The organism is Streptomyces puniciscabiei (genome assembly GCF_006715785.1).
In the GTDB taxonomy this organism is placed as follows: domain Bacteria; phylum Actinomycetota; class Actinomycetes; order Streptomycetales; family Streptomycetaceae; genus Streptomyces; species Streptomyces puniciscabiei.
Genome location: NZ_VFNX01000001.1, coordinates 4,125,344 through 4,181,666 on the forward strand (window position 1 = coordinate 4,125,344; position 56,323 = coordinate 4,181,666).

A 56,323-nucleotide genomic window follows, 5' to 3' on the forward strand; every position below is an offset into this window, starting at 1 on the left:
CTGAAGATCCTCGCCGACCGCGACGAGGACGGCTACCTGCTGCAGATCTTCACCAAGCCGGTCCAGGACCGCCCGACCGTCTTCTTCGAGATCATCGAACGGCACGGCTCGATGGGCTTCGGCAAGGGCAACTTCAAGGCCCTGTTCGAGGCGATCGAGCGCGAACAGGCCAAGCGCGGCAACCTGTAGGAACGGTTCCAGGCGGAGAAGAGCGGGACGGCCCACGTGATCGCGGTGGCCGTCTCGCTCCGGGAACGGTTCACACCGACGGCTGTGAGTGCGACCCTGTGATCATGAGCCGCATCGAAGCGCCCCGCTCCGAAGACGCTGTGATGACGAGCGACCTCACCGGCCGGCTCCTGGCCGTCCTGCCCGCCGAGGCCGTTCTGACCGACCCGGACGTCACCGCGTCCTACGCCAACGACATGGCGAGCTTCTGCCCGGCCGGCACCCCGGCCGTCGTCGTCCTGCCACGCACCGCCGAACAGGTCCAGCACGTCATGCGCGTCGCCACCGAGCTGCGCGTCCCCGTGGTCCCGCAGGGCGCCCGCTCCGGCCTGTCCGGCGCCGCCAACGCCACCGACGGCTGCATCGTGCTGTCCCTCACCAAGATGGACCGCATCCTGGAGATCAGCCCCGTCGACCGGATCGCCGTCGTCGAACCCGGGGTGATCAACGCGACCCTGTCCCGCGCGGTCGGGGAACACGGCCTGTACTACCCGCCGGACCCCTCCAGCTGGGAGATGTGCACCATCGGCGGCAACATCGGCACCGGCTCGGGCGGCCTGTGCTGCGTGAAGTACGGCGTGACCGCCGAGTACGTCCTCGGCCTGGACGTGGTCCTCGCCGACGGCCGCCTGATGTCCACCGGACGCCGCACCGCCAAGGGCGTCGCCGGCTACGACCTCACTCGTCTGTTCGTCGGCTCCGAGGGCTCGCTCGGCATCGTCGTACGGGCCGTGCTCGCGCTCAAACCCAAGCCGCCGCAGCAGCTGGTGCTGGCCGCCGAGTTCGCCTCAGCGGCGGCCGCCTGCGACGCCGTCTGCCGGATCATGGCGGGCGGACACGTCCCCTCCCTCCTCGAACTGATGGACCGTACGACCGTCAAGGCGGTCAACGACCTCGCCCACATGGGCCTCCCGGAGACCACCGAGGCGCTGTTGCTGGCCGCCTTCGACACCCCGGACCCGGCCGCCGACCTCGCCGCCGTGGGCGCCCTGTGCGAGGCGGCCGGTGCCACCGAGGTCGTGCCCGCCGAGGACGCGGCCGAGTCCGAGATGCTGCTCAAGGCCCGGCGGCTCTCGCTGACCGCGCTGGAGGCGGTCAAGGGCACGACGATGATCGACGACGTGTGCGTGCCCCGCTCGCAGCTCGGCGCGATGCTGGAGGGCGTCGAGCGGATCGCCGCCAAGTACGACCTGACCATCGGCGTCTGCGCACACGCCGGTGACGGCAACACCCACCCCACCGTCTGCTTCGACGGGGCGGACGCGGCCGAGTCCCGGCGGGCCCGCGAGTCCTTCGACGAGATCATGGCCCTCGGCCTGGAACTCGGCGGCACCATCACCGGCGAACACGGCGTCGGCGTCCTGAAGAAGGAGTGGCTCGCCCGGGAGATCGGCCCGGTCGGGGTCGAGATGCAGCGCGCCGTGAAGCAGGCCTTCGACCCCTTGGGCATCCTCAACCCGGGCAAGGTGCTCTGAGTCCCCGGTACGGCCTGTCCGGTGGCTCACCGGGCGAGCAGCTGGTCGAGAGCGTCGTCGATGCCCAGTTGCCCGCCCTCGGTCCCCGGGGGCACAGCCCGCAGGGTCCGCTCCAGCCAGGCCGACACCTGCGGGACCGGCGCCTGGAGCAGCGCGTCCCCGTCCGGCGAACTCAGTGCCATCAGCACGACACTGCGCCCCTCCGCCTTCGTCGGCCACACCCGCACGTCCCCCTGCCCGCACGGCCGGAAGACGCCCTCCACCAGCAGGTCCCGGGCGAACGTCCAGTGGACGGGGAGGTCGGAGTTGATGTGGAAGGTGATGCGGACGGCGTACGGATCGTCGGAGCGGTAGCTCAGCCGGGCCGGCACCGGGATGCTGCGCTCCGGCGACAGGATGAGGCTCAGTTCCAGCTCCCGCTCCACCACGGTGTGCTGCATGACCTGCGTTTCCTTTCTGTTCGGGACTGTCCGGGTCCGCTCGGGACGGGCCCGCACCGGGGGAGAGGGGGCAGGGGCCGGGCCATTACGCGGGTTCGGGGAAATTTTTTTCGCGGACGTGTACGAGCCGGGTACGGCGTTGCCCGGAAAGGGGTGGGTCCTGCGGGACTGGCGCTGCGGGCTGCCGCGGTCTGATAGATGTGGAGGCCCCCATCCCACCCCCGAGCAGATACGGGACGACGGACATGAGCGCCCCAACCCCGGCCCCAGGTGACGACAGGCCCCGCGAGGGCTACTACCCGGACCCGTCCATCCCCGGATACGTCCGGTACTGGAACGGCGCCTCCTGGGTGCCCGGCACCAGCCGCCCGGCGCCGAAGGACGGCGAACCGCTCACCCCGCCGCCCGGCGTCCGCGCTGCGCCCGCGGCGGTGGAGGAGACCGGCCCGCACTTCTTCGACGAGGACCCCCAGCCGGCACCCTCCGGCCAGGACGGCTCCGGCGCCTGGGGCGCCGGCGGCCCAGGCGGCGGACCTGCGGGCACCGGCGGTCGGGGCACCGGCCAGGCGGGGCCCGGCGGCCAGGGTGCCGGCCGGTCCGGTGCCGGGCTCGGCGACGGGCGTACCGCCTGGGGTGCGGACCCGCGGGTGCCGGCGGAGGGTTCGCTCCGGCCGACCGGACAGGCCGGCCGCACCGACGGCACCGCCTCGGTCCCGCCGGGGGAGGGCGACGACCAGGACCCGGGCGGCACCTTCCTCTTCCGCCGGCCGGTGCCGGGGCCCGCTGCCGTGCAGGACGACGGCACGATGACGTTCCGCCCGGTGCCCGGCCAGAGCCGGCGGGGCGCGCAGCCCGCGCCCGGCCCGCAGGCCACCGGCACCCAGCCCTCCGGCTCCCCGGCGTCCGGCGCGGAAGCCGGGGCCGGCTCCGGCTTCGGACCGCACGGAGTGGCCCAGGGCCCCGGCTTCGCCGCGCCCGCCTCCGGCTCGGCGCCGGCACCCGGTGGCTTCGGCCCGCAGGGTCCCGTCGGCGCGCCCACCCCGCCCTCCGCCGCACCCTCCTCGAACCCCGCCTCCTCGAACCCCGCCTCCCCGGCCGGGGGCCCCGGCTTCGGTGCCGGCAAGGCCGCCGCCGCCGGCGCCGCCGGGCAGGCGCCGCAGGCACCCCAAGCACCCCAGGCACCGCAAATCCCGTCGGCACAGCCCGCCCAGGCGGCCGTGGCGCCTCCGGTGCCGGCGCAGGGCAGTGACCCGGTCACGCCGGTGACCAGCGGGCCCGGCGGCGGGCAGGCGTCCTGGGCGCAGCAGGTGCACCAGTTGGCCGGCGGCGCGGACGAGCAGCCCGTGGCGCCGTGGAAGCCACCGGTGGAGGACCCGTTCCAGGCGGCCGCGCGCCGCCAGGCCGCGGCCCGTCCCGCCGGGCTCGGCAAGCGGTTCGCCGCCCGGCTGATCGACACCCTGGTCGTGGGCGCCGTGACGGCCGCCGCCGCCGTACCGCTCGGCACCAGGGCCGTCGACCACGTCCAGCAGAAGATCGACGCGGCCCGGCTGTCCGGCCACGAGGTCACCGTCTGGCTGCTCGACGGCACCACCGGCACCAGCCTCGGCATCGTGCTGGCCGTCCTGCTGCTCTTCGGTGTCGGGTACGAGGTGCTGCCGACCGCCAAGTGGGGCCGCACCCTCGGCAAGAAGCTGCTCGGTCTGGAGGTGCGGGACATCGAGGCGCACGAGCCCCCCACCTTCGGCCCGGCGCTGCGCCGCTGGCTGGTCTACAGCGTGCCCGGGCTGCTCGGCATCGGGATCGTGGGCGTGCTGTGGTGCCTGTTCGACCGGCCCTGGCACCAGTGCTGGCACGACAAGGCGGCGCACACCTTCGTCGCGGGCTGAGCGCGGGGCAGGGCCGCCGTCGGGACGGCCGCTGTCGGTACGGCCGTCACCCGGACGGCCGTACCCCGTAAGGCCGTCCGCCGGATGCGGAGCCGGGGCGTTCGCGGTCCACTCGGGCCATGAGCAGCGAACCGCCCCCCGGCTCCGGAGAGCAGCCACCCGAGGACGACCCGTTCAGGAAGCGGCCCCCGTCGGACCAGGGGTCGGGCTCGCCGTACGACACGCCGTACGGCGGCGGCCGGCAGCCCCCGCCCCCGGGCGGCGGGCAGCCCCCGGGCGGCGGTCAGCCACCCCCCTACGGGAGCGGCGAGCCCCCGCCGCCGTACGGCGGCGCCCAGCCCCCTCCCTACGGCGGCGAACCCCCTGGCGGAGCCGGCCCCCATGGAGGCGGCCCCTACGGCACGGGCCCTTACGGCACAGGTCCCTACGGCGCGGGAGCCGGCGGTTATCCCGCCGACCCGCTCGCCGGTATGCCGCCGCTCGCCGACAGCGGCAGGCGGACGCTCGCACGGATCGTCGACATGATCCTCGTCGGCATCGTCGTCTGGCTGCTCACCTGGGCGTTCGGGGTGCGCGAGTACCAGGTCAACGGCGATCACGTCGAGGTCGGCAAGTCCGTGGGACAGTCCTTCATCGCGGCCGTGCTCTACGTCGCGTACGACACGTTCATGATGACCCGGTACGGCCAGACCCTCGGCAAGAAGTGGCTCAGCATGCGGGTGGCGAACCTGGACAACGGCGCCACCCCCTCGGCGCAGACCAACCTGATCCGCGCCCTGGTGCTGTGGGTGCCGTTCGCCTTCTGCTGCGCGTGCATCTGGACGGCGATCTGCGGCGGCTGGAGCTACTTCGACCGGCCCTACAGACAGGGGCTGCACGACAAGGCGGCCAAGACGGTGGTGGTCAGCACCGGTTGAGCGACAGCCGTACACACGACAGCGGCGGGTCCGTGGGATTCACGGGCCCGCCGCTGCCGTGAGCGCGGTTCACAGGGCCGTCGACACCGGCTCCTGCTGAGGCGCGGGCTCGACGGATCCGGCCGGTGCCGCGGCCGGCGCCTCGGTCGTACGGGCCTTCGGCAGGGGCACCGTCATCGCCACGAGCAGCCCGAGGGCCAGCGCGCAGAGAGCGATGACGGTGATCCCGAGGCCCGAACTCGTCTGGGACAGCAGCAGCATGGCGAGCGTCGAGAAGATCACGGTGCACGAACCGTAAACGAGCTGTGCGGCGGTCGGACGAGGCATGGCGATCGTGTCCTAGGAAGTCTTCGGGGGATTCTTCGGATGGGCGTGCCATTCGACTCTCTTCGCGTGCATGCCCGAATGGGACGCCTGGTAAGCGTGACCTAACCCACGGTACTGGTGCACGGGGGGCGCACAGGAAGCACGGTCTTTGCAAAGCGGACGTCAACTCCGCCTAGTGCACGGGAAGTGGCCGAGTCAAGATCTGTTTTTTCTTCCCAACCTCTAGTCAAATGTCGTCACTTGACATGCGCCGAACAGGCGCAGGGGAGGAACTCAAGTGACCATCAGATCCTGGACGTTCAGGGCCGCCGCGATCGGGGTGACGCTCGCGACGGCCTCCGCGACGTTCGCCACCTTCGCCGTCGCGGAGGCGAGCACCCGGACCCGGTCCGCGGCCGTGAACCGGCACGACCCGGCCCCGGTGAAGCAGCGGGCGCACGACCTCGACGGCCCGCTCAGCAAGACCCAGGAGGCCCAGCGCCGGGAGGCGCTGGAGCAGCTCATATCGGGGAAGGCCAAGGCGCAGGAACACAACGGCTCCAAGGTCGTGGCTCTCAAGAGCCACAAGGGCAGGAGCAAGTACGTCGAGCTGAGCCGCGAGAAGACCGACAAGATCTTCACGATCCTGGTGGAGTTCGGGGACAGGACCGACCCCAAGTACGGCGGCACGGCCGGCCCGCTGCACAACAGCATCGCCGCGCCGGACCGCAAGAACGACAACTCCACGGCCTGGCAGAAGGACTACGACCGGAAGCACTACCAGGACCTCTACTTCGGCACCGGCAACAAGACCGAGTCGCTGAAGAAGTACTACGAGAAGCAGTCCTCGGGCCGCTACTCGGTCGACGGTGAGGTCACCGACTGGGTCAAGGTCCCCTACAACGAGGCCCGTTACGGCAACAACGCCTGCGGCCAGACCAACTGCCCCAGCGTGTGGAACGTGGTCAGCGACGGGCTGAACGCCTGGGTGGCGCAGGCGAAGGCGGCCGGCAGGACCGACGCCGACATCAAGAAGGACCTCGCCCGGTACGACCAGTGGGACCGCTACGACTACGACCACGACGGCAACTTCAACGAGCCCGACGGCTACGTCGACCACTTCCAGATCGTGCACGCCGGTGAGGACGAGTCCGCGGGCGGCGGCGCGCAGGGCAAGGACGCGATCTGGGCCCACCGCTGGTACGCCTTCGGCACGGACGCGGGCGCGACCGGCCCCGCGAACAACAAGCTGGGCGGCGCCCAGGTCGGCGACACCGGCGTCTGGGTCGGCGACTACACCATCCAGCCGGAGAACGGCGGCCTCGGCGTCTTCGCCCACGAGTACGGCCACGACCTCGGCCTGCCCGACGAGTACGACACCGCCGGCGGCGACAACTCCACCGGCTTCTGGACCCTGATGTCCTCCGGCTCCTGGCTCGGCACCGGCAAGGAGTCCATCGGCGACCTGCCGGGCGACATGAACGCCTGGGACAAGCTGCAGCTCGGCTGGCTCAACTACGACACCGCCAAGGCCGGCACGCAGTCCACGCACAAGCTGGGCGTCGCCGAGTACAACACCTGGAACAAGCAGGCCCTCGTGGTCAACCTGCCGGACGAGGCGGTCACCACCACGATCACCCAGCCCGGGCAGGGCTCGACCCAGTGGTGGAGCGGCAGCGGCAACGACCTGAAGAACACGCTCACCCGGTCCGTGGACCTCACCGGCAAGACGTCGGCGAAGCTGGACCTGGACGGCTGGTGGGCCACCGAGGACGGCTACGACTACGTCTACACCGAGGTGTCGACCGACGGCGGCGCCAACTGGAGCGCCCTGGACGGCACGGCGGACGGTCAGGCCATCCCGCGTGACGGCAGCGGCAAGCCGGCGCTGACCGGCTTCTCGCAGACCCACAAGAAGCTGTCGTACGCGCTGGACGCCTACGCGGGCAAGAAGATCGACCTGCGCTTCCGCTACGCCACCGACGGCGGTGTCGCGGAGAACGGCTTCACGGCCGACGAGATCACTCTGACCGCCGACGGCACGCCGGTCTTCTCGGACAACGCCGAGTCCCAGGACGCGGGTTGGACCGCGAACGGCTTCTCCCGCATCGGCGCGTCCTTCACCAAGGACTACAAGCAGTACTACATCGCCGAGAACCGGCAGTACGTGTCGTACGACAAGACCCTCAAGACCGGCCCGTACAACTTCGGTTCGGCCAAGCGGCCCGACCGGGTGGAGCACTACCCGTACCAGAACGGCCTGTTGATCTGGAAGTGGGACACCTCCCAGGCGGACAACAACACCAACAGCACCAACGGCCACCCCGGTTCCGGTCTGATCCTGCCGGTCGACTCGCACCCGACGGCGCTGAAGTGGTCCGACGGCACGCTGATGCGCAACCGCATGCAGGCGTACGACTCCCCGTTCAGCCTGTACGGCACGGACGGCATCACGCTGCACAAGGCGGACGCCCCGACGGTGATCAAGGCCTCGAAGGGTGTCCCGGTCTTCAACGACCACACCAGCACCTACTACGACCCGTCGAACCCGACCGGGGGCGTGCGGGTCACTGACACCAACACCGAGATCACGATCGTCAAGGAGGCCAAGAACGGCTCGACGATCTTCCTCAAGGTCGGCCCCGCGGTGAAGTAGTCGGCATTTCCGCAGGTCAGACGCGTATCGGCGGCAACCCCTTGGCGGGTTGCCGCCGATCGTGTTTAGGTGCGTCCTGTGGACCGCTTATTGACACCGACCGAAACGGGGATGTGACCGCATGGCCGCTGGAGGCTTCTGCAAGCTGCCGAACGGCACGGTGGTGGTCGCACTGAACCTGCCCTACGACACCGCCGGCGTCCGGGTGCTCGTGCACGCCCAGAACCGCGCCCGAGCCCTGACCAGGCTCCGCAACCTGGGGTTCCGCGCGATCTACCTCCGGGGGAACGCCGCACCTCCGACGCCGGACGAGATCACGGCCGTGCTGCACCACCCCGACGGCCTGATATGGCGCACGGCACCGGCCGACAACGGTGTCATGGTGAACGAGCTCTGGCACCCGATCCGGGCGCTGCTGCGCAGGTCGGCGGTGGTTCAGTGACCCCGACAGGGTCTAACCGCTGACCACGGGCTTGCCCGTCAGCTCCACGCCCGCCTCGCGGAGCTCCTCCAGGGCCCGGTCCGTCGTCTCGGGAGCCACCCCGGCCGTCAGGTCCAGCAGGACCTGGGTGCGGAAGCCCTCCCTGACGGCGTCCAGCGCGGTGGCGCGTACGCAGTGGTCCGTGGCTATGCCGACCACGTCGACCTCGTCGATGTGGCGGGCGCGGAGCCAGTCGGCCAGGGAGGTGCCGTTCTCGTCCTGGCCCTCGAAGCCGCTGTACGCCGCCGAGTAGGCGCCCTTGTCGAAGACCGCGTCGACCGCACCGGAGGCGACGGCGGGGGCGAAGTTGGGGTGGAAGCCCACCCCCTCCGTGCCCGCGACGCAGTGCGCGGGCCAGGAGTGGACGAAGTCGGGGTTGTCGGCGAAGTGGCCGCCGGGCGCGATGTGGTGGTCCCGGGTGGCCACCACATGGCGGTATCCGGTGCCCGCCGCCTGGCCGATCAGCTCGGTGATGGCGGCGGCCACGTCCGCGCCCCCGGCCACCGCGAGGCTGCCCCCCTCGCAGAAGTCGTTCTGCACATCTACGACGATCAAGGCGCGGCGCATGGCGGTTGTCCTTCGACTGAGGATTAAGTAACTGAGCCTAGAGAGTTACGGCCCCGTAGGGGAGAGGGCGTGGGCAGGGCGAACGGTGATTCCGCCTTTAGCTACCCGAGCGTCCGACGACGTACTCCGTCGGAATGACGGGTTCCCCTCGGGAGAGCTGGGTCGCCGAGAGGGGGAGGTTCGCCCGGGCGGCGATGTGCCGGTCCCGCGGCACGTCCAGGGGCTCGCGGGCGACGACGTCCCCGCCCTTGATCAGCTGCACCAGCAGCTGCCGGTCGGCGAGCTCCGCCGGGACCGGTCCGGTGCCCACGACCTCGGCCTCCGCCACCCCGTCCGCGTCCAGTCGGCGCGCCGCCCACTTGCGGCCCCCGACGGAGGTCTTGCCGCCGCTGGACTTCTTCGCGACCGGCACCAGCGGCGCCTGCGGGTCGCCGGACTCGGCGCGCGCGACCAGCTTGTAGACCATCGAGCAGGTCGGGTGCCCGGAGCCGGTCACCAGCTGGGTGCCGACGCCGTACGCGTCCACCGGAGCGGCGGCCAGGGAGGCGATGGCGTACTCGTCCAGGTCGGAGGTGACGACGATCCTGGTGCCGGTGGCACCCAGCTCGTCCAGCTGCTGGCGCACCCGGTGGGCGACGAGCAGCAGGTCGCCGGAGTCGATGCGGACCGCGCCCAGCTCGGGACCGGCCACCTCCACCGCCGTACGGACGGCCTCGGCGACGTCGTAGGTGTCCACCAGCAGGGTGGTGCCCCGGCCGAGGGTGTCGACCTGGGCCTGGAAGGCGTCCCGCTCGCGGTCGTGCAGCAGGGTGAAGGCGTGCGCGGAGGTACCGACGGTCGGGATGCCGTAGCGGAAGCCCGCCGCCAGGTCGGAGGTGGTCGCGAAGCCGCCGACGTACGCGGCGCGGCTCGCGGCGACGGCCGCCAGCTCGTGGGTGCGGCGGGCGCCCATCTCGATCAGCGGGCGCTCCCCGGCGGCGGAGGCCATCCGGGAGGCGGCCGCGGCGATCGCGGAGTCGTGGTTGAGGATGGAGAGGATCACCGTCTCCAGCAGCACGCACTCGGCGAAGCTGCCCTCGACGCGCATGATCGGCGAGCCGGGGAAGTAGACCTCGCCCTCGGGGTAGCCCCAGACGTCCCCGCCGAAGCGGTAGCCGGCGAGCCACCTCAGGGTCTCCTCGTCGACGATCTTCCGCTCGCCCAGGAAGCCGAGGACGCCCGCGTCGAAGCGGAAGTTCTCCACCGCGTCCAGCACCCGCCCGGTGCCCGCCACCACGCCATAGCGCCGCCCGTCCGGCAGCCGCCGGGTGAAGACCTCGAAGACGCTCCGCCGTTCGGCCGTACCGGCCCTCAGAGCGGCCTGCAGCATCGTCAGCTCGTACTGGTCCGTGAAGAGCGCCGTCGAGGGAACATCCACCGGCAGCCCAAGGTCCGCTGTGTTCATGGCAACCGATCGTACTCCCTTTTCGTCGGTGTGACGATTTCCGGGCCCCGTGGCAGCATGGGCAATGTGACGTCACCCGCGCCCGTAGAGATCGAACGCACCGAGTCGGCGGAGGAGGTCTTCGCCGTACCCGAGCCCGACGTCCCCTGGGTCACGATCGTGCACAACGACCCGGTCAACCTCATGAGCTATGTGACGTACGTGTTCCAGACGTACTTCGGGTACTCCAAGGACAAGGCCACCAAGCTCATGCTCGACGTCCACCACAAGGGCCGGGCGGTCGTCTCCAGCGGGACCCGCGAGGAGATGGAGCGCGACGTGCAGGCGATGCACGGCTACGGCCTGTGGGCCACCCTCCAGCAGGACCGGAAGTGACCCGCCCCCGCCCGCAGGACCGGAAGTAGCGAACTCATTTACATGCCCGGACATTTCGAACCGCTCCCCGGCGGCGGCGCGGCCGTCGCACTCGACGACGTCGAGATCTCCATCATCCGGTCGCTGGCCGTCCAGCTGCTGGAGCTCATCGGCCCCGGGCCGGGCGCCGACAGTCCGAAGGACCCGCTCGCCGAGCTGTTCGCGGAGGGCCCGAGCGAGCCGCCCGCCGACCCGGTGCTCAGGAGGCTCTTCCCGGACGCCTACAGCGACCCGGAGCACGCTCCCGCCTCGCCCGCCGAGGCCGAGGAGTGGCGGGCCCACTCCGCCGAGTTCCGCCGGTACACCGAGAACGACCTGCGCGCCGGCAAACGCGAGAACGCGCTCGCGGTCATCCGTGCCCTGGACGCGCTCGCCCCGGTGGACGAGGGCGGGGCGGTGCTGAAGCTGGCGCCGGAGGAGTCCCGGCAGTGGCTCGGCGCCCTCAACGACCTGCGACTCGCGATCGGCTCCCGGCTGGAGATCACCGACGAGGACGACACCGACCTGCTCTACCGGCTCCCGGACGAGGACCCGCGCAAGCCGATGGTGATGGCCTATCTGTGGCTCGGCGGACTCCAGGAGACCTTGGTCAACACACTTATGGCGTAGTACAGGGCATTTTACGGTGCACGGGTGTTCGCTCAGCGGACGCTCAAATCCGGATAACGATCCCGTCACCGTTGCGGCCTGGTTTGCCGCTTTCGAGCGCTCTTTGTCCCCTTTTCCCTGTGTGATGCGCCACACCATGCCCCCGTGATCAATATTGCGGCCGTGATAAATCTTCACGACCGCCCGGCCCACACCACCCTTGTGCGGCCGGGTGCGCCACCGAGCCGACGACCGTCGGCCAGGCACGAGCGGGCCCGGAGAGGCTCCGCTCAGCTCCATCAATCCGGGGGGATCGAAACCCGATCCGAGGCCGACGAAGGCCCGGGTCGGCATGGAGAAAGGCGCACCAACACATGACCTCATCGCGGGTCGACCAGCTTCACGACGGCAATGAGGCCGCGCGGGTCGCGGACAGCGAGGGCGGCGAGGGCTACCAGCGCGGGCTCGGCTCCCGCCAGATCCAGATGATCGCCATCGGCGGTGCCATCGGCACCGGCCTGTTCCTCGGCGCGGGCAAGGGCATTTCCAAGGCCGGCCCCAGCCTGATCCTGGCCTACGCCGTCGCGGGCCTCGTCATCTTCCTGATCATGCGGGCGCTCGGCGAACTCCTGATGTACCGCCCGGTCTCGGGCTCGTTCTCGGAGTACGCGCGCGAGTTCATCGGCCCCTTCGCGGGCTTCGTCACCGGCTGGACGTACTGGCTGTTCTGGGTGGTCACGGGCATCACCGAGGTCACCGCCGCGGCCGCGTACATGACGTACTGGTTCGACATCCCGCAGTGGGTCTCGGCCCTGATCTTCACGATCGTCCTGTACGGCGCCAACCTGATCTCCGTGAAGCTCTTCGGTGAGCTGGAGTTCTGGTTCTCCATGGTCAAGGTCACCGCGATCATCGGCATGATCCTGATCTGCGCCGGCATCCTCACGATCGGCTTCTCCGACGCCGGCAGGACCGCCTCGGTGAGCCACCTGTGGAACGACGGCGGCTTCTTCCCGCACGGCGTCGGCAACACCCTGATGACCCTGCAGATGGTCATGTTCGCCTTCCTCGCCGTCGAGCTGGTCGGTGTCACCGCGGGCGAGTCCAAGGACCCCGAGAAGGTGCTGCCGAAGGCGATCAACACCGTGCCGTGGCGGATCGCGGTCTTCTACGTCGGCGCGCTGATCATGATCCTGTCGGTCGTGCCGTGGACCGAGTTCCACCCGGGCGTGAGCCCCTTCGTGGCCGCCTTCCAGAAGATGGGCCTGTCCGTCGGCGCCGGCATCGTGAACTTCGTCGTCCTCACCGCCGCGCTGTCCTCCTGCAACTCCGGCATGTACTCCACCGGCCGCATGCTGCGCGACCTGGCGCTCAACAGCCAGGGCCCCAAGGTCTTCACCAAGCTGACGCGCAGCGGTACCCCGCTGGTCGGCACGACGTTCTCCGCCGCGCTGATGCTGGTCGGCGTCTGGATCAACTACCAGTGGCCGGGCAAGGCGTTCGACTACGTGGTGTCCTTCGCGACCATCTCCGGCATGTGGGCCTGGATCGTCATCCTGGTCTGCCAGATCCTCTACCGGCCCAGGGCAAACGTCGGCCTCCTGCCGCAGAGCAAGTTCCCCATGCCGGGCGCGCCGTACACGAGCTACATCGCGCTGGCGTTCATCGTCATGGTGATCGTACTCATGGGTATCGACAAGGACGCCCGGGTGTCGCTTTACTGTGCTCCGCTGTGGGCCGCGATCCTCGGCGTCTCCTACTGGGTGCTCCGGCGCCGCAACCCGGAGGCCGCGGCCTTCCGCAAGCGCTGACCATCCCCCAGGGACGTCCAGCCGCACGGGGCTCTCGTGGTGCCCCGCCGCGGCTGCCGCTCAGGACGTCCGGCATATGGGCCGTTCCGTACCATCCCTCGGTACGGAACGGCCCTTCTGCTTATCCTGACCAACATGCTGACCATCACCCAGGCCCTCGTCGACCAGATCGTCGCCCACGCGCGCAAGGACCACCCCGACGAGGCGTGCGGCGTCGTGGCGGGCCCGGCGGGCTCGGACCGCCCCGAGCGCCTCATCCCCATGCTGAACGCGGCGATGTCGCCCACCTTCTACGAGTTCGACTCCGGCGACCTGCTCAAGCTGTACCGCGAGCTGGACGACCGCGACGAGGACCCGGTGGTCATCTACCACTCCCACACCGCCACCGAGGCCTACCCCTCGCGCACCGACATCTCCTACGCCAACGAACCCGGCGCCCACTACGTCCTCGTCTCCACCGCCGACACCGACGGCCTCGGCGAGTTCCAGTTCCGCTCCTTCCGGATCGTGGACGGGGAGGTCACGGAGGAAGAGGTCAGGGTCGTGGAGGCCTACTGATCTCAGTTACCGGACGAAATCCGTCCGGCATGCGGAATCACACTCCGGGGCCCGGACCGGGAATCGTTACGATGACCGCATGGTTCTGAACGACGTGAGCGAGAAGGCGCCGGGCATGCTGCTCGTGGCGCGGCTGCACGTCGATCTGTGCAGGCTGAACAGCGCCATCTGTTGACGTTCTCCGCCGCCGTACGGCCGTGAGCCGCGGCGCGCGCCGCCGTGCGCCCACACCTTCCGATACTTCCCGACAGGAGCCCTGAGCCATGGCCATCGAGGTCCGCATCCCCACCATCCTCCGCACCTACACGGACGGCCAGAAGGCGGTGGAGGGCAGCGGGAACACCCTCGCCGAGCTGTTCGCCGACCTCGAGACCCGGCACGCGGGCATCCAGGCCCGCATCGTGGACGAGGGCAAGCTGCGCCGGTTCGTCAACGTGTACCTGAACGACGAGGACGTCCGTTTCATCGACGGCATCGACACCAAGCTGTCGGACGGCGACACCGTGACGATCCTGCCGGCCGTGGCCGGCGGCATGCGCTGATCGGTCGCTGAGCAGCGATGCGCTACGACTCCCCGCTGGCCGCGGTGGGCAACACCCCCCTGGTGCGCCTGCCGCGGCTCTCGCCGTCCGCCGACGTCCGTATCTGGGCCAAGCTGGAGGACCGCAACCCCACCGGCTCGGTCAAGGACCGCCCCGCGCTGCACATGATCGAGCAGGCGGAGAAGGACGGCCGGCTCACCCCGGGCTGCACCGTCCTGGAGCCCACCTCGGGCAACACCGGCATCTCCCTGGCCATGGCGGCCAAGCTCAAGGGCTACCGCATGGTGTGCGTGATGCCGGAGAACACCTCGCAGGAGCGCCGGGACCTGCTCGGCATGTGGGGCGCCGAGATCATCTCCTCCCCGGCGGCGGGCGGCTCCAACACCGCCGTGCGCGTGGCCAAGGAGCTCGCCGCCGAACACCCCGACTGGGTGATGCTCTACCAGTACGGCAACCCGGACAACGCCGGCGCCCACTACGCCACCACCGGCCCGGAGATCCTGGCGGACCTGCCGTCGATCACCCACTTCGTGGCCGGCCTCGGCACCACCGGCACCCTGATGGGCGTCGGCCGCTACCTGCGCGAGCACAGGCCGGGCGTCCAGATCGTCGCCGCCGAACCGCGCTACGACGACCTGGTGTACGGCCTCAGGAACCTCGACGAGGGCTTCGTCCCGGAGCTGTACGACGCCTCGGTCCTCACCAGCCGCTTCTCGGTCGGCTCGGCCGACGCGGTCACCCGCACCCGTGAACTCCTGCAGCAGGAGGGCATTTTCGCGGGCGTCTCGACCGGCGCCGCCCTGCACGCGGCGATCGGCGTCGGGAAGAAGGCGGTCAAGGCGGGGGAGTCCGCCGACATCGTCTTCATCGTGGCCGACGGCGGCTGGAAGTACCTGTCCACCGGCGTCTACACGGCGGCCACCACCGAGGAGGCCATCGAGACGCTGCAGGGCCAGCTCTGGGCCTGACCCCGCCTCGGCCCGCCCCAGTCCCGCCCCAGCCCCCTCCACCGAGGGGGCTGAGTCATTCCTAAGTGATTCCTATGGGCGGGCAAAGAATTCCTTTGAGTACTGCCGGTCACGCCGGGGCCAGGGCTACGTTCCTCCCGCACCCTGACATGTAACGCTCATCCCGCGGCCATGTCAGGTGTCTGAGAATGTCATGCTCATGGCTGCGCGGTTCGCCGCCGCTACGCGCGTCACGGGCCTGCCAATCCAGTGCGATACCCCACGTCTACCGGAGGCAGTACCCCATGCGTGAGTCACGCCCGACGCGGCGGAGACGGAGTCTGCGAAGACTCGTCGCCGTCGCCTTCCCCGCCCTCGCCCTCACCGTCGCAGGACTCGCAGCGGCCCCCACGGCCGGAGCGCAGACCGCCGGCGCGCACCCGCACACCACCAAGGTCACGCAGAACGCCAAGGCGCTGACCGACCCCAAGCGGCAGACCTTCCACACGACCGGCAAGGCCGGCCAGAAGGTGCCGACCGAGCACCTGTGCGCCAAGGCCAAGCCGGGCTACGCGTCCTGTTTCGCCCAGCGCCGCACGGACATCAGGCAGCGCCTCGCCGCCGCCCTCGCGGCCGCGCCCTCCGGCCTCTCCCCGGCCAACCTGCACAGCGCCTACAACCTGCCCACCACGGGCGGCACGGGCATGACGGTCGCCATCGTCGACGCCTACAACGACCCCAACGCCGAGTCGGACCTGGCCACCTACCGTTCCACCTACGGTCTGTCCGCCTGCACCAAGGCCAACGGCTGCTTCAAGCAGGTCAGCCAGACCGGCTCCACCACCTCGCTGCCGACCAACGACACCGGCTGGGCCGGTGAAGAGGCGCTCGACATCGACATGGTCAGCGCGGTCTGCCCGAACTGCAGCATCATCCTGGTCGAGGCCAACTCCGCCAACGACACCGACCTCGGCATCGCCGAGAACGAGGCCGTCTCGCTCGGCGCCAAGTTCGTCTCCAACAGCTGGGGCGGCTCCGAGTCCTCCTCGCAGACCAGCGAGGACACCTCGTACTTCAAGCACCCGGGTGTCGCGATCACCGTCTCCTCGGGTGACTCCGCCTACGGCGCCGAGTACCCGGCCACCTCCCAGTACGTGACGGCCGTCGGCGGCACCGCGCTCAGCCAGTCCTCCAACTCGCGGGGCTGGAGCGAGTCCGTCTGGTACACCAACTCCACCGAGGGCACCGGCTCCGGCTGCTCGGCCTACGACCCGAAGCCGAGCTGGCAGACCGACTCCGGCTGCTCCAAGCGCATGGAGGCCGACGTCTCCGCGGTCGCCGACCCGGCCACCGGCGTGGCGGTCTACGACACCTACGGCGGCTCCGGCTGGGGCGTCGTCGGCGGCACCAGCGCCTCCGCCCCGATCATCGCCGGCGTCTACGCCCTCGCGGGCACCCCGGGCGCGAGCGACTACCCGGCGAAGTACCCCTACAGCCACACCGGCAACCTGTACGACGTGACCAGCGGCCACAACGGCTCCTGCTCCACCTCGTACTTCTGCACCGCGGGCACCGGCTACGACGGCCCGACCGGCTGGGGTACCCCGAACGGCACCGCCGCCTTCACCTCCGGCTCCAGCACCGGCAACACGGTGACCGTCACCAACCCCGGCAGCCAGTCCACCACCACCGGAAGCTCGGCCAGCCTGCAGATCCAGGCCAGCGACAGCGCGGGCGCGGCCCTCACCTACAGCGCCTCCGGCCTGCCCACGGGCCTGTCCATCAACAGCTCCACCGGCCTGATCTCCGGTACGGCGTCCACCGCGGGCACCTACCAGGTCACGGTCACCGCGAAGGACTCCACCGGCGCCTCCGGCTCGACCTCCTTCACCTGGACCGTCGGCTCCGGCGGCGGCACCTGCTCCTCCTCGCAGCTGCTGGCCAACCCGGGCTTCGAGTCGGGCAACACCGGCTGGAGCGCGTCCAGCGGCGTCATCACCAACGACACCGGTGAGGCGGCCCACGGCGGCTCCTACAAGGCCTGGCTCGACGGCTACGGCTCCGCGCACACCGACACCGTGTCCCAGTCGGTGACGATCCCGGCCGGCTGCAAGGCCACGCTCACCTTCTACCTGCACATCGACACCGCCGAGACCGGCAGCACCGCGTACGACAAGCTGACGGTCACCGCCGGTTCGACCACCCTGGCGACGTACTCGAACGTCAACGCGAACTCGGGTTACGCGCAGAAGACCTTCGACCTGTCCTCGCTGGCGGGCCAGACGGTCACCCTGAAGTTCAGCGGCGCCGAGGACTCCTCGCTGCAGACCAGCTTCGTCGTGGACGACACCGCCCTGACGACCAGCTGATCCGCCGCCCGTGAGCACCGGATCCCGCATGCGGAATATTTCCTTCCGCGTGCGGGATCCTTTTTGGCGGCCGGCACGTCACATCTGCACCAGGCGGCCGACCCCCTCACGGCCACGCACGGCAGAAAGGCGAACCCATGCGCCGTACGACTCTCTGCGCCCTCGCGGCGGCAGCGCTGCTCCTCGCCGGCTGCGGCTCCCAGAGCGGCAAGGACAGCGCAGGCGGTGACGGCAAGGTGTCACCGTCCGCGTCCCCGACCGGCACCGGCTGCGCCCCCCTCGTCCAGCTCAAGGTCTCCGACAGCGGCCGCACGGTGTGCGTGGCCAAGGGCGGCGAGGTCCGCCTCGCCCTGGACGGCACCAAGTCCCGCCCCTGGAAGCCGGTCACGGCCGGCGGCACCGCGCTGAAGGGCATCAACGCCGGGTTCGTCATCCAGCCGGGCCAGGCCACGGCGGCGTACCAGGCGGTGGCGGCCGGCACCGAGAAACTGACGTCGTCCCGGCCCCTGTGCGCCGAGCCGACGGCACCCGGTCAGGTCTCCTGCAAGGGCATCCAGGAGTGGACGGTGACCGTGAACGTGCGGTGATGCAGCGCCCCGAAGGGGCGCGGGGCCGTATCTGGTGTGCGGCTACCGCCGCGCGGGCGCGACGAGCCACAACGGCGCCGCAGACGACCGACGGCAGATCACGCCCCCACCTGCGGCGCTAACCCGCCAGGTGCCGGACCTGGTCCCACAGAACGGGGTCCACCACACCGACCCGTCGCCGGAAGTCGCCGACAGGCACCTCGCGCAGCTCGTCGGTCTCCAGGAAGCTCGGCCGGCCGCGGGCGTCGCCGACGGCGCCCGGCGGCAGGGGGATCACGCCCGCGCGCTCGTCGTGGTACTTGCTGGTGATCTTGGCGACCGTGGCCCGGTTCCCGCGTACGGCCAGCACCAGACACGGCCGGTCCTTGGCGTCGGTGCGGTCCTCGTAGGGGACGTCCGCCCACCAGATGTCCCCGGGGACCGGCCGGGCGGCCTCGGCCGGGTGCGCGCGGCCGAGCGCACCGAGGCGCCGTCCGGCGTACCGGCGACCGCGCCCCCAGCCGTCGACGAGCGTGGCGACCAGCGCGAGCAGTACCACCGCCGCGAGCGCCAGCCACCAGGACGTGTCCATACGACGACGTTACCGGCGCGCGCCAAGGATTGCGCGCCCTCTGCGAATCCTTCTGCGCCCCCGGTCCAGCCGAACCGGTGACACCACAGGTGAGTTCGCCCACAACGGCCCCTGGCGGAGGAGCGACCCGCGCTTTTGCGCCTTACGCTCGACAAACCGCACGACCCCCGTTCCCCGCCCTTTCGATCTTGCCGTTCGATCTTCCCGCCAACGGAGGTTTCTGCTTCATGAAGCTCACCGTCGTCGGCTGCTCGGGGTCGTTCCCGTCCGCGGAATCGGCCTGCTCGAGCTACCTCGTCGAGGCCGACGGCTTCCGGCTGCTGCTCGACATGGGCAACGGCGCCCTGGGCGAGCTGCAGCGCCACTGCGGTCTCTACGACCTCGACGCGATCTTCCTGAGCCATCTGCACCCCGATCACTGCATCGACATGCTCGGGTATTTCGTCGCGCGCTTCTACCGTCACGACGGCGGCCGCTGCGCCCCGATACCGGTCTACGGCCCCGAGGGCACCGAACACCGCCTGACCACCGCCTACAACGACACCCCCTCCGCGTCCGCGATGAGCGAGGTCTTCGACTTCCACACCGTCAAGCCGTCCACGTTCGAGATCGGCCCGTTCACGGTGCACACCGAGCGGGTCCGCCATCCCGTGGAGGCGTACGCCATCCGCATCGAGCACGGCGGGCGGTCGCTGACGTACTCCGGCGACACGGGCGTCACCGAGGTGCTGGACGCGCTGGCCCGGGAGACCGACCTGTTCCTGTGCGAGGCCGCGTTCACGCACGGCAAGGAGAACATCCCCGACCTGCACCTCAACGGCCGCGAGGCGGGCGAGACGGCCGCGCGGGCCGGCGCCCGGCGCCTGCTGCTCACCCACATTCCGCCGTGGACCGACCCGCAGGTGAACCTGCGTGACGCGCGTGAGGTCTTCGGAGGGCCGGTGGAGCTGGCGGAACCGAGGGCGACGTACGAGGTCTAGCCTCCCTACTTTCCCGGCATGCCGAAGGCCCCGGAAACCCGCCGGTTTCCGGGGCCTCGACGTGTGCGCGAAGCCCTACTTGGCCTCGGCCTTCTGCAGTTCGGCGAGTTCCTCGTCCGACTCCCGGCCCGGCGTCGGCAGGTTGAACCTGATGATCGCGAAGCGGAAGACGGAGTAGTAGACCGCCGCGAAGCACAGGCCGACCAGGACCAGGCCCCAGGGGTTGGTCGCTATGCCCAGGTTCAGGCCGAAGTCGACCGCTCCGGCCGAGAACCCGAAGCCGTCCTTCATGCCCAGCGCCCAGGTCAGCGCCAGCGAGATGCCCGTGAGCACCGCGTGGATCGCGTACAGCACCGGCGCGATGAACATGAACGTGAACTCGATGGGCTCGGTCACGCCCGTGACGAACGAGGTCAGCGCGATGGAGAACATCATGCCGCCGACCACCTTGCGGCGCTCCGGACGGGCGCAGTGCACGATGGCCAGGCACGCCGCCGGCAGACCGAACATCATGATCGGGAAGAAGCCGGTCATGAACTGGCCCGCGTGCGGGTCACCGGCCAGGAAGCGCGCGATGTCACCGCTCTTGCCGTGGTAGTCGCCCGCCTGGAACCAGGGGAAGGAGTTCAGCAGGTGGTGCATGCCGATCGGGATCAGCGCACGGTTGGCGACACCGAAGATGCCCGCGCCGACCGCGCCCGACTTGACCAGCCACTCACCGAAGTTGTGCAGGCCCGTGCCGAGGACCGGCCAGATGTAGCCGAAGACGATGCCGATGACGAGACCGGCGAAGGCGGACAGGATCGGAACCAGGCGACGGCCGCCGAAGAAGCCCGCCCAGTCGGGCAGCTTGGTGCGGTAGAAGCGCTGGTACAGCAGCGCCACGACGATGCCCATCACCACACCGCCGAGGACCTTGGCGTCCACCGGGGCGTTCACCATGACGACCTTGCCGTCGACGGCGGTCGCCACCTTCGGCAGGTTCTTGTCGGTGAACGTGCCGAGCACGTTCTTGAAGACGAGGTAGCCGACGACCGCGGCGAGCGCGGTGGAGCCGTCCGACTTCTTCGCGAAGCCGATCGCGATGCCCACGGCGAACAGCAGCGCCATGTTGTCGAGGATCGCGTTGCCACCCGCGGCCATGAACGACGCGATCTTGGTCAGGAACGTCGGGAAGGACGGGCGGCCGAGCATGTCGGTGTTGCCGAGGCGCACCAGGAGGGCGGCGGCGGGCAGCACCGCCACCGGCAGCATCAGGCTGCGGCCGATGCGCTGCAGCACAGCCATCGCGCCGGCGCCCTTCTTCTTCTCGGCCGCGGGGGCGGCAGTCGCCGTGGTCACAAGTTCCTCCTGGGGGCATGCAAGGCGCCGCCCGTGGAATCATGGGGGAGGGGACGGCAGCGTCTCTGGTCTACACCACTTGGTGGTGTAGACCTGTTGTAGCACGATGAAGGCGGCGTAAGGAACCCGCGAATCCGCTACGGCCGTGCTACGCGCTGTACACCCTCACGCCTTGGTGATGTCCTCGACCTCTTCCTCCGGCTCGCGGCCCGGTGTCCTCAGGTCGAACCGCGTGATCGCCAACCGGAAGACGGCGTAGTAGACCGCGGCGAAGCACAGGCCGATCGGGATGATCAGCCAGGGTTTGGTCGCCAGGCGCCAGTTGATGACGTAGTCGATCAGGCCGGCCGAGAAGCTGAACCCGTCGTGCACCCCGAGCGCCCAGGTCACCGCCATCGAGACACCGGTCAGCAGCGCGTGGACGGCGTACAGCAGCGGCGCGATGAACATGAAGGAGTACTCGATCGGCTCGGTGATGCCCGTCACGAACGACGTCAGCGCCACCGACAGCATCAGACCGCCGACCTCCTTGCGGCGGCCGGGCCTCGCGCAGTGCGTGATGGCCAGCGCGGCGGCCGGCAGCGCGAACATCATGATCGGGAAGAAGCCCGAGGTGAACTGCCCCGCGTTCGGGTCGCCCTGGAGGAACATGTTGATGTCGCCGTGCACCACCGTGCCGTCCGGCTTGGTGTAGCTGCCGAACTGGAACCAGATGGGCACGTTCAGGAACTGGTGCAGGCCGACGACGAGCAGCGCCCGGTTGGCGACGCCGAAGACGCCCGCGCCCCAGGAACCGATGGAATGAAGCCAGTGGCTGAAGCTCTCCAGGGCGCCCCCGATCGGCGGCCAGATCCACAGGCACAGCGCCGCGAAGAAGATGGCGACGAACGCCATGATGATCGGCACCAGCCGGCGGCCGTTGAAGAAGCCCAGCCAGTCCACCAGCCTGGTGCGGTGGAACCGGGCCCAGAGGAAGGCGGCCAGCAGGCCCAGCACGATGCCGCCGAAGACGCCCGGGTTCTGGAAGGTGAAGGGCGTCACCGAACCCGCGCCCGCGCCGACCGTCACCTGGCAGCCGACCTGGGGAACCGCCTTGGAGCCGCCGGGGCAGGACTGCGGGAACTGGTGCAGCACCCCGTAGTAGACGAGGAAGCCCGTCACCGCCGCCAGTGCCGTCGAGCCGTCGGCCTTCCTCGCCATGCCGATCGCCACGCCCACGCAGAACAGCAGCGGAAGCCCGATCGAGCCGTCGAGCAGGGCGCCGCCCGCGCCCGCCATGACCTTCGAGACGTTCGTCCAGCCCAGCCCGTCCTTGCCGAACACGTCCGGCTGGCCCAGCCGGTTGATGATGCCCGCCGCCGGCAGCACCGCGATCGGCAGCTGCAGGCTGCGGCCCATCTTCTGCAGGCCCTGGAACAGGTGACTGAAGCGTTCCCGCGCGGGGCCGGCCGTGCTGTCGGCGGGCGCGCTGTCGGCACTCATGGCGTCCTCCCGGCGGCACTCGTGGCGTCCTGTCGGCCCTTCGCCCCGGGACGCGGTTTGGCGACCGTACCCGCTGTGGTGTAGACCAGTCGGCGGACGGTTCCGCTGTCGTGATCGCCATCATTCGGCACCCGCGGCATGACCGCTCGCGAAGATGGGCCAACTGTGGGTTACTGCGACAAACCGGTTCGGATCAGGGAATTCAGGGAGACAGGACATGGCCAGCAAGGCTGAGAAGATCGTCGCCGGCCTCGGCGGTATCGACAACATCGAGGAGATCGAGGGCTGCATCACCCGGCTGCGCACCGAGGTGTCCGACCCCTCCCTGGTCGACGAGGCCGCCCTGAAGGCCGCCGGCGCGCACGGCGTCGTCAAGATGGGCACCGCCATCCAGGTCGTCATCGGCACCGACGCCGACCCGATCGCCGCGGAGATCGAAGACATGATGTGAGCCCCGCCGGCTCACCCTGAAAGAGGCTCTTCCCGCTCGTGCCTCCCGCTCGTACACACCTGCGGGAGGAGCCCCTTCCGCGTCTACGGCTAGGCTCCATGCCATGTCTCGCATCGACGGCCGTACCCCCCAACAGCTCCGCCCGGTCACCATCGAACGCGGCTGGAGCAAGCACGCCGAGGGCTCCGTCCTCGTCTCCTTCGGCGACACCAAGGTGTTCTGCACCGCCTCCGTGACCGAGGGCGTCCCGCGCTGGCGCAAGGGCAGCGGCGAGGGCTGGGTCACCGCCGAGTACGCCATGCTGCCCCGCGCCACCAACACGCGCGGCGACCGGGAGTCCGTCAAGGGCAAGATCGGCGGCCGTACCCACGAGATCTCCCGGCTCATCGGCCGCTCCCTGCGCGCCGTCATCGACTACAAGGCGCTCGGCGAGAACACCATCGTCCTCGACTGCGACGTCCTCCAGGCCGACGGCGGCACCCGCACGGCGGCGATCACCGGCGCGTACGTCGCGCTCGCCGACGCCGTCTCCTGGGCCCAGGGCAAGAAGCTGATCAAGGCCGGCCGGCAGCCGCTCACCGGCACCGTCTCCGCCGTGTCCGTCGGCATCGTCGGCGGCGTCCCGCTGCTCGACCTCTGCTACGAGGAGGACGTGCGCGCCGAGACCGACATGAACGTCGTCTGCACCGGCGACGGCCGCTTCGTCGAGGTCCAGGGCACCGCCGAGGCCGAGCCCTTCGCCCGCGACGAACTGAACGCCCTGCTCGACCTCGCCGTCACCGGCTGCGCCGAGCTCACCGCCCACCAGCGCGCGGCCCTGGAAGCGACGCTCGCGAAGTAATCCGCGAAGTAAAGGACGGATCAAAAGAGGGAGGGCGCGCGGGCAACCCGCGCGCCCTCCTCGGCGTCCTAGCTACGGACAGCCTCACCAGGGGAGGGGAACACCACCATGGCCGTCAGCCCACGCCGACGCCGTCTCACCGCAGTCGCCGCCGTGGCGCTCGCCGCGCTCGCAACCAGTCTCACCACCGGCTGCGACGCCGTGAACAAGGCCCTGGACTGCGTGCACACCGCCGACTCCATCGCCGACAGCGTCACGGACCTGCAGCAGGCCGTGGAGAACGCCGCGAACGACCCCACCCAGGCCGACGCCTCCCTCGACTCCATCGAGAAGAACCTCGACAAGATCGGCGACAAGACCGACAACGCCGACGTCAACAAGGCGGTCGACGACCTGCGGAAGGCCGTGGGGAACGTGCGTACGGCCATCAAGAACGGCGACAGGACGCCGGACCTGGGCCCGGTCACGGACGCGGCCGGCGAACTGACCAAGGTGTGCACGAAGTAGGGCCGTTCGGGTAGGAGCGCCTCAGCCCAGCTCTTTGCGGGACCCCCTCCGGGACTCCCTGCGCTCCAGCCTCTCCCGGCGGCGCTGCTCCTTCAGCCGCTGCTGCTCCGCACGGGTGACCTTGCGGGTCACATCCACCCCGCCCCAGAACGCAAGGCCACCGATGATCACGCGCGGAGCGCCCGGCTCGGGCGGGCTGTCGTCCCTGGGATGGTCGAAACCGCCCATGATGCCGATGCCACGGACGACGACCTCGACCCCTGGCGGCACGATGACCTGCACACCGCCCATGACGGCCACACAGTTGATCTCGACCTCGCGGTCGGCGAAGTCCGCCTCCCGCAGGTCGATCTCGCCGCCACCCCAGAAAGCGAAGCAGTTGAACTGCTTCGGCACCGTCCAGCGGCCCTTGCGCTGGAAGCCGGACATGATGGCGACCGCACCCGCCGAGGACCCCTCGCCCCCGACGATCCGGCCCGCCCAACTCCCGCTCGGGGCCGGTTCCTTGGTGAAGGAGACCGGGGTGGGCGCCGGCGCGTGGGCCGTGGGCAGATCACGGGTGAGCGGCGCAAGCTCGCCGTACGTACGCGCCTTGTACGTCGCCTCCAGTCGCTCCTCGAACTCCTGCATGTCGAGCCGGCCCTCGGCCAGAGCGTCCCGCAGGACCTCGGCGACCCGTTCCCGGTCGCTGTCGGACGCCCGGAGGTCCCCACTTGCGTCGTCGGTCATGACAGAAGCCTACGAGACCGCCTTCTCCGCGTACATCTTGGCGATGACGGCCTCGATGTCCGGCTCCCGCACCGACAGGTCCACCAGCGGATACTCCGCCGCGAGATGCGCGACGAGCGGCGCCGCCGACTGCCCCGCCGGGAACGCCAGCCACTGCCGCGGCCCCTCCACCCGCACCACCCGCGCCGACGGCACCTCGACCGGCGGCAACTCCCGCTCCAGGTCCACCACCAGCGTCCGCTCGCTCTCCCCGGCCTCGTGCAGCCCCGCGAGCGGACCGTCGTACATCAGCCGGCCGTGGTCGATCACCATCACCCGGGAACACAACTGCTCGATGTCCTGCAGGTCGTGCGTGGTCAGCAGCACGGTCGTGCCCCGCTCGGCGTTCAACTCCCGCAGGAAGCCACGGACCTTGGCCTTGGACACGACGTCCAGGCCGATCGTCGGCTCGTCCAGGTACAGCACCTCCGGGTCGTGCAGCAGGGCCGCCGCGATGTCCCCGCGCATCCGCTGCCCGAGCGAGAGCTGCCGCACGGGCACGTCCAACAGCGCGCCCAGCTCCAGGAGTTCCACGCACCGGTCCAGGTTCTCGCGGTAACGGGCCTCGGGGATCCGGTACATGCGGTGGGCCAGCCGGTAGGAGTCGATCAGCGGCAGGTCCCACCACAGCGTCGTACGCTGCCCGAACACCACCCCGATCCGGTGCGCCAGGCGCCGCCGCTCCCGGGACGGGTCGATCCCGGCCACCCGCAGCCGCCCCGCACTCGGCGTCAGGATGCCCGTCAGCATCTTGATCGTGGTCGACTTCCCGGCACCGTTCGGCCCGATGTACCCGACCATCTCGCCGCGCGCCACGGTGAACGAGATCGAGTCCACCGCCCGCACCTCGCGCCGCTCCCGTTTCAGGAACCCGGCCTTCTTCCGCACCTCGAAGACCTTCTCGACCTTCTCAAGGGCGATGAAATCGCTCACGCTAGCTCCCTGTGCTCCGGTACGAACGAAGTCCCGCCCGCCAGGCCAGCCCCGCCAGCGCACAGCACCCCACCGCCACCAGCGGCGGTGCGAACGCCGTCCACTGCGGCACCCCCAGCGGATACGGCCGCCCCAGCACATAGGTCGCGGGCAGCCAGTTGACGAAGGCCAGCGGCAGCACGAACGTCACCCCGCGCACCAGCTCCTTCGCGAACACCGTCGGCGGGTACTGCAGCAGCGTCGTACCGCCGTAGGTGAAGGCGTTCTGCACCTCCGAGGCGTCCTGCGCCAGGAACTGGAACGCCGCCCCCGCCACGAACACCGCGCAGAAGATCCCGCAGCCGCTCACCACCATCACCGGCATCAGCAGCAGCTTCAGCGGCGTCCACGTGACGTCGAGCCGGAGCACCGCCCACGTGAGCACCAGCAGGCCCTGCGTCACCCGGCCCAGCCTGCGCAGGGCGAACTGGTCGGCCGCCACCTGCGCCAGCACCGGCGCCGGACGCACCAGCAGCGTGTCCAGCGTGCCGTCGCGCACCCGCCGCCCCAGCCTCTCCATCGAGCCGATCACCAGGTCGGCCAGGCCGAAGGCCGTACCCGATAGGCCGTACAGGAAGGCCACCTCGGGCAGCGACCAGCCGCCGAGGGCGTCCACCCGCGAGAACATCAGCATGATCGCGACGAAGTCGAAGAAGGTCGCCGCGAAGTTGCCGAACGTGGTCATCACGAACGAGGCGCGGTAGGCCATCGTGGACCTGATCCACATCCCGGCGATCATCAGATAGGCGCGCACCCCGTCCTGGAGCCGACCGCTCTCACCCACCCTGGACCACCACCCGCCGCGTCGCCGCCGACTGCACCAGCCGCCCCGCGCCCAGCAGCACCACTGCCCACGCCCCCTGGAACACATACGTGCCCAGCGGATCCGCGTGCCCCAGCAGGATCTGCGCCGGCGCCTGCAGCAGCGAGGACCACGGCAGCATCCGTACGACCTCGCCGAGCGCCCCCGGGAAGATGTTCAGCGGCAGCAGCATGCCCGAGCAGAAGAAGCCGACGAGCCATGACATCTGCGTCACACCCGTGCCGTCCAGGAACCAGAACGTGCTGAGCGCCACCAGATACCGGATGCCGAACCCGACGATCATCGCCAGCAGCACGGCGACGAAGAAGGCGACCCAGGTGCCCACGTCCGTCGGCAGGTACACGGGGAAGCACAGAGCACCGAACACGAAGGGGACGAGCCCCCGGCCCAGCAACTGGAAGAACGCCCGGCCGATATCGGTGGCGAGCCACCATATCTGCAGATCAGCGGGCCGGTACAGGTCGATCGCCACGTCCCCCGTACGGATGCGTTCCATCAACTCGTTCTCCACGCCCCCGCCGCCGATCGCGAGCGTCGACAAGAACGCCTGCCCCAGCCACACGTACGTCACGACCTGCGCCTGATCCCACCCGCCCAGGTGCGGCCGCTCGTCCCACAGCGCCCGATAGGTGGAGACGAGGATCAACCCGAAGACGGTGTTGGTGAACACCCCTGCCGCAGTGGCGGCCCGATACGTCGCGTACCGTCTGAATCCCCCCGCCGCGACGGCCACGTACAACCGTCCCGCGCCCACGCCAGTCCACCTCCCGGGACCGCTCGACACCGAAGCGCAGGAGCCTAGTCCCGGAGCCCGGCGGACGGCCACGCAATTTCGTGCCCGAAGCGTGCTGGAATCCGGGAACGGAACGCCAGGTGCGAGAGTCTTCAGACTGGGGGCGCAGAAGCGTACGAGGCGTACGGGAACGTACGACGCTGAAACAGGAGTCCGTGCACGACATGAGCGACGAGCCGCAGCCGCAGCAGCCGACCGAAGGCGTGCCGCCGGAAAAGCCGCTGCCGGCTGAAGCACCCGGCGACCACGCCGCCCAGGCCGGGCCGGCCGGCAATCCGCCACGGCCCGCACAGGCGGGCACTCCGGCGCGGTCCGGCGAGACGCCGGGAGCGGCGGGTACGGCCGAGCGGGGCGCGCAGGCCCAGGGGGCTGAGCGGGCCGATCAGCGCGGTACCACCGAGCGGAGCGGTACGGCCGAGCGAGGCGAGCAGGCCCAGCGGGCCGGGCAGAGCGGTACCTCCGCGCGCGGTGGTCGGACCGGGGAGGCCGGACTCGGCCGAACGGGTGACCGTCAGGCGTCCGAGGACCGCTCGACTCCTGCGGGCTCGTCCCCTTCGCCGGACCGCCCGGCCGTGGACCGGACGGCTTCCATGGCCCGCGCGCGCCAGGCTGCCCGAGGCGGGCGTACGGAGCAGGAGGGGCCCATGACGTCCAGCGGGAACACGGATTCCGGCGGGCCTTCGACGTCCGGCGGCGGTTCGGGCTCCGGCGGGGGCTCGGCCCCGCGCCCAGGCTCGGCATCCGGTGAGGTCCCGGGCTCCGACGGGAGCCCGGCGGCTCGCCGGGGTTCCGTGTCCGGCGTGGTGTCGCGTGGTGCCGCTGGTGAGGTCTCGGGGGCTCGGGAGGGTCTGGGCTCCGGCGGGGGCTCGGCGGGCCGGGGTGCGTCGGCATCGGGAAGTGGCTCGGCGGACCGGAGCCCGGCGGCTCACGGTGGGTCGGCGGCTCGCGGGGGTTCCGTGTCCGGCGTGGTGTCGCGTGGTGCCGCTGGTGAGGTCTCGGGGGCTCGGGAGGGTCTGGGCTCCGGGGGCCCGGCGGGCCAGGGTGCGTCGACGTCCGGCAGTGGCTCGGCGGACCGCGGGGACTCCCCGTCCGGGGCGCCGTCCGATCGTGCTGCTGCTGACCGCTCGGGAGCCCAGGAGGGCTCCGGTACTGCCTCGGGCTCCCGCGAGTCGACCGCGTCCCAGGGCCCCGGCCGGTCCCGTACCGACTCCGGGAAGCCGCAGGTTCCGGCCGCCCGAGGTGGCTCCGAGCAGGCGCAGTCGGCCGAGAGCACGCAGGTCCTCCGGCGTGTCACGGCGCCCCGGGCCGCCGAGGAGGACCGGGGCGGCAAGGCGGCTCAGGGCTCCGGCGCCGCGCCCGAGACCACCCAGGTTCTCCGGCGGGTCAACGCACCCCGAGCTGCCGAGCCGGGTGGCCCCACCAGGACGGCGGCCGCCTCTCCGGCCGGCGAGCCGAACACCACCGGCCGTACACCCCGGGCGACCGGACCGGACGCCGCCGGGCGCACCCCTCGTACGACCGGCCCCGACACCACCCCCCGCACCACCCGCCCGGGCACCGGTGCGAGCCGCGCCGCCAAGGCGGCCGGAGCGGCCGGAGCGGTCGGCGCAGCCGCCGGTGCCGCCGGCGCGGTCGGCCAGGCTTCCCAGGCCGGCGCCGCGGGCGCCGCCGGCCTGGCCGGCTCGGCCGGAGCGGCCACCCGCCGCCCTCGAACCGGCCCCGGCACCAGCACCACCGGCACCGCCTCCGAGGAAGCCACCGCCCTCCTCGCCGCCACCCCCGGCGACGGCCGCCCCACGGGAGGCCCGGGAGCCCCCGGAGGCCCCGGCGACAACGGCACGGCGAAGGGGAAGAAGAAGCGGCCCAAGCGGACCGGGTGGCGGCGGATCATCCCCACCTGGCGCATGGTGCTCGGCACCTTCGTGATCGGGGTGCTCCTGCTGATCGGGCTGTTCTTCCTCGGCTACTCCCTCGTGAAGATCCCGCCCGCCAACGCGCTCGCCACCAAGCAGGCCAACATCTACCTCTACGCCGACGGCTCCCAGATCGCCCGCGACACGCGCGACAGCCAGGTCAACCGGGAGAGCGTCAGCCTCGCCCAGGTCTCCAAGGACGCCCAGCACGCCGTACTGGCCGCCGAGGACCGCGACTTCTACAGCGAGTCCGCCGTCGACCCCAAGGCGATGCTGCGCGCCGCCTGGAACACCGCGACCGGCAAGGGCACCCAGTCCGGCTCGACGATCACCCAGCAGTACGTGAAGAACTACTACCTGGGCCAGGAGCAGACGCTCACCCGCAAGGCCAAGGAGTTCTTCATCGCGATCAAGCTGGACCGCACCCAGTCCAAGGACGAGATCCTCGAGGGCTACCTCAACACCAGCTTCTTCGGCCGCAACGCCTACGGCATCCAGGCCGCCGCCCAGGCCTACTACGGCGTGGACGCCCGGGACCTGGACCCGGCCCGCGCCGCCTACCTCGCCGCGCTCGTCAACGCGCCCAGCGAGTACGACGTCGTCGCCCACCCGGAGAACAAGGCCGCGGCCGTCGCCCGCTGGAACTACGTCCTGGACGGCATGGTCAAGAAGGGCTGGCTCAGCGAGTCCACGCGGGCCGGCATGAAGTTCCCGATGCCGAAGGAGCAGACGCTCTCCACCGGCATGTCCGGCCAGCGCGGCTACCTCGTCGACGCGGTCAAGCATTACCTGACCACCCACAACATCCTCACCGACGACCAGCTCGCGGCCGGCGGCTACCGCATCACCACCACCATCCAGAAGGATAAGCAGAACGCCTTCGTCAAGGCCGTCGACGACCAGCTGATCTCCAAGCTGGACAAGAAGAACAACAAGGTCGACAACTACGTCCGCGCCGGCGGCGCCTCCGTCGACCCGAAGACCGGCAAGGTCGTCGCCATGTACGGCGGCATCGACTACGTGAAGCAGTACACCAACGGCGCCACCCGCGGTGACTTCCAGGTCGGCTCCACCTTCAAGCCCTTCGTGTTCACCTCGGCGGTGCAGAACGGCTCGACCACCCAGGACGGCCGCACCATCACCCCGAACACCATGTACGACGGCACCAACGAGCGCCCCGTACAGGGCTGGAACGGCGGCGCCTACGCCCCGCAGAACGAGGACCAGAAGTCGTACGGCCAGATCACCGTCACCAAGGCCACCGACCTGTCCGTGAACGCCGTCTACGCGCAGATGGCCGTCGACGTCGGCCCGTCCAAGGTCAAGCAGACCGCGATCGACCTGGGCGTCCCCTCCGACACCCCGGACCTGCAGCCGTACCCCTCGATCGCCCTCGGCACCGCCACCGCCAGCGTCCTGGACATGGCGGAGTCCTACGCCACCCTCGCCAACCACGGCCGGCACGGCACGTACACGATGGTCGAGAAGATCACCAAGGACGGCACGGACGAGGTCAAGCTGCCCCAGCAGCCGGTCAAGCAGGCCGTCAGCCGCGAGGCCGCCGACACCACCACCTCGATCCTGCAGAGCGTGGTCGACAACGGCACCGCCACCGCCGCCCAGGCCGCGGGCCGCCCGGCGGCCGGCAAGACCGGTACCGCCGAGAACGACACCGCCGCCTGGTTCGCCGGTTACACCCCCGACCTGGCCACGGTGGTCTCGGTCATGGGCCAGGACCCGGTGACGGCCAAGCACATGCCGCTGTACGGCGCTCTCGGCCAGCCGCGCATCAACGGTGGCGGCGCGCCGACCCAGATCTGGGCCCAGTACACGGGGGCCGCGCTGAAGAACAAGCCGGCCTCCGACTTCGACCTCCAGCTGGAGCAGGGCGCCGACCAGCCGCAGCCGCCCAGCACCACCGGCTCGACCCCGCCGGGCACGACCACCAGCCCGACCACCGGCGGCACCGGCACTCCCACCACCGGCGGTCCGACCACCAGCCCGACCACCGGCGGCACCGGCACCCCCACGACCGGCGGCACCGGCACCACCGGCGGCACCGGCACCACCGGCGGCACCACGACCGGCACCACCACCGGCGGCGGCACCACGGGCGGCGGCACGACCACCGGCGGCGGCACGACGGGCGGCGGCACGACCGACGCGGGAGCCAACGGGGGCGGCACGACCACAGGCGGCGGAACCGACGGCGGCCCCGGTACGACAGGCACCGCCGCCGGTGCCGGAGGCGGCGACCCAGCGGTCTGACGCCTCAGTGACCGCTGGTCGCCTTCAGCCCCACCACGGCGACCAGCAGCAGACACACGAAGAAGATCCGGGCGGCGGTGACCGGCTCACCGAGCACCACCATGCCGAGCACCGCCGCACCGGCCGCCCCGATGCCCACCCACACGCCGTACGCGGTACCGATGGGCAGGGACTTCGCGGCATACGACAGCAGCAGCATGCTGGCGACGATCCCGGCCCCGGTGAACACACTGGGCACCAGCCGGGTGAAGCCCTCGCTGTACTTCATCCCGATCGACCAGCCCACCTCCAGCAGACCGGCGACGACAAGCAGAACCCAGGCCATGACAGGCACCTCCGGAAGGAATCTCTGAACGGGGGTGCGTCGTCTTTGCCTGGAGGTCGGGAGTCCCGGTACGGCGCGTCTCGTCGGGCCGGCCCTTCCGAACATAGCAAAGAAACGACAAAGGGGCCGGTGACCACGGTCACCAGCCCCTTCACCGCAACGGACTCGGACTCGGACTCGGACCCGAACTCGGACGAGTCAGAGATGACTCACAGATAGAGCCCGGTGGAGTCCTCCGACCCCTCGAAACGGTCCGCGGCCACGGCGTGCAGATCCCGCTCACGCATGAGCACGTACGCCACACCCCGCACCTCGACCTCGGCCCGGTCCTCCGGATCGAACAGAACCCGGTCACCCGGCTCCACGGTCCGTACGTTCTGCCCGACCGCGACCACCTCGGCCCAGGCCAGCCGCCGCCCGACCGCCGCGGTGGCGGGAATCAGAATGCCGCCCCCCGACCGCCGCTCGCCCTCACCGGTCTCCTGCTTGACCAGAACCCGGTCGTGCAGCATCCGGATGGGAAGCTTGTCGTGATGGGGGGTGCTGTGCTGGTTTCTGTTGGCGCTCACGCCTCGAACCTACCTGCCTTCGCCACTCCGGTCCGCTCCCGGGTCAGCCCTTGCGCCGCCGCGCGCCCACGGTGAGCAGCCCCACCACACCGACGGCGAGCAGCGCGACGGGCACGACCCGCTGCATCCTGAGCGAACCCTCCTCGTCCACGAACTGCGCCCGCACCTCAGTCACCACCCGGTTGACCTGCACATAGGCCCGCCCGACGGTGTGATCGACATGGGCGACGACCTTGGCCTTGGCATCCCCGATGATCGTCTGCGGATGAACCCGCACCCCGATCTCGTCGAGCGTCTCGGCCAGCACTTCGCGGCGGCGCTTGATGTCCGCCTCGATCTGCGCCGGGGTTCTGGTGTCCGACGTGTCCGCCACCGTACGGCCTCCGAAGTCTGCTGATGCTGTTCCGGACAGTCTGTCAGCTTCTCCTCCCGGCGCACCGCAAGGCCCCCCGGTTACTCTGGCCCGATGAGCGAGCGACTCCAGCCGGGGGACGTGGCCCCCGCCTTCACCCTCCCCGACGCCGACGGCAACGAGGTCTCCCTGTCCGCCCACAAGGGCCGCAAGGTCATCGTCTACTTCTACCCGGCCGCCCTGACCCCCGGCTGCACCAAGCAGGCCTGCGACTTCACCGACAACCTCGACGTCCTCGCCACCGCCGGCTACGACGTCATCGGCATCTCCCCCGACCCCCCGGAGAAGCTCGCCAGGTTCCGCGAGAAGGAGTCCCTCAAGGTCACCCTGCTCGCCGACCCGGAGAAGAAGGTCACCGAGGCCTACGGCGCGTACGGCGAGAAGAAGAACTACGGCAAGACCTACATGGGCGTCATCCGCTCCACGATCGTGGTGGACGAGCAGGGCAAGGTGGAAAAGGCCCTCTACAACGTCCGCGCCACGGGCCACGTGGCCAAGATCATCAAGGATCTGGGCATCTGAGCGTCTGAGCCTGCTGGCGGCCCGCACCGGAGTGATGACCTGGTGCGGGCCGCTGCTGTGCCTCAACTGCCACGCGACGACCAGCACATGGTGCCGAGGGGGCGGGCGGCGAAAGGCGCAGGCCCGTACACTGGGCGAGGCAAAACGGCCAGCAAGCTAGTTGTCCGTTTTAGGGCGGTCGTGGCGAAATAGGCGATACGCGCGGGTTTTAGGTGCCCGTGGGAGAAATCCCGTGTGGGTTCGAGTCCCACCGACCGCACAGGTGAGGGGCCGTCCGTCAGGGCGGCCCCTCACCCGCTCTCAGCCCAACAACTCCCGAACCACCGGCACCAGCGCCCGGAACGCCTTCCCCCGGTGGCTGATCGCGTTCTTCTCCTCCGGGCTCAGCTCGGCGCACGTGCGCGTCTCGCCCTCCGGCTGGAGGATCGGGTCGTAGCCGAAGCCGTTCGTGCCGGCAGGCGCGTGGCGCAGTACGCCGCGCAGCTGCCCCTCGACCACCCGCTCGCGCCCGTCCGGCAGGGCGAGCGCCGCCGCGCAGGCGAAGTGGGCGCCCCGGTGTTCGTCCGCGATGTCGGCGAGCTGGGCCAGGAGGAGGTCGAGGTTGGCCTTGTCGTCGCCGTGGCGGCCGGACCAGCGGGCGGAGAAGATGCCGGGGGCGCCGTTCAGGACGTCGACGCAGAGGCCGGAGTCGTCGGCGACTGCCGGAAGACCCGTCGCCTGGGCCAACGCGTGGGCCTTGAGCAGGGCGTTCTCGGCGAAGGTGACGCCGGTTTCCTTGACGTCGGGGATGTCGGGGTAGGCGTCGGCGCCCACGAGCTCGTGGGGGAGTCCGGCCTCGGCGAGGATCGCCCTCAGCTCGGTGATCTTTCCGGCGTTGCGGGTGGCGAGGATCAAGCGGGTCATGCCGGCCAGTATCCCGTCTGGCCGTCGGTGTTCCTCGCGCCCGTGCCTACAGTTCCGCCTGCCCGGCGCCCTTGAGGGTGTTCAGGTCGAAGACGCCGGCCATCCTGGCGAAGCCCAGGTCGCTGGGGTGCAGATGGTCGCCGGAGTCGTAGTCGGGGCGGAGGCGGCGGGGGTCGTACGGGTCGCGGAGGGCCTTGTCGAAGTCGACCACCGCGTCGTACACCCGGCCGGCCCGGATCTCGGCGTTGACCTGCTGTCGTACCGCCTCGCGGGCCGTCGTCCAGCCGCGGTGGCCCTGGAAGGGCATCAGGGTGGCGCCGACGACCTTCAGGCCGCGGGCGTGGGCCTCGCGGACCAGGGCGCGCAGGCCGGTGAGGATCTTGTTCGGGTCGGCGAGGCGCGGGTTGCGGAGGATGTCGTTGACGCCGAGGTCGATGACGACGACCTTGACGTTCGGGTGGGAGAGGGCGTCGCGGCCGAAGCGGCCGAGGCCGCTCTGGTTCTCGGCCGGGCGGCCGAGTCCGTCGGCGAGGACCTGGTTGCCGCTGATGCCCTCGTTCACGACGCTGTAGCGGGGCGTGGGGCGTCCGGCCTCGAGGGCGGTGCGCAGGCGGCCGGCGAGGAGGTCGGGCCAGCGGTGGTTGGCGCCGATGGTGGAGGTGATGCCGTCGGTGATGGAGTCGCCGAAGACGACGACGGTGCCGTCGGCCTCGTTGCTGAGGACGTCGAGGGCGGTCAAGTAGCGCCAGTGCGGCGTCTGTTGGGTGTAGGGGGTGCCGGTGGCGTCCTCGGTGGCGTCGCCGGTGGCGACGTAGGAGATCTGCCGGGCGTGCGGGTGGTAGGTGACGGGTCCGGACGGGGTGGGGGAGTAGGTGGTGACCAGGACGTCGCTGTCGTGCGGGACGGCGAGGCGTACGGCGTCGCTGACGATCTGCTCGCCGGCGGGGATGACCACGCCGGTGGCGCCGCCGAAGGTGAGGCGGCGCATGGAGTCCGGGTCGGCGGCGGCGGTGCCGTCGCCGGCGGAGAGCGCGATCGAGGCGTGGGTGATGGTCAGCGGCTCGTGGCCGTAGAGGTTGGAGAGCGTGATGCGGGCGCTCGTGCCGCCGGTGCTGGTGTGGACGACGTTGCGGACGGAGCGGCCCGCGAGGCCGCCGGGCTCGGTGCCGGGTTCGCCGCCCACGGGGGAGGCGGACCAGGCGCCGACCCAGGTGCCGGTGGAGGCGGGGGCGACGGAGGCCCCGTGGTGGGGGCGGTCGTCGGTGAGGGCGCCGCGCGGGGTGCCGTCGTCGGCCGCCACGGTGAAGTAGATGGCGGCGGACATGGCCAGGACGAGTGCGACGAGCGCACTCATCAGCGCACGGTGCCTTGCGGGGGCTCCATGCATGGGCTGCTCCGCAGCGGGCCCCGCACCCCCGTCACGACGTCTGGTCACGCTTGTGTTGTTCTCCTCGGGGATGGGAGCCCGAGGCTCCGATCTTGGTGTGCCCATGATGCGTGATGGGCCGGCGAGGGCTGTCAGGGCCCTGCCGAAATCCCTTTTCTGACAGACGCCGGGAACTCTTGTTCCGTTCCGGGAGTCGGTCGGGAAGGGACAATTGTGTGCGGGATCACCGGATGGGATCACCGAGGGGATCACCGGATGGGATCACCGAACGGGGTCACGAGCGGGCGGAGCTGAACGGGTGGAGCCGATGGAACCGACGACCCAGACGGAAGCGGCGCCGGCCGGGGGTGTGTCGTACAAGACCATGACGGCCTTCACCCCGGCCGACGAGGAGCGCCGGCGCGGGGTGCGGCGCATGAAGCTCACGGCGACGAGCATGCTGCTGTTCGTGGCGCTGGTCTATGTCCTGGCCAGGCTCGCCTCGCACGAGGGCGCCGGGCCGTGGGCCGGCTATGTCGCGGCGGCCGCCGAGGCGGGCATGGTGGGCGCGCTCGCGGACTGGTTCGCCGTGACGGCGCTGTTCCGGCACCCGCTCGGGCTGCCGATCCCGCACACCGCGATCATCCCCACCAAGAAGGACCAGCTGGGCGTCTCCCTGGGGGAGTTCGTCGGGGAGAACTTCCTGTCCGAGGACGTCGTTCGGCAGCGGCTGCGCGCGGTCGGCATCGGCAGCCGGCTGGGGGCGTGGCTGGCCGAGCCGGAGCACGCGGACCGGGTGACGGCGGAGCTGGCGACGGCGTTGCGCGGGGCGCTGACGGTGCTGCGGGACCGGGATGTGCAGGCGGTGGTGAGCGAGGCGATCACGCGGCGGGCCAACACCAAGGAGGTGGCGCCGGGCATCGGCAAGATGCTGGAGGGGATCGTCGCCGACGGCGGGCACCGCAGGGCGGTGGACCTGGTGGTGGGCCGGGCGCACGACTGGCTGGTGCTGCACCGGGACGATGTGATGGTGGCCGTGGAGGGCGGTGCGCCGGGCTGGACGCCGCGGTTCGTGGACCGGAAGGTCGGCGAGCGGGTCTACAAGGAGCTGCTGCGGTTCGTCGTCGAGATGCGGGACATGCCGTCCCATCCGGCGCGGGGCGCGCTGGACCGTTTCCTCACCGACTTCGCCTCCGATCTGCAGTCCGACACGGACACCCGGGCGCGGGTGGAGCGGCTCAAGGGCGAGGTGCTGGGCCGGGGCGAGGTGCAGGATCTGATCGCGTCCGCCTGGACGGCCGTACGGGCCATGGTGGTGGCGGCGGCCGAGGACGAGCGGAGCGAGCTGCGGCTGCGGGTGCGCGGCGCGCTGCTGTCGCTGGGGGCGCGGATGGCGACCGAGCCGAAGGTGCAGGGGAAGGTGGACAGCTGGGTGGAGGGTGCGGCGGTGCACGTGGTGACGACGTACCGCAAGGAGATCACCTCGCTGATCACGGACACGGTGGCGAGCTGGGACGCCGAGCACACCACCCGGAAGATCGAGGCGCATATCGGCCGCGACCTGCAGTTCATCCGGATCAACGGCACGGTGGTGGGATCCCTGGCGGGCCTGCTGATCTACACGGTGACGCGGACGCTCGGCGCCTGAACCGCCCGGTGCGCGAACCGCCCGGTGCCTGAAATCGCGGGGTCCGGGCACTCGTCCTGCTGTCCCCCCGCCGCTTCGGGGGGACGTCCTTCGACGAGGAGGGAGCCCATGAGCGCGAGCGCCGAGGTACCGTCGTCGCGGACCGGCCGGACGATCACCACCGACATCCCCGCCCGGCTGGACCGTCTGCCCTGGTCCCGCTGGCACTGGACGATCGTGATCGGCCTGGGAACGGTCTGGATCCTCGACGGCCTGGAGGTCACGGTCGTCGGCAACATCGCCAGTCGGCTGGCCGAACCCGGCAGCGGGGTGTCGATCACCTCCGGCCAGATCACCGGCACCGCCGCCGCGCTGTATGTGGCCGGCGCCTGCTCGGGCGCCCTCTTCTGGGGCCGGCTGACCGACCGCTTCGGCCGCAAGAAGCTCTTCATGATCACCCTGGCGGTGTACCTGGCGGCGACGGCGCTCACCGCGGTCTCCTGGGAGGCCTGGTGGTTCTTCCTGTTCCGCTTCCTGACCGGTTTCGGCATCGGCGGTGAGTACGCGGCGATCAACTCGGCGATCGACGAGCTGATCCCGGCCGAGCACCGCGGCCGGGTCGACCTGATCATCAACGGCAGCTTCTGGCTGGGCGCGGTGGGCGGCTCGCTGCTGTCGATCGTGGCGCTCAACACGGACCTGCTGGCGAAGAACGTCGGCTGGCGGCTGACGTTCGCCCTGGGCGCCGTCCTCGCCCTGGTGATCCTGCTGGTACGGCGGCACGTCCCGGAGAGCCCGCGCTGGCTGCTGATCCACGGCAGGGAACGGGAGGCGGAGGAGATCGTCTCCGGCATCGAGCGCGAGGTGGAGCGGGAGAAGGGCGTGACGCTGCCCGAGCCGCGGGGCGAACTGGAGATCCACCAGCGCAGGAGCGTGACGTTCCTGGAGATCGCCCGCACGGTCTTCGGCCACTACCGCAGGCGTGCCGTCCTCGGCTTCTCCCTCTTCATCGGCCAGGCGTTCCTGTACAACGCGATCACTTTCGGCTTCGGCGCGATCCTGACCAAGTTCTTCAACGTGCCCGCCGACCGCACCGGCTACTACTTCGCGGTGATCGCGATCGGCAACTTCTGCGGCCCGCTGCTGCTGGGCAGGCTGTTCGACACGGTGGGCCGACGGGTGATGATCTCCTCGACCTACCTGCTGTCGGGTCTGCTGCTGTTCGGCACGGCCTGGCTGTTCGGCCGGGGTGCGCTGAGCGCGGGCACGCTGACGGCCTGCTGGTGCGCGGTCCTGTTCTTCGCCTCGGCGGGCGCCTCCAGCGCGTACCTGACGGTCTCCGAGGTCTTCCCGATGGAGACACGGGCGATGTCCATCGCGTTCTTCTACGCCCTCGGCACGGCGGCCGGCGGCATCAGCGGCCCGCTGCTGTTCGCCGACCTCACCGGCACGGGCAAGGTCGGCGACACGGTCCTGGCCTTCTCCATCGGCGCGGCCCTGATGTGCGCGGCGGGCCTGGTCGCCGCCTTCCTCGCGGTACGGGCGGAGCGCCGCTCCCTGGAGGACATCGCCCGCCCGCTGACGGCGGTGGCGAGCCGGGCCAGGGCGGCGACGCGGGGTACGCGCGGACCGGGCACGGGGCCCGCGGCACCACCGGCGGCGAGCAGGCCGTAACCCCGTCAGGGCACCCGTCGGGCCCCTGTGGTGGAGCCGGGCCGCACGACCGTCAGTACGGTCATGGTGGCCCACAGCAGGTTGAACATCCCGGTGAACAGGGCGAGCCGTGCGGTCCGTGTCCGCGTGCCCCGCCCCTCCACGCGGGTCGCCGTGCAGACGGGCTTCGGCTCGCCGACGGCCTTCCGGGAGCGCTTCTGCCGGGGTGACGACGGGGCGCGGTCGGGTCCGGGCCGTGGGGGCCGCCCAGGCCGTGCGGGCCGCTCAGGCCTTGCGGTCGGCGACGGCCCAGGAGGCGAGGGCGACCGCGCCGGCGACGCCGAGGACGGACGGCCAGGCGCCGACCTTCTTCGCGAGCGGGTGCGACCCGGCGAACGCGGCGACATAGGCGGCGGTGAGGGCACCCGCGGCCTTCCCGCCGGCCTGCGCGCGCCACTGCTGAGCGGCAGTGGCCCCGGCGACGGCCAGTACGGCCCCACCGAGCTGCCGCTTCTTGGTCCAACGGGCCACGCCGTAGCCACCGACAAGCCCGGTAGCGGCAACAACTGCACTGGGAACCCTGGCCACCACGGCCTCCTCTTTCTGCTGTTTTCTCCACCGACCCCGCTTTCACGGGATGCCTGGCCCGAGGCTAACGCGCAGCCGACCACGCTCGCCTAACCTGAGTCTCATCTTGTCAAGTTTCCGGCAGAGGGTTATATAAGAAGCCGTAGGGCATCGCATACCAGTCCCTGAGGAGAGGAGTGACCTGTGATGCTCATGCGCACGGACCCCTTCCGTGAACTCGACAGGCTCACGCAGCAGCTCTTGGGCGAGGCCAGGCGTCCGGCCGCGATGCCGATGGACGCCTACCGCGCCGGAGACGACTTCCTGGTCCACTTCGACCTGCCCGGCATCGACCCCGAGACGATCGAGCTGGACGTCGAGCGCAATGTCCTCAACGTCCGCGCCGAGCGCCGCAGCCCGGCCCCCGAGGACGCGCAGATGCTCGTCGCCGAGCGCCCCACGGGCACCTTCACCCGCCAGCTGTTCCTCGGCGACACCCTCGACACGGAGCGCATCGACGCGTCGTACGAGGCCGGTGTCCTGACCCTGCGCATCCCGGTGGCCGAACAGGCCAAGCCGCGCCGGATCCAGATCAGCGGCGGCACCGGCGACCGCAAGCAGATCAGCGGCTGACGGTCCGCCCGCCCCGCGGCCGACGGCACCACGCGTCCCGGGCCACGAGCGTGACCCGGGGCGCGCCGGCCTGTCACCGCCCACTCGGGCCGCCGGCCCCGCGACCCCCGACCTGACACCCACTCATAGCAGCGCCGTTACGGGGTAACCGACGTCCCGATGCCCCGAACTGACGAGCCGCTCACGTACCGAAGCGTCCGGAGGAGGAGCCACCACGATGACCGTGACGACCCCGCAGCCGAGAACGACGATCCCCGCGCAGCCCGACACCAGGGCCTGGGACGAACTGACGGAGGCGGTACGCGAGGCGGGTCAGTACACGACGCGGGCGGAGGCGGAACGCGTGACCCGCACCGTCCTCTCGGCTCTGGGCGGCCATGTGACGGGCGAGGAACGCGTGGCCCTGGCCCAGGCCCTCCCGCGGCAGGCGGCCCAGGTGATCGCGTCCCAGATCCCGGCGACCCGCCCCCTGACGGCAAGGGAGTTCGTCGACTCGATCGCCATGCGCATCGAGGGCGCGACCCCCGCGACGGCCCGCTGGGACGCCAGCTCGGTCCTCAGCGTGCTGGCCGACCGCATCGGAGACCCCCTGACCACCCGCATCCTCGCCCAACTCCCCGCGGGTTACGCCCTGCTCTTCGGCCGGGCCGACCTGGCCCCGACGCTGTAGCCACGCAGAAGCCCCCCGCGGAACCAGCCGTCGTCGCGGGGGGCTTGCTCGCTTGCTCTGTCGTCCTTGCTCTGTCGTCCGCAGGGACGGCGTGGCAACCTCACGCGCATACGGCCTTCGCCAGATATGCCCGTCGCGCGAGTGAGGTCACCACGCCTCCCCCCTGCCGTCGGCGGGGCGAGCCGGCCGTCCCACCGGAAGGCTGGCCGGCCGCCGCGTTCCGCCGTCAGGCGGTACCGAACCGCCTCTTAGAAGGCGCTGTTGCTGCAGCCCATCGTCGACCCGATGTGGGTGTCCTGCGCGCCCGGGTCGCCCTCGCCGTTCAGGGCGTTGCCCAGGACGCCGTTGAGGATGCCGACCTCGCCGAGGACGTCGGCGTTGAGGTCGTGCGACCTACAGTTGGAACTCTGCAGCACGCTGCTGCCCCCGCCGCCCTCGCCGCCGGCGTAGGCGGTCCCGGAGGTCAGAAGCCCGACGCTCCCCAGGGCGGCGACCAGGACGGCAGCCTTGTGAAGCTTTTGCATGTCATCTCCATAGCGCTCGGTGAACACGATCTGTTACAGATCGACTTCTTTCAGTGACGGAGATTATGTGCAAATCCTCCAAAGTCGCCAGCGACGCGCCGATCCAGGGACCTTGATCCCAACTCCCCAATATCCCCACAAGTTGCCGCAAGCACCCACTCCCACACCCCGGCCCCGCCCAAACCCCCCGCCCGGCAGGCCCTGCGGGCCACCCTTGACTCGGCTCGCGGAGGCACGACACTGGCCAAGACGCGGGCGGCCTGCGGCCACTTTCTACCTACGGCAAGCCCGCCCTCACGTACTCCTCGAAAGGCACCGACTCAGCGAGGGCGATGCGCTGGTACTCCCGATACGGCGCAGGGTCACCTTCGTACACTTCCCGGCTGATCTGTGTCCCGTCCGGCTCGTAGTGCATCAACACGATCCGCGATCGGTCGAACATCCAGAAGTCCTCAACGCCGTCGAGGGGATTGGGTCGATCGGTCACGTCGAGGATGCGGATCGCCTCGCCGGCTTCGATGTTGTGGCGGTAGTGCTCGAACTCGAAGCGAAGGTGGTCGGTGAGGGGCTGAGTGACGATGTGCACTCGCCCGACACTGCGGCCGCTGGCCGCGTACGCCTTGACCCGGTCGAACCAGGGCTGCGTCGCCTCACGCGTGACGGGCTCCCCGGCCAGGAACCGGCGGACGGCCCCTTCCTCCTGCGGCACACGGTAGACGGGCAGAGCCTCAAGACGCCACGCCTCTGCTTGCATGGCGTCGAACGTCCTCCGCCAGTCCTCACCAGCCAAGAGCACGGACAACCTTCCTCAGTGCCCATCTCCCATCGCCACGTGCGGCTTGCCCTCCGCAGCCATTTCCCCAGTCACCTCCACGAAGTTCGAAGTACGTCACGCCAGTGACTTCCGCACGGCGTCGACCAGGGCCCGTGCACGTGCGTCGCCAGGACCGCCGATGATGTGGTTAACGACGTAACCGAAGGCGATGCCGTGCTCGGGGTCGGCGAAGCCGAGTGAGCCGCCTCGACCAGTGTGGCCGAAGGCACTTGGGCCGGTCATGGGGTTGGTCTCGGTCGGCAGCATGTATCCGGCGCTGAATCGGCTCGGAATCACCATCACCCGGTCTTTCCCGCTGGCCTGCTCCGTTGTCGCCGACGTCAGGGTTTCCTGCGTGAACAGACGCACGCCGTCCACCTCCCCGATCAGCGCGGCGTACATGCGGGCCAGTGCACGAGCGGTGCCGATGCCGTTGGAGGCAGGAAGTTCTGCAGCCTGTACCTCTGGGGAGTTGAAGTCGATCTCTGCTGGGTCGGTGACGGCATACGCCCTGTTGCTGAGAGAGTCCGGGTCGCGCCAGGCCGCCACTGGCTCGCGGAGTTCCTCGGGGATCGACTCGGGAGGCAGGGTGGTGAGATCGATGTCGGGCTTCCGGAACACCATGTGGCTGACCCGGCCGCGTTCACTGGCCGGCAGGCCTATGAAGAAGTCCAACCCGAGCGGCCCAGCGATCTCGTCGCCGAAGAAACGGCCGGGGGTACGGCCGGACACCCGACGGATCACCTCGCCGACCAACCAGCCCCAAGTCCGGCCGTGATAACCGTGGGCGGCTCCCGGAGTCCACGCCGGTCGCTGAGCGGCGAGTGCGGCGGCCATCGGATGCCAGGCCAACGCATCGGTCAGCGGTACCGGGCGGTCCAGCGCCACGAGACCGGCCTGGTGGGACAGCAATAGGCGGACCGGCATCTCTGCCTTACCCCTCGCAGCGAACTCGGGCCAGTACTCGGCCACTGGAGCATCCAGGTCGAGTGCGCCGCGCTGGACCAGCAGATGTGCCGCCGCCGCAGTCGCGCCCTTCGTGGCCGAGTAGACCAGCTGAAGGGTGTCCGACGCCCACGGGCGACCGGTGCCGGGATCCGCCACCCCGCCCCACAGGTCCACCACCGGCCGACCATCCCGGTAGACGCAAACCGCCGCACCTATATCCCCGCGCTCGGCGAAATTCTCCGCGAATGCCTTGCGCACGGCTTCGAACCCGGACTCGACCTCACCGTCGATCGTCGTCATATCGCCCATCCTGGCACTGCAGTCGCAAGCTTTGATGGTCGTGCCGAGTGGCCATACGGCGACGAGTCGCCAACACGCGTTGCCATCTCGCGGCTGGCACGTCGGCCATCGATGAGCCAGCCGCAGCTGATGATGACCGGTCCTCGGTCTAGCTGATTCTTTCGCTGTGAGTGGCCATGCGAATGAAGGCCTGCCAAGCGTCATGGCGGACTCTGATGGCTGATCCGGGTTTCTTGGAGTCGCGTATGTTCATGTCCCCAGCAGCCGGCGCGCACTCCACGCACTCGGTCCCACTGCCGCCGCTGTAAGTGGACTTGAACCAGTGAAGTTCTGACGCTGTCATCAAGGCTCCTTGCTGATCCGCTCGATGAGGTCGGTTGACGACTCGAAGTCGAGCGCTTGGGCACTGAGGTACTCGAACGCCAACTTATAGCGATCCAGCTCCTGCGGCTTCTCCATGAAGAGGCCGCCGCCGATGAGGTCCACGTACACCACGTCGAGTTCTCGAGCTTGCCCGCGCAGAACGGCGAAGCTGCCTACGGCCGCTGCGTGCGCGCCTCGTGCGAACGGGAGTACCTGGATTGTGATGTGCGGCCGTTGTGATTGCCTGAGCAGGTGTTCCAGCTGCTCACGCATGACCTCTCGGCCTCCGACCAACCGACGGATGGCGGCCTCGTCGATCACGCACCAGATGTGCGGCGGCTCTTGACGGTCCAGCAACTCCTGGCGCTTCATGCGGATGTCGACCATGTGCTGGACCTCCCGCTCCGGGCACTGCACCTCCGAGGCGCGGTGCACGGCTTCGGCGTACGCCCGGGTCTGAAGTAGGCCCGGGATGTACATGCAGGCGTAGTGGTCCTCTCGTACGACCTCGTCCTCTAGGGTCAGCATGAGGTTCATGGACTCAGGGATGGGGTCGGCGAGGGAGCGCCACCAGCCCTGGATCCTGGCCGCTTTGGCTAGTTCCACAAGGGCGAGGCGTTCCTCATCCGAGGCGCCGTACTCGCGGCAAAGGGCGTCCACTGTCGGCCACTTGACCGATCCTTCCTTCGTCTCATAGCGGCTGAGAGTCGCCTTGGAAATACCGACACGTGCGCCCGCCTCCTCAAGGGTCAGGCCCTTGAGTTCTCGAAGTCGGCGCAGATCAGCGCCCAGCTGGCGACGGCGGGTCGTGGGTCCGACTGGCATGTAGTGAACCTTCCATGTCGATCCATCAGATGGTCCTGGCTTGTCCCTCGTGACAGCAAGACAGCGTGCGCTGGGGGCGCACGATCCGCAGTTACGCTCCGATCAGCACTGCATGAGAGTTTCATTTTGAGAGTTCCAGTGCAACTCTAAGTGTGCGCTTCATTGCGCATCGCAACCTACTGTCGCGTGGATGGAGTTGAGCGATGAACTGCATCGTCTGCATGTCGAGGAAGCCGTGGGACCTTCCGTTCCTGGCGGTACCCCAGGAGGTGGCGGCTCTGCGGCGCGTTCTGCGGCTCCACCTGGAAGTTTGGCGCTTGCCCGAAGTAACTGACGTGGCCCAGCTCTGCGTCAGTGAACTTGTTTCCAACGTGATCAACCACGTTGGCCTTGAGACTCCGACCACTCTTGCCGTCTCCATGAGCGGCAGCTACCTGCGTATCGAGGTTCATGACCCAGACTCCCGTGCCCTGCCGACGCTGGTCCAGGCGGGACTGGGCAGCGAATCCGGCCGTGGGGTGGTCCTCGTCGATGCCGTGGCCGACCGCTGGGGTGTCGAGCTTCGCGCCGACCGCAAGGTGACCTGGTGCGAGTTGGACACTGGCCTGCCGTCGGTCTGCGTTCACACGGTGCGCCCCCTGACCACTGGAGTCGATGAACTGCTCAACGGCTACAGAGCGAAGAAAGTACCGAATGTGATTGGCGCGGGATCTGATCCGTTGACCTTGGCCGCGGCGGAGGAAGCGGCGATCGACATCATCGCCGACCTCCTCCGCTGGATGCAGGCGCACGGCCGCAACGCGGACGACGTGCTCGACCGGGCTCAAACGCACTTCGAGGCCGAAGCCGAGAGGTTCAATCGTTAGTGATCGCAGCAGAGTTCGACCACGCCTTACGCGACCTTGACGACCGACTACAAGACCGGTCGGTGATGGTCAATGGGCTGAGTCGTTGAACCTGCTGACTAAAGCAGGAAGTTCGAGCAGGCTCTCCACCTGGAAGGTGGGCAGTTCTCTAGCCACAGGGTAGTTCCACTTACTCGTGGCCCAGGGCCCGCGATGCACGAGCGCGGTGTGCATGCCGGCCCGGTGGGCCGGGCGGATGTCGTTGTCGCAGTCTCCGGCTGCGCTGCAGCGGCCCGCTTCTGCCGCTCCCCGTAGAGATCAACCCGGGTCGGAACTCCTGCAAGACTTCCCCATAGCCCGCCCCTGCGCTACGAGGGCACCGAACATCGCATGAAAAGTATGCCGCGGCACCTCCAACCAGTCAGCCGCGACTGCGGGAATCATGCCCGCAGCTCAGACAGCCCGCGAGCCAGCGCCGTGCACTCTTTCGTTCCGACCGCCAACTGAGGAAGCGTCATTAGCTATCGGAGACCAACAGTCCCCGCCGGCTCACTCGCTAGTAACCGCCTCAATTGCCTTAACCACCAGATTCTTACGCGAGAGAAGGAAAGCCGCATAGTTATCATGCCAAAGAGCGGAGTGCCGATCCGCCGGCAGAAGATGCGACTGCAGGATTCCAAGCACCTCTTCTTCCCCTAGGCCATCTTCCATGGTGGCAAGATATTCAGATGGGGCGCGCTTTCCAATGCTTTGATTAGTTCTCTTGTCAATCAGTGCCCGATTAAGGATCAATTCGGGATTGCCGGGATCTGCCCTATCTTCCAAATACTTCTTGGGGAAGATGTGATGCGCGTCCACTCGGTCTTCTAGGAGTTTCCCGGGCGTCAAGTTCGAGCCGGAGTGGAAGTCTCGCGCTCCGCCGCTTAGCGTCAGTGCCATAACCCCCTTGTACAAGGCCTGCAAGTTGGTTCGCGCCGTATCCAGCACTTCACCGGCGAAGGTGAAACCGTCGACAGCCTCCGGCATCGTCTCGCCGCCGTTTAGCCAAGAAGTGAGATCTGCAAAGTCTTTCCCTGCCTGACTATTACCTCCCTGATCATAATTTCGCGAGAATACAGAGCACCAGAAGAAACGCCGAATCTTTCGTAGCGCTGCGCCACTCTCTGTAGATCTCTTAGACTCAACTTCATGCCATACGGCCGCCAAGGGGACGAGGATCATGGAATATGGCAGCCATTTCGGGGCTAGCACTCCGCACTCATCGCGAAGAAAAGTCAGAGCGCGCGCCGCCCCTTGAGCCACCTGATCCCAATATTTTTCAAATTCTGTTGGTGTTAGCTCCAAGACGTCGCTGCGCTGGGCTGATGCTTTGGTCCCCTGTGACTTACCAGCCGTCGCTCGAAGTGAGACTGCCTGAAGCAAGTAGTAGGCATCGACTTCGAACGAGGCCAGAATGGGGTGCTTTCGCTGCGCCTCTTCCCAGTTCCTTCGCAAGTCAACACCTGCGGGCCAAAATCGTGCGGCTAGAAGCTCAAATACGCTCAGCTTAACGCCAGTTCGATTTATAGTTTCGAAGATGCGGCAGACTGCATCAAGTGGAGTGGCCTCCGGCAGCTCCACAACAGGAAATCGATAATTCCCGATTGGGCGCAGGTACCTGCGCGCCAGTTGGCGAACTTCGGCTCGGCGAGCTTTCCAATCCTCGCCCTCTATTGCTTCCTCCATATTATCGAGCCATTCCTCAATGAGTTCCGACCCGATTAGGGAAAGTGGAAATAGTGACTGTCTAATCTCCTCTATCGCGTTAGCTGGTGGACGCTTGCGCAATGACCTGGCGTTGACCTCTCGGTACACGATCACATCATCCAGGCGGCTTGCGTCGAGAAGGCCGGACGCATTCGTATCAAGTGAAGCAAGCAGCTCAAGGTCAACGAAAAACTTTTGCTGCCCCATACCGGTCAGCGCTTGGAATATTGATGTGAGTCGCTGCTGTCCATCCAGCACCAGTGTGGCCGAGTCCCTAAGCTGGACATCGAACCCCTCGAACGGGCGCCGTTTAATTTGTGGCCTCTTTTGTTCCCAAAAGAGGAGGGTTCCAGCCGGGTATCGGGCGATAATGGAGACCAATAGCTTTTGAGTGTCCGCCGGATCCCAAACATAACTTCTCTGAAAGTCTGGTATAGCCAGTCGACCTCGCGTCATATCGTCCATCAGTTCTTTGATGGATGGTGTATCGGGAGTCGACATTTGCTTAGACGGGTGCTCTTCCTGCCAAACCATAAGCCCCCCTCAGGTCGGGGTCGCAGCCTGCGACGGTCAAATTATACTGATAGTGCGTCAATTCTGCATGCACCACACGGCCTCAGACTTTCTCCGAGAGGCTGCTACGTCCTTCTCAGGAGCTGGCGTTCGTCTCCCTTCAGGGCTTGCTCGGGAAGGAGTGCCATGGGGAGCGTCGAGACATGCGGCTGCGGAAGCGGCAGGAGCGGCCGACTCTTGCAGGCTCGTCAGCTTGCAGTGATGGCCGAGAAGGTCCATACGTCGGCCGGTAGTTCATGCTTCAGGCGCCAGGTGATCGCCATCGGCTTGCTGCCGGTGTGGCCCTCGTACGTGGCCGGGCCGAGCAGCATCCAGGGTTGGGACTTGCCTATGTCGGTGTTCTTGTAGCGCCGCATGAACAGCAGGACGTGGCTGCCGCGTGCCTCGTGTTGCTGGTAGCGCAGGCCCGTGGGCGAGTTCGCGGCCGTTGAGTTCTGGGACTCCCAGTGAAAGAGCGTCGGGCTCCACGCGTAGTCTTTGTACCGGATAGTGGGCGAGAAGTCCTTCTCGTCCTTGTCCAGCGTGATGAGAAGTGCGTCGGTTTTGAGCTTCTCGACCCATTGCACACCCTGCGCGAAGGAGCGGGGCATCTGACCGCCGAAGCGAGCCACGCCGAGGGCGGCGAGGATCTCGGAGCGGTTGTAGGTGCTGTGGACCTTCAGCGGGACGTGGCTGAGGGGGCCGGGGAGCGAGATGGGGACGTGGTCGGCCTGCTCGATGACGTGTGAGATCACCTGCCGTAGCTCGTCTCGGAACACCCGTTGGTGCCGCAGCGATTCCAGACCCTCGTGGAAGCTGGTGAAGCCACCTGCGTTGTCCCAGAGGTTGAAGAACAGCATGCGGGCGAACGACTGGTCAGTGGGGTCGAGGTCTTCGTACGCGGGAGCGTCATCCTGGAGGAGGCGAAGGTAGGCCTCCGCGCGCTGCGGGTCATCCACGTGCAGGAAGGCGTGGACCCGCTTCAGTAGTGCAGCCTCTCCAGAGGGCTCGGGTTCGTCGATCAGGCCGGCACGGCGCAGCACGGTCGTCCAGGAGTTGTCGCTCTTGTACAGCTCCTTGATCTCCCGGCGGCTCTCCCGAAGGTAACCGGAGAGGCGCAGAGTGCCGTAATCCCTGACCTCCTTCATCAGTGTCTTCACCGTGGCACCCAGCTGGGTCCGGATGTTGTCGATGACGAGGTCCTTCGACTTGCCTTCCAGGATGATCTGGCAGCCGGACGGCAACTGGGGGAAATCGTGCTCGATGTGGTCGAGGAGTCGGTTCCGCGACAGATTGGTCAGCGCTCGGAACTGCTCCTCGAAGCGGAACTCGGCCCGGTGCTGACCGATGAAGTCGAGGACGGTGAGGACGGGCTTCGTTTCGGTGCGTCGCAGTCCCCGCCCCAACTGCTGGAGGAAGACGGTGGCGCTGTTGGTGGGGCGCAGAAGGAGCAGCGTGTCTACGTCAGGGATGTCGAGGCCCTCGTTGAACAGGTCGACGGAGAAGATGACTTGGAGCTTTCTGTCACGAAGGTCGGACAACGCCTGGGAGCGCACTTCAGCGGGTGAGTCACTGTCGAGCGCCACTGCCTGGAAGCCGGCCTCGCGAAAGAAGTCCGCCATGAAGTGGGCGTGTGCCTTGGTCACGCAGAAGCCCAGCGCTCGCATGGCGCCAGGGTGGGAGACCTTATCGCGGATCTGCTTCACGACGATCCGGGCGCGTGCGTGGTTGCCTGTGTAGAGGCTCCCAAGCTCCTGGTCGGCGTACGAACCCTTCTGCCAGCCGAGATTTGTCAGATCCGTCCCATCGGGGATGCCGAAGTAGTGGAAGGGGCAGAGCAGGTCGTTCTCTAGGGCTTCCCAAAGCCGCATCTCAGCCGCGATCCGGCCCTCGAAGAACTCGTCCTGGACGTTCAGCCCGTCCATCCGCTCAGGGGTGGCCGTCAGGCCCAGCAGTTCCTTCGGTGTGAAGTGGTCGATCACGCGTCGATAGGTGGCGGCGGTAGCGTGGTGGAACTCGTCGATGACGATGATGTCGAAGTGATCCGGCGCGAGTTGCTCAAGACGCTGAACATTGAGCGATTGGACGCTGGCGAAGACGTGGTTCCACTCGCGTGGATCCTGCCCTGCGTGGAGTAGCTCTCCGAAGGACGCATCGTCCAGCACCTCCCGGTAGGTACGCAGGGATTGCCTGAGGATCTCTTTTCGGTGGGCCACGAACAGCAGCCTCGGCCGGCCACCCTCCGACTTGCGGCTCAGACTGCGGTAGTCGAGGGCCGCCATCACCGTCTTCCCGGTGCCGGTCGCCGCCACCAGTAGGTTTCGATGCCGCCCGCGAAGCTCCCGCTCGACGGTGAGCCGCTCCAGCATGTCCCGCTGGTGCGGATAGGGGCGAACCTCGAGACCAGAGAGGCTGATCTTCAGGTCCGTGCTGGCGCTGGTGCCACTCGCCTGGGCCAGCGCTTCATCGAGGCGTGCACCGTGGAGGTCGGGGTCGTATGTCTCGAAGGCAGTGTCGTTCCAGTACGCGTCGAACGTCGCCTCGAACTTGTTCAGTACGGCGGGTGTCGCGACGGACGACAGGCGGACGTTCCACTCCAGCCCATCGAGCAGCGCCGCCTTCGAAAGATTGGAGCTGCCGACGTAGGCCGTATCGAAGCCCGTCCTGCGTCTGAACAGCCAGGCTTTCGCGTGCAGTCGAGTGGAACGGGTCTCGTAGTTGACCTTGACCGTGGCACCGAAGTCCCGGACCAGACGGTCCAGCGCGTGACGGTCGGTGGCGCCGATGTAGGTGGTCGTTATGACGCGTATCGGCACGCCCCGGTCTCTCGCGGCGCGCAGCGAGTCCTCCAGGACGCGAATGCCATACCACTTCACGAAAGCGCACAGCAGGTCGATGCGGTCTGCCGTAGCCAGCTCCGCCCTGAGTTCGGAACCGAGGTTGAGGTCCTCTGGGGAGTTGGTGATGAGCGACGTCTCAGACAGCGGTGTCAAGGGACGCAGGGCGTACACACCGGGAGCCTCCTGCCGCGCGAGAGTGAGAAGCTGTCGCGGACCCGCGATGATGGAGCTGACAGGGTCGGCATCGCTCGATTCTGGAGTGCTTGTAGCAGCCAGTGCCTCGAGGATGCGGTTCGCGACCTTGACGCGATCCTCGGTGGGAACTTGAGCCAGCCTTTGGCCGACAGCTTCACCGATGTAGCGAGCCAGGACATGGGGAGCGGACTCCGAGCTGACCTCGGCGTCAATGGCTTTCCAGCCAGCCGCCTCGAATCGCTCCAACTCGTCGCGTACGTCGTCCGTGATCAGCTTCTCGTAGACGCCAGCGATCGGCTCCGAACGGCCCATCGGTTCAGCCACGGCTCCCCCCTGATCCCTTGCGGTGCTCGTGCGCGACCTTGCGCACCGATGTGGATCAGTTCTAACAGCTGCCACTGACAGGCGAAGGGTTGTGTGCCGAAATCAGGCCCTCGGGGTCTTCAGTAACCGTTGGGGCCCGCCCGCTTCTCGGCATTGTCGTGCTTCCGCGGCCCGCATCAAGGGCGCGTCCGTTCCGCTGCGCTCCACTCCCGCGTCGGCTGCGCCGATGGCCCTGCGGGCCACCCTTGACCCGGGCCGCTCCAGCACGGGGAAGAAGCGAGCGGGCGGCCCGGGGAAGGCGGGGCCCAGGTGGGTGGCCGTTCGGTGGGCTGGGTGGGCAGCCGGAGTGAGGAGCGCGCCGGGGCGGCCAGCGGCTTGCGGCTGCGGAGGAGGGGCACGCTCCGTCCGGGCCCCGTTCTATACGCCGTGGCACGCCTCATAAGGCTGAGGGGAGCCGCACCAGCACTCCGCCCCCCTCACCGGCGGCCAGGCAACCGCCCGTCCCCGCGCAGCCAGTGTCGTCGCGTACTGCGGGAGCAGGGTCGCGTCCGCCGGGGATGAGCCCTCCGAGGCTGCGAAGGCCTCGTAGGAGGGGACCGTGCCCGTGACGATGCCGAGGTTTCCCGTGCCCGAGGCGGAGAGTTCGCGCAGGGAGGACTCTATGGTCGCGAGGTGGGTCGCGTGGGAGGGGTACTCCGTGGCGAGAGTCGGGTACGCCGACAGGAGCTCTGCCAGCTCGCCCGCCGGCCAGTGGAGGATGGCCACGGGGAAGGGGCGGGAGAGGGCCTCTCGGTAGGCGCCCAGTTCGGCTCGTAGGCGGGAGATTTCCGCCACCAGTTCCGCCGGGTTGTCCGAGCCGAGGGACCAGACGCGTTTGGGGTCGTGGAGTTCGTCCAGGGACACGGGGGACGTGTGGAGGGTGTCGGCCAGGGTGTCCCAGGCGTCGTGGGGGACGCCCAGCATGCGGCGGACGCGGTGGCGGCCGTAGAGGAGGGGGTGGATGGCGGGTGCCGGTTCCGTGTCCTCCCCGGTGGGCAGGAGCAGGTCGGCTCCCTCCGTGAAGGTCTCCTCCGCCGCCTCGAGCTCGTCGTGCGACTCCAGGGACTCGGCGATGATCACCCAGGGAGCCGGGTCGCGGGGCGCGGCCACCCGGATGCCCTCGATGATCGCCCTCGCCTCCGCCTCGTGGCCGTACTCCCAGAGGTTGGAGGCCTTCAGGGCGCGGACCAGGGCGGGGCTGTCCAGGGCGTCCGCGGTGGACAGCAGGCGGTCGTAGAGCGCGGTGGCCGCGGGGCGGTCGCCGGAGAGTTCCAGGTGGGCCGCCGCCCTCAGCAGCAGGGCCTCGGCGTCCTCGGGATACAGTCCGGCGGTCCGCTCCAGGCGTGCCGCTTCGGCGGTGTGGTCGACGTTCTCGGCAGGCGTGTCGGGGCGCATGGGGGACACGGTACTGCCGAGCGGTGACCGGGAGGAGTAGGGCCGGATCAATGGCTTCCCTCCGGGTTCCCTACACCGTCACTCCGTCCACCTGCAGTGTCTGGACCGACTTCGCCGCGAAGGGGACCGACAGGGACTTACCGGCGAGGTAGGTGTCCGAGTGCGCGGTGTAGAGGTCCGCTCCGCCCGTCGTCACCGTGTTCCAGCGGGGGACCAGACCGCCCGAGCCGCCGGTCACCGAGGAGAAGCGGGAGAGGTCGAAGGTCAGGGTCTGGGCGGAGGAGGACGTGTTCGCGGCCACTATGACCAGGCGTTTCGCCTGCCTGTCCAGGGCCGCCGCCGCGTAGCTCGCTCCCGTGTCCAGGATCGTCATTCCCGGGCGGATGTGACGGGTGAACTGGGCCAGTACGTAGTACTTCGTCTGTACGGCGCCCGGCTGCAGGGTGCTCGCGTCGTACGCGATCGTCGCCCAGCCTGCGCTGGGGTCCATCACCTGCCAGTAGACCCATGCCGTGGGGTGCAGCCAGCGGAAGTCGTAGAGGAGGTTGCCGGCCAGGGTCAGACCGGTGGCGTCGCCGTCTCCCGTTTCCGAGTTCCACAGGGCCTTGCCGGCCGTCGTGACGACGTCCGTGTAGAGCAGGTCGCGGCGGCCGCCCGAGCCCTGGTAGCCGTGGACGTTCACCCGGTCCACGTAGCCCTTGGTCGTGGAGGAGAAGGAGTTCCAGGTGGTGCGGGCCAGGTCGTAACTCGTCTCGTCCGACGCCGAGATCCTCGTCGCCGTCAGACCCCGCTTGTTCAACTCGCTGCGCAGGTGGGGGAGTACGGCCGACTGGACCGTGGCGTCCATGTGGCAGCCCTCCTGTGTGCCCGTCGCCGTCCACCAGGAGGAGGAGGGTTCGTTGAAGGCCTCCACCGTCGTGAAGGTCACGCCCCAGTTCTGCTTCGCGTACAGGGCCACCGAGGCCAGGTGGGAGGCGTGCTGGCGGTAGTTCCAGGACTGGAGGTTGTTGCCGCCGTCCGAGGCGCCCGAGGGGTTGTGGTTCAGGCACATCCACCACATGGGGGAGTTGGCGAAGAGTTCGCTGATCGCGCCCCGCTGGGTGGCCTTCACCAGCATCGCGCGCTGTGTCGCGTCCGCCGTCCACTTCCAGGACGACGACGTCGGGTCCTCGTTCGTCCAGTCCTGCCAGTAGCCCTCGATCTGCTTGAAGGAGGGGATGTCGGGGGAGGTGACCATCGACTGGCCGCCCACGCTGTTCCAGCTGCAGGCGCCCAGGTTGTAGCGGGCTATGTTCAGGCCCAGGCCGGGGAGGGCCGTGCCGTTGTACGTCGTCGTCCTCGTCGTGAAGAAGATGTCCGCGAAGTCGTCCCTGGTCCCGAAGACGTTCGCCCACCAGGCCAGTGACGTGCCCCAGCCCTCCCAAGTGCCGTAGGTCGTGGAAGGGTTGACGGCAATCGTCGCGTCCGCCCGGGCCGTGGCCGTGGCCAGGGCGCTGCCCAGGATGCCGCCGCCCGCCGCGGCCAGCAGTGTTCTGCGTCGGATCATCGCTGTCTTCCGCCCTCTCCGTTGCGGCTCCGGCAGCAGGAAGCATCGGGGGTGGCGGGTGTGGTTGTCGAGGGTTCCGGCAGTGGTTTCTAAAACCCGTTGAGGAAGCGCGCCGGGATCGTTGATTTGCTTGTGGCTCTGGCCAGTTGTGGCCGGTGCGCCTACCCTGCGGGCGGCTCCCGTGGAGGTGGGTGCGGATGCCGGCATGGTCGGGCGTGCGGGTCGTACGGCACAGCGATCGGCGTCGGCGTGCCCGGCGGCGGCGCGTGCTGTGGGGCGGGGCCGAGGCGCTCGTGACCGTCGGTGTGCTGCTGATGCTGCTGGTCGTGCACCAGTTGTGGTGGACCAACCGGGAGGCCCGGCGCGGCGCCGAGCGGCAGGTGGAGGCGCTGGAGCGGGAGTGGGGCCATCAGGGGTACGGCGCCGGTGGCGCGGCCCCGTCGCCCAGCACCCCCGGTTCGCCCACGGCCCATGAGCCGGCCTCGGGCGCCTCCACGTCCCCTGCGCCGCGGCGGTCGTACACGCCCGTCAGCCTCCCCCGGCGCTCCCAGGCGTACGCCGTCCTCACCATCCCCCGGCTGGGGCTGCGCGTTCCCGTCGCCGAGGGGGTGAGCAAGGCCGACGTCCTCGACAAGGGGTACGTCGGCCATTACCGGGGCACCGGGCAGCCGGGGCAGGCGGGCAACTTCGCGCTCGCCGGGCACCGGAACACGCACGGCGAGCCCTTCCGGTACCTGCCCCGGCTGCGGCGGGGGGACGTCATCGAGGTGGAGACGCGGACGGCGACGTACACGTACGACGTCGACCAGATCCTGCCGCAGACGTCCGCGACTGACTCGGGGGTCATCCGGCCCGTGCCGCGCTCCCTCGTGCGGCCCGCGTACGGGTACTCCGAGCCGGGTTACTACATCACCCTGACCACCTGCACCCCCGAGTTCACCTCGCGCTACCGGATGGCGGTGTGGGGGAAGCTGGTGTCCATGCGGCCCCGGTGACAGCCGCCGGTCGGCGTCGCGGCCCGGATGACGGCCGCCGGTCAGCGCTCCCGCAGCGCCACCACACTCACCGCCCCCACCGCCGCCAGCCCCGCCGACACCAGCAGGGCGATGTTCGCGCCGTGGGCCAGGTTGCCGGTCGAGGTGGCGAGGGCGATGGTCAGGGCGACGCCGGCGCAGGAGCCGATGTAGCGGAAGGTCTGCTGGGCGCCGGAGCCCATCGCGGCGCGTTCGCGCGGGACCGACTCGACGGCCAGCAGCGGGAGAGCGCCGTTGAGCAGGCCGCTGCCCACGCCGCCGATGATCAGGCCGGGCAGCAGCCGGGTCCAGGAGCCGGAGGCCAGGGCGCCGAGCATGGTCAGGACGGCGATCGTGTGCAGGGCGAAGCCGACAGCCAGCTGGGCGCGCGGGGCGATACGGCCGGCCAGGTGCTTGACCTGGAGGGCCACCGCGAAGCTCAGGCCGGACCAGAGGAGGAACAGCCAGGCCGTCTGCATCGGGGACAGCCGGAGTGTCTGCTGGAGCAGAGCCGGCAGAAAGCTGAACATGCCGATCACCGCGAGGCCCGTGAACAGGCCGCCGGCGCCCGAGGCCAGGAAACGGGCGTGGCGCAGCAGACCGAGGTCGATCATAGGGGTGCCGGTCCGGTGTTCCACGGCGGCGAAGGCCGCGAGCAGGAGGACGGCGGCGGCCAGCAGCAGTCCCACCGGGGCGCGCAGCCAGCCGTCGCGGCCCAGGGTCAGGGCCGCCACCAGGGCGACCAGCGCGAGACCGAAGGTCATGGCGCCGAGGACGTCCGGGCGGCCGCCGCGCGGGGCGCGGGACTCGGCCAGCGCACGGGTGCCCAGCGCGGCCACGAGGACGGCGGCGGCGCCCAGGACGCCGTACGCCACCCGCCA

54 protein-coding genes, 1 tRNA gene and 1 pseudogene (2 of these 56 cut by a window edge) are annotated in these 56,323 nt (G+C 69.3%); 28 read left to right on the forward strand and 28 right to left on the reverse strand.

The genetic code is table 11. The features are described from left to right. On the forward strand, positions 1 to 189 hold the 3' end of the coding sequence (hppD, locus tag FB563_RS19015) for a 4-hydroxyphenylpyruvate dioxygenase (RefSeq protein ID WP_055707710.1). 957 nt of this gene lie to the left of the window's left edge; 189 of the gene's 1,146 nt are visible here — the last part of the coding sequence; its start codon lies off the left edge, out of view; the stop codon is at positions 187 to 189. A gap of 98 nt (positions 190 to 287) precedes the next feature. Next, complete coding sequence (locus tag FB563_RS19020; protein WP_055707709.1) at positions 288 to 1,703, forward strand: FAD-binding oxidoreductase; 1,416 nt, start codon at positions 288 to 290, stop codon at positions 1,701 to 1,703. Between the two features lie 26 nt (positions 1,704 to 1,729). Here FB563_RS19020 and FB563_RS19025 read toward each other — a convergent pair whose 3' ends face one another. After that, positions 1,730 to 2,143 (reverse strand): SsgA family sporulation/cell division regulator, encoded by a 414-nt coding sequence (locus tag FB563_RS19025; protein WP_055707708.1) that lies wholly within the window; start codon positions 2,141 to 2,143, stop codon positions 1,730 to 1,732. A 245-nt stretch (positions 2,144 to 2,388) separates the two neighbouring features. Between FB563_RS19025 and FB563_RS19030 the strand changes: the two genes are divergently transcribed. Further along, positions 2,389 to 4,029 carry an RDD family protein gene (locus FB563_RS19030; protein WP_142218807.1) on the forward strand — a complete coding sequence of 547 codons (1,641 nt, stop codon included), beginning with the start codon at positions 2,389 to 2,391 and terminating at the stop codon, positions 4,027 to 4,029. Between the two features lie 119 nt (positions 4,030 to 4,148). Continuing rightward, positions 4,149 to 4,946, forward strand: coding sequence for an RDD family protein (locus tag FB563_RS19035; protein ID WP_142218808.1), 798 nt, complete (start codon positions 4,149 to 4,151; stop codon positions 4,944 to 4,946). 69 nt (positions 4,947 to 5,015) lie between these two features. Here the strand turns inward: FB563_RS19035 and FB563_RS19040 are convergent, their stop codons facing one another. Then, the gene (locus FB563_RS19040) at positions 5,016 to 5,273 is read right to left on the reverse strand and encodes a hypothetical protein (RefSeq protein WP_142218809.1); all 258 of its coding nucleotides are present in this window, start codon (positions 5,271 to 5,273) and stop codon (positions 5,016 to 5,018) included. Positions 5,274 to 5,550: 277 nt separating this feature from the next. Here FB563_RS19040 and FB563_RS19045 point away from each other — a divergent pair, with 277 nt between their 5' ends. Then, complete coding sequence (locus tag FB563_RS19045) at positions 5,551 to 7,908, forward strand: immune inhibitor A domain-containing protein (RefSeq protein WP_055708402.1); 2,358 nt, start codon at positions 5,551 to 5,553, stop codon at positions 7,906 to 7,908. Positions 7,909 to 8,029: 121 nt separating this feature from the next. Further along, positions 8,030 to 8,350, forward strand: coding sequence for a hypothetical protein (locus FB563_RS19050; protein ID WP_055708401.1), 321 nt, complete (start codon positions 8,030 to 8,032; stop codon positions 8,348 to 8,350). Positions 8,351 to 8,362: 12 nt separating this feature from the next. Here the strand turns inward: FB563_RS19050 and FB563_RS19055 are convergent, their stop codons facing one another. After that, entirely contained in the window at positions 8,363 to 8,956 is a 594-nt protein-coding gene (locus FB563_RS19055) for a nicotinamidase (protein ID WP_055708400.1), read from the reverse strand. A 97-nt stretch (positions 8,957 to 9,053) separates the two neighbouring features. Beyond that, positions 9,054 to 10,400, reverse strand: coding sequence for a nicotinate phosphoribosyltransferase (locus tag FB563_RS19060; RefSeq protein WP_055708399.1), 1,347 nt, complete (start codon positions 10,398 to 10,400; stop codon positions 9,054 to 9,056). A gap of 57 nt (positions 10,401 to 10,457) precedes the next feature. Between FB563_RS19060 and clpS the strand changes: the two genes are divergently transcribed. The 9 genes from clpS (at position 10,458) to FB563_RS19105 (ending at position 18,216) form a co-directional block, all read left to right on the forward strand. Then, a complete protein-coding gene (clpS, locus tag FB563_RS19065; RefSeq protein WP_055708398.1) occupies positions 10,458 to 10,775 on the forward strand; it encodes an ATP-dependent Clp protease adapter ClpS in 318 nt (105 codons plus the stop codon). A gap of 42 nt (positions 10,776 to 10,817) precedes the next feature. Next, positions 10,818 to 11,423, forward strand: coding sequence for a DUF2017 domain-containing protein (locus FB563_RS19070; protein ID WP_055708397.1), 606 nt, complete (start codon positions 10,818 to 10,820; stop codon positions 11,421 to 11,423). 353 nt (positions 11,424 to 11,776) lie between these two features. After that, entirely contained in the window at positions 11,777 to 13,213 is a 1,437-nt protein-coding gene (locus tag FB563_RS19080; protein WP_055708396.1) for an amino acid permease, read from the forward strand. Between the two features lie 135 nt (positions 13,214 to 13,348). Next, positions 13,349 to 13,771, forward strand: a complete 423-nt coding sequence (locus FB563_RS19085; RefSeq protein ID WP_055708395.1) for a M67 family metallopeptidase — start codon at positions 13,349 to 13,351, stop codon at positions 13,769 to 13,771. Positions 13,772 to 13,850: 79 nt separating this feature from the next. Further along, on the forward strand, positions 13,851 to 13,946 hold the full coding sequence (locus FB563_RS45220) for a putative leader peptide (RefSeq protein ID WP_023550193.1): 96 nt from the start codon (positions 13,851 to 13,853) through the stop codon (positions 13,944 to 13,946). A gap of 88 nt (positions 13,947 to 14,034) precedes the next feature. Continuing rightward, a complete protein-coding gene (locus FB563_RS19090; protein WP_055708394.1) occupies positions 14,035 to 14,313 on the forward strand; it encodes a MoaD/ThiS family protein in 279 nt (92 codons plus the stop codon). 17 nt (positions 14,314 to 14,330) lie between these two features. Further along, positions 14,331 to 15,281, forward strand: a complete 951-nt coding sequence (locus FB563_RS19095) for a PLP-dependent cysteine synthase family protein (RefSeq protein ID WP_055708393.1) — start codon at positions 14,331 to 14,333, stop codon at positions 15,279 to 15,281. 284 nt (positions 15,282 to 15,565) lie between these two features. Beyond that, the gene (locus tag FB563_RS19100) at positions 15,566 to 17,629 is read left to right on the forward strand and encodes a putative Ig domain-containing protein (RefSeq protein ID WP_142218810.1); all 2,064 of its coding nucleotides are present in this window, start codon (positions 15,566 to 15,568) and stop codon (positions 17,627 to 17,629) included. 137 nt (positions 17,630 to 17,766) lie between these two features. Then, positions 17,767 to 18,216 (forward strand): hypothetical protein, encoded by a 450-nt coding sequence (locus FB563_RS19105; protein WP_055707358.1) that lies wholly within the window; start codon positions 17,767 to 17,769, stop codon positions 18,214 to 18,216. Positions 18,217 to 18,334: 118 nt separating this feature from the next. On the opposite strand, the gene FB563_RS19110 is transcribed toward FB563_RS19105, so the two are convergent. After that, the gene (locus FB563_RS19110) at positions 18,335 to 18,787 is read right to left on the reverse strand and encodes a type II toxin-antitoxin system PemK/MazF family toxin (protein WP_055707357.1); all 453 of its coding nucleotides are present in this window, start codon (positions 18,785 to 18,787) and stop codon (positions 18,335 to 18,337) included. 227 nt (positions 18,788 to 19,014) lie between these two features. Between FB563_RS19110 and FB563_RS19115 the strand changes: the two genes are divergently transcribed. Further along, positions 19,015 to 19,767 carry an MBL fold metallo-hydrolase gene (locus FB563_RS19115; RefSeq protein ID WP_055707356.1) on the forward strand — a complete coding sequence of 251 codons (753 nt, stop codon included), beginning with the start codon at positions 19,015 to 19,017 and terminating at the stop codon, positions 19,765 to 19,767. 75 nt (positions 19,768 to 19,842) lie between these two features. Here FB563_RS19115 and FB563_RS19120 read toward each other — a convergent pair whose 3' ends face one another. Both FB563_RS19120 and FB563_RS19125 read right to left on the reverse strand, forming a co-directional pair. Then, complete coding sequence (locus FB563_RS19120; protein ID WP_055707355.1) at positions 19,843 to 21,108, reverse strand: PTS transporter subunit EIIC; 1,266 nt, start codon at positions 21,106 to 21,108, stop codon at positions 19,843 to 19,845. 165 nt (positions 21,109 to 21,273) lie between these two features. Continuing rightward, positions 21,274 to 22,590, reverse strand: coding sequence for a PTS transporter subunit EIIC (locus FB563_RS19125; protein ID WP_055707354.1), 1,317 nt, complete (start codon positions 22,588 to 22,590; stop codon positions 21,274 to 21,276). A gap of 217 nt (positions 22,591 to 22,807) precedes the next feature. Here FB563_RS19125 and FB563_RS19130 point away from each other — a divergent pair, with 217 nt between their 5' ends. From FB563_RS19130 to FB563_RS19140, 3 genes are all read left to right on the forward strand, one after another. After that, positions 22,808 to 23,041: a PTS sugar transporter subunit IIB gene (locus tag FB563_RS19130; protein ID WP_030782705.1), complete on the forward strand. Its 234-nt coding sequence runs from the start codon at positions 22,808 to 22,810 to the stop codon at positions 23,039 to 23,041. 103 nt (positions 23,042 to 23,144) lie between these two features. Continuing rightward, on the forward strand, positions 23,145 to 23,882 hold the full coding sequence (rph, locus tag FB563_RS19135) for a ribonuclease PH (protein WP_055707353.1): 738 nt from the start codon (positions 23,145 to 23,147) through the stop codon (positions 23,880 to 23,882). Between the two features lie 108 nt (positions 23,883 to 23,990). Beyond that, entirely contained in the window at positions 23,991 to 24,389 is a 399-nt protein-coding gene (locus FB563_RS19140; protein WP_055707352.1) for a hypothetical protein, read from the forward strand. Positions 24,390 to 24,410: 21 nt separating this feature from the next. Here FB563_RS19140 and FB563_RS19145 read toward each other — a convergent pair whose 3' ends face one another. The 4 genes from FB563_RS19145 to FB563_RS19160 are packed head-to-tail and all read right to left on the reverse strand — an operon-like array spanning position 24,411 to position 27,706. Beyond that, a complete protein-coding gene (locus tag FB563_RS19145) occupies positions 24,411 to 25,118 on the reverse strand; it encodes a DUF1707 SHOCT-like domain-containing protein (RefSeq protein ID WP_055707351.1) in 708 nt (235 codons plus the stop codon). Positions 25,119 to 25,127: 9 nt separating this feature from the next. Beyond that, positions 25,128 to 26,090 (reverse strand): ABC transporter ATP-binding protein, encoded by a 963-nt coding sequence (locus FB563_RS19150; protein ID WP_055707350.1) that lies wholly within the window; start codon positions 26,088 to 26,090, stop codon positions 25,128 to 25,130. Between the two features lies 1 nt (position 26,091). Then, a complete protein-coding gene (locus FB563_RS19155) occupies positions 26,092 to 26,868 on the reverse strand; it encodes an ABC transporter permease (RefSeq protein WP_199832877.1) in 777 nt (258 codons plus the stop codon). 37 nt (positions 26,869 to 26,905) lie between these two features. Beyond that, complete coding sequence (locus FB563_RS19160) at positions 26,906 to 27,706, reverse strand: ABC transporter permease (RefSeq protein WP_055707348.1); 801 nt, start codon at positions 27,704 to 27,706, stop codon at positions 26,906 to 26,908. Between the two features lie 1,712 nt (positions 27,707 to 29,418). Between FB563_RS19160 and FB563_RS19165 the strand changes: the two genes are divergently transcribed. Beyond that, complete coding sequence (locus FB563_RS19165; protein WP_244329053.1) at positions 29,419 to 31,926, forward strand: transglycosylase domain-containing protein; 2,508 nt, start codon at positions 29,419 to 29,421, stop codon at positions 31,924 to 31,926. A 4-nt stretch (positions 31,927 to 31,930) separates the two neighbouring features. Here the strand turns inward: FB563_RS19165 and FB563_RS19170 are convergent, their stop codons facing one another. From FB563_RS19170 to FB563_RS19180, 3 genes are all read right to left on the reverse strand, one after another. Further along, entirely contained in the window at positions 31,931 to 32,251 is a 321-nt protein-coding gene (locus FB563_RS19170; protein ID WP_055710093.1) for a DMT family transporter, read from the reverse strand. Positions 32,252 to 32,460: 209 nt separating this feature from the next. Then, complete coding sequence (locus tag FB563_RS19175; protein WP_031159553.1) at positions 32,461 to 32,820, reverse strand: GroES family chaperonin; 360 nt, start codon at positions 32,818 to 32,820, stop codon at positions 32,461 to 32,463. Positions 32,821 to 32,863: 43 nt separating this feature from the next. Continuing rightward, the gene (locus tag FB563_RS19180) at positions 32,864 to 33,193 is read right to left on the reverse strand and encodes a DUF3618 domain-containing protein (RefSeq protein ID WP_055710092.1); all 330 of its coding nucleotides are present in this window, start codon (positions 33,191 to 33,193) and stop codon (positions 32,864 to 32,866) included. 93 nt (positions 33,194 to 33,286) lie between these two features. Between FB563_RS19180 and bcp the strand changes: the two genes are divergently transcribed. Next, the gene (gene bcp / locus FB563_RS19185) at positions 33,287 to 33,754 is read left to right on the forward strand and encodes a thioredoxin-dependent thiol peroxidase (protein ID WP_055710091.1); all 468 of its coding nucleotides are present in this window, start codon (positions 33,287 to 33,289) and stop codon (positions 33,752 to 33,754) included. A 174-nt stretch (positions 33,755 to 33,928) separates the two neighbouring features. Next, positions 33,929 to 34,013: transfer RNA gene (locus FB563_RS19190), tRNA-Leu, on the forward strand. 41 nt (positions 34,014 to 34,054) lie between these two features. On the opposite strand, the gene rdgB is transcribed toward FB563_RS19190, so the two are convergent. Next, positions 34,055 to 34,657, reverse strand: coding sequence for an RdgB/HAM1 family non-canonical purine NTP pyrophosphatase (rdgB, locus tag FB563_RS19195; protein ID WP_055710090.1), 603 nt, complete (start codon positions 34,655 to 34,657; stop codon positions 34,055 to 34,057). Between the two features lie 46 nt (positions 34,658 to 34,703). Beyond that, positions 34,704 to 36,092, reverse strand: a complete 1,389-nt coding sequence (locus FB563_RS19200) for an SGNH/GDSL hydrolase family protein (RefSeq protein WP_411573232.1) — start codon at positions 36,090 to 36,092, stop codon at positions 34,704 to 34,706. A 259-nt stretch (positions 36,093 to 36,351) separates the two neighbouring features. On the opposite strand from FB563_RS19200, the gene FB563_RS19205 reads away from it, so the two are divergent. Further along, a complete protein-coding gene (locus FB563_RS19205) occupies positions 36,352 to 37,671 on the forward strand; it encodes a DUF445 domain-containing protein (protein WP_055710096.1) in 1,320 nt (439 codons plus the stop codon). Positions 37,672 to 37,779: 108 nt separating this feature from the next. Beyond that, the gene (locus FB563_RS19210; protein ID WP_055710088.1) at positions 37,780 to 39,324 is read left to right on the forward strand and encodes an MFS transporter; all 1,545 of its coding nucleotides are present in this window, start codon (positions 37,780 to 37,782) and stop codon (positions 39,322 to 39,324) included. Between the two features lie 264 nt (positions 39,325 to 39,588). On the opposite strand, the gene FB563_RS19215 is transcribed toward FB563_RS19210, so the two are convergent. Continuing rightward, positions 39,589 to 39,891, reverse strand: coding sequence for a hypothetical protein (locus tag FB563_RS19215; RefSeq protein ID WP_055710087.1), 303 nt, complete (start codon positions 39,889 to 39,891; stop codon positions 39,589 to 39,591). Between the two features lie 186 nt (positions 39,892 to 40,077). On the opposite strand from FB563_RS19215, the gene FB563_RS19220 reads away from it, so the two are divergent. Together FB563_RS19220 and FB563_RS19225 are read left to right on the forward strand one after the other, a co-directional pair. After that, complete coding sequence (locus FB563_RS19220) at positions 40,078 to 40,503, forward strand: Hsp20/alpha crystallin family protein (RefSeq protein ID WP_199833029.1); 426 nt, start codon at positions 40,078 to 40,080, stop codon at positions 40,501 to 40,503. A 217-nt stretch (positions 40,504 to 40,720) separates the two neighbouring features. After that, positions 40,721 to 41,173: a DUF2267 domain-containing protein gene (locus tag FB563_RS19225; RefSeq protein ID WP_055710085.1), complete on the forward strand. Its 453-nt coding sequence runs from the start codon at positions 40,721 to 40,723 to the stop codon at positions 41,171 to 41,173. A gap of 248 nt (positions 41,174 to 41,421) precedes the next feature. On the opposite strand, the gene FB563_RS19230 is transcribed toward FB563_RS19225, so the two are convergent. From FB563_RS19230 to FB563_RS19255, 5 genes are all read right to left on the reverse strand, one after another. Then, positions 41,422 to 41,697, reverse strand: a complete 276-nt coding sequence (locus FB563_RS19230; RefSeq protein ID WP_142218811.1) for a hypothetical protein — start codon at positions 41,695 to 41,697, stop codon at positions 41,422 to 41,424. Positions 41,698 to 41,974: 277 nt separating this feature from the next. After that, a complete protein-coding gene (locus tag FB563_RS19240; protein ID WP_055706856.1) occupies positions 41,975 to 42,493 on the reverse strand; it encodes a DUF6879 family protein in 519 nt (172 codons plus the stop codon). Positions 42,494 to 42,586: 93 nt separating this feature from the next. Then, a complete protein-coding gene (locus tag FB563_RS19245; RefSeq protein WP_055706857.1) occupies positions 42,587 to 43,759 on the reverse strand; it encodes a serine hydrolase domain-containing protein in 1,173 nt (390 codons plus the stop codon). A 148-nt stretch (positions 43,760 to 43,907) separates the two neighbouring features. Continuing rightward, positions 43,908 to 44,102 carry a DUF397 domain-containing protein gene (locus tag FB563_RS19250; RefSeq protein ID WP_079048824.1) on the reverse strand — a complete coding sequence of 65 codons (195 nt, stop codon included), beginning with the start codon at positions 44,100 to 44,102 and terminating at the stop codon, positions 43,908 to 43,910. Further along, entirely contained in the window at positions 44,102 to 44,947 is an 846-nt protein-coding gene (locus FB563_RS19255) for a helix-turn-helix domain-containing protein (protein WP_055706858.1), read from the reverse strand. Before FB563_RS19255 ends, FB563_RS19250 begins: the two co-directional genes overlap by 1 nt. Positions 44,948 to 45,150: 203 nt before the next feature. Between FB563_RS19255 and FB563_RS19260 the strand changes: the two genes are divergently transcribed. Then, the gene (locus FB563_RS19260) at positions 45,151 to 45,813 is read left to right on the forward strand and encodes an ATP-binding protein (protein WP_055706859.1); all 663 of its coding nucleotides are present in this window, start codon (positions 45,151 to 45,153) and stop codon (positions 45,811 to 45,813) included. 69 nt (positions 45,814 to 45,882) lie between these two features. Here the strand turns inward: FB563_RS19260 and FB563_RS44935 are convergent. From FB563_RS44935 to FB563_RS19285, 5 genes and pseudogenes are all read right to left on the reverse strand, one after another. Continuing rightward, positions 45,883 to 46,077 (reverse strand): annotated as a pseudogene (locus tag FB563_RS44935) (HAD hydrolase-like protein); the annotation flags it as partial. Positions 46,078 to 46,341: 264 nt separating this feature from the next. Further along, positions 46,342 to 48,003 (reverse strand): GmrSD restriction endonuclease domain-containing protein, encoded by a 1,662-nt coding sequence (locus tag FB563_RS19270; protein ID WP_159045529.1) that lies wholly within the window; start codon positions 48,001 to 48,003, stop codon positions 46,342 to 46,344. A gap of 296 nt (positions 48,004 to 48,299) precedes the next feature. Continuing rightward, positions 48,300 to 51,437 (reverse strand): DEAD/DEAH box helicase, encoded by a 3,138-nt coding sequence (locus FB563_RS19275; RefSeq protein ID WP_055706860.1) that lies wholly within the window; start codon positions 51,435 to 51,437, stop codon positions 48,300 to 48,302. A gap of 429 nt (positions 51,438 to 51,866) precedes the next feature. Next, the gene (locus FB563_RS19280; RefSeq protein WP_055706872.1) at positions 51,867 to 52,883 is read right to left on the reverse strand and encodes an SEC-C domain-containing protein; all 1,017 of its coding nucleotides are present in this window, start codon (positions 52,881 to 52,883) and stop codon (positions 51,867 to 51,869) included. Between the two features lie 70 nt (positions 52,884 to 52,953). Then, positions 52,954 to 54,429 (reverse strand): glycoside hydrolase, encoded by a 1,476-nt coding sequence (locus tag FB563_RS19285; RefSeq protein WP_055706861.1) that lies wholly within the window; start codon positions 54,427 to 54,429, stop codon positions 52,954 to 52,956. A 197-nt stretch (positions 54,430 to 54,626) separates the two neighbouring features. Here FB563_RS19285 and FB563_RS19290 point away from each other — a divergent pair, with 197 nt between their 5' ends. Continuing rightward, positions 54,627 to 55,424, forward strand: a complete 798-nt coding sequence (locus tag FB563_RS19290) for a class E sortase (protein ID WP_055706862.1) — start codon at positions 54,627 to 54,629, stop codon at positions 55,422 to 55,424. Positions 55,425 to 55,465: 41 nt separating this feature from the next. Here the strand turns inward: FB563_RS19290 and FB563_RS19295 are convergent, their stop codons facing one another. Beyond that, positions 55,466 to 56,323, reverse strand: partial view of an MFS transporter gene (locus FB563_RS19295; RefSeq protein ID WP_055706863.1) — the 3' portion only. The gene runs 537 nt beyond the window's last position; the window shows 858 of its 1,395 coding nt (coding positions 538-1,395); its start codon lies beyond the right edge, outside the window; its stop codon occupies positions 55,466 to 55,468.

Coding starts and splice junctions, on each gene's coding strand:
- FB563_RS19250 (WP_079048824.1), bottom strand. CDS start 44,102: ATGACAGCGTCAGAACTTCACTGGTTCAAGTCCACTTACAGCGGCGGC.
- FB563_RS19055 (WP_055708400.1), bottom strand. CDS start 8,956: ATGCGCCGCGCCTTGATCGTCGTAGATGTGCAGAACGACTTCTGCGAG.
- FB563_RS19155 (WP_199832877.1), bottom strand. CDS start 26,868: ATGATCGCCGGGATGTGGATCAGGTCCACGATGGCCTACCGCGCCTCG.
- FB563_RS19260 (WP_055706859.1), top strand. CDS start 45,151: ATGAACTGCATCGTCTGCATGTCGAGGAAGCCGTGGGACCTTCCGTTC.
- FB563_RS19280 (WP_055706872.1), bottom strand. CDS start 52,883: ATGCGCCCCGACACGCCTGCCGAGAACGTCGACCACACCGCCGAAGCG.
- FB563_RS19270 (WP_159045529.1), bottom strand. CDS start 48,003: ATGGACGATATGACGCGAGGTCGACTGGCTATACCAGACTTTCAGAGA.
- rdgB (WP_055710090.1), bottom strand. CDS start 34,657: ATGACCCGCTTGATCCTCGCCACCCGCAACGCCGGAAAGATCACCGAG.
- FB563_RS19100 (WP_142218810.1), top strand. CDS start 15,566: ATGCGTGAGTCACGCCCGACGCGGCGGAGACGGAGTCTGCGAAGACTC.
- FB563_RS19090 (WP_055708394.1), top strand. CDS start 14,035: ATGGCCATCGAGGTCCGCATCCCCACCATCCTCCGCACCTACACGGAC.
- FB563_RS19130 (WP_030782705.1), top strand. CDS start 22,808: ATGGCCAGCAAGGCTGAGAAGATCGTCGCCGGCCTCGGCGGTATCGAC.
- FB563_RS19115 (WP_055707356.1), top strand. CDS start 19,015: ATGAAGCTCACCGTCGTCGGCTGCTCGGGGTCGTTCCCGTCCGCGGAA.
- FB563_RS19145 (WP_055707351.1), bottom strand. CDS start 25,118: ATGACCGACGACGCAAGTGGGGACCTCCGGGCGTCCGACAGCGACCGG.
- clpS (WP_055708398.1), top strand. CDS start 10,458: ATGGGCAATGTGACGTCACCCGCGCCCGTAGAGATCGAACGCACCGAG.
- FB563_RS19085 (WP_055708395.1), top strand. CDS start 13,349: ATGCTGACCATCACCCAGGCCCTCGTCGACCAGATCGTCGCCCACGCG.
- bcp (WP_055710091.1), top strand. CDS start 33,287: ATGAGCGAGCGACTCCAGCCGGGGGACGTGGCCCCCGCCTTCACCCTC.
- FB563_RS19105 (WP_055707358.1), top strand. CDS start 17,767: ATGCGCCGTACGACTCTCTGCGCCCTCGCGGCGGCAGCGCTGCTCCTC.
- FB563_RS19110 (WP_055707357.1), bottom strand. CDS start 18,787: ATGGACACGTCCTGGTGGCTGGCGCTCGCGGCGGTGGTACTGCTCGCG.
- FB563_RS19095 (WP_055708393.1), top strand. CDS start 14,331: ATGCGCTACGACTCCCCGCTGGCCGCGGTGGGCAACACCCCCCTGGTG.
- FB563_RS19050 (WP_055708401.1), top strand. CDS start 8,030: ATGGCCGCTGGAGGCTTCTGCAAGCTGCCGAACGGCACGGTGGTGGTC.
- FB563_RS19080 (WP_055708396.1), top strand. CDS start 11,777: ATGACCTCATCGCGGGTCGACCAGCTTCACGACGGCAATGAGGCCGCG.
- FB563_RS19225 (WP_055710085.1), top strand. CDS start 40,721: ATGACCGTGACGACCCCGCAGCCGAGAACGACGATCCCCGCGCAGCCC.
- FB563_RS19210 (WP_055710088.1), top strand. CDS start 37,780: ATGAGCGCGAGCGCCGAGGTACCGTCGTCGCGGACCGGCCGGACGATC.
- FB563_RS19230 (WP_142218811.1), bottom strand. CDS start 41,697: ATGCAAAAGCTTCACAAGGCTGCCGTCCTGGTCGCCGCCCTGGGGAGC.
- FB563_RS19255 (WP_055706858.1), bottom strand. CDS start 44,947: ATGCCAGTCGGACCCACGACCCGCCGTCGCCAGCTGGGCGCTGATCTG.
- FB563_RS19060 (WP_055708399.1), bottom strand. CDS start 10,400: ATGAACACAGCGGACCTTGGGCTGCCGGTGGATGTTCCCTCGACGGCG.
- FB563_RS19285 (WP_055706861.1), bottom strand. CDS start 54,429: ATGATCCGACGCAGAACACTGCTGGCCGCGGCGGGCGGCGGCATCCTG.
- FB563_RS19205 (WP_055710096.1), top strand. CDS start 36,352: ATGGAACCGACGACCCAGACGGAAGCGGCGCCGGCCGGGGGTGTGTCG.
- FB563_RS19290 (WP_055706862.1), top strand. CDS start 54,627: ATGCCGGCATGGTCGGGCGTGCGGGTCGTACGGCACAGCGATCGGCGT.
- FB563_RS45220 (WP_023550193.1), top strand. CDS start 13,851: ATGGTTCTGAACGACGTGAGCGAGAAGGCGCCGGGCATGCTGCTCGTG.
- FB563_RS19140 (WP_055707352.1), top strand. CDS start 23,991: ATGGCCGTCAGCCCACGCCGACGCCGTCTCACCGCAGTCGCCGCCGTG.
- FB563_RS19040 (WP_142218809.1), bottom strand. CDS start 5,273: ATGCCTCGTCCGACCGCCGCACAGCTCGTTTACGGTTCGTGCACCGTG.
- FB563_RS19030 (WP_142218807.1), top strand. CDS start 2,389: ATGAGCGCCCCAACCCCGGCCCCAGGTGACGACAGGCCCCGCGAGGGC.
- FB563_RS19170 (WP_055710093.1), bottom strand. CDS start 32,251: ATGGCCTGGGTTCTGCTTGTCGTCGCCGGTCTGCTGGAGGTGGGCTGG.
- FB563_RS19245 (WP_055706857.1), bottom strand. CDS start 43,759: ATGACGACGATCGACGGTGAGGTCGAGTCCGGGTTCGAAGCCGTGCGC.
- rph (WP_055707353.1), top strand. CDS start 23,145: ATGTCTCGCATCGACGGCCGTACCCCCCAACAGCTCCGCCCGGTCACC.
- FB563_RS19070 (WP_055708397.1), top strand. CDS start 10,818: ATGCCCGGACATTTCGAACCGCTCCCCGGCGGCGGCGCGGCCGTCGCA.
- FB563_RS19275 (WP_055706860.1), bottom strand. CDS start 51,437: ATGGGCCGTTCGGAGCCGATCGCTGGCGTCTACGAGAAGCTGATCACG.
- FB563_RS19025 (WP_055707708.1), bottom strand. CDS start 2,143: ATGCAGCACACCGTGGTGGAGCGGGAGCTGGAACTGAGCCTCATCCTG.
- FB563_RS19220 (WP_199833029.1), top strand. CDS start 40,078: ATGCTCATGCGCACGGACCCCTTCCGTGAACTCGACAGGCTCACGCAG.
- FB563_RS19035 (WP_142218808.1), top strand. CDS start 4,149: ATGAGCAGCGAACCGCCCCCCGGCTCCGGAGAGCAGCCACCCGAGGAC.
- FB563_RS19125 (WP_055707354.1), bottom strand. CDS start 22,590: ATGAGTGCCGACAGCGCGCCCGCCGACAGCACGGCCGGCCCCGCGCGG.